General features: G+C 42.5%; 54 protein-coding genes and 2 tRNA genes (2 of these 56 only partly in view). 32 read left to right on the forward strand and 24 right to left on the reverse strand.

Annotation, left to right across the window (positions count from 1 at the left end; genetic code table 11):
- The 7 genes from infB to tpiA form a co-directional block, all read right to left on the reverse strand.
- A protein-coding gene (gene infB / locus DXK30_RS09090; RefSeq protein ID WP_114701422.1) for a translation initiation factor IF-2 crosses the window boundary here: on the reverse strand, positions 1–2,590 show its 5' portion. The gene continues 137 nt to the left of window position 1, outside the view; 2,590 of the gene's 2,727 nt are visible here — the first part of the coding sequence; the start codon lies at positions 2,588–2,590; its stop codon lies off the left edge, out of view.
- A 148-nt stretch (positions 2,591–2,738) separates the two neighbouring features.
- Positions 2,739–4,223: a transcription termination factor NusA gene (gene nusA, locus DXK30_RS09095; RefSeq protein WP_057757751.1), complete on the reverse strand. Its 1,485-nt coding sequence runs from the start codon at positions 4,221–4,223 to the stop codon at positions 2,739–2,741.
- Between the two features lie 135 nt (positions 4,224–4,358).
- On the reverse strand, positions 4,359–4,859 hold the full coding sequence (gene rimP, locus DXK30_RS09100; RefSeq protein ID WP_057757748.1) for a ribosome maturation factor RimP: 501 nt from the start codon (positions 4,857–4,859) through the stop codon (positions 4,359–4,361).
- 452 nt (positions 4,860–5,311) lie between these two features.
- Positions 5,312–5,388 (reverse strand) — tRNA-Met (locus tag DXK30_RS09105).
- A 123-nt stretch (positions 5,389–5,511) separates the two neighbouring features.
- Positions 5,512–5,595, reverse strand: a tRNA-Leu gene (locus tag DXK30_RS09110).
- A 141-nt stretch (positions 5,596–5,736) separates the two neighbouring features.
- Positions 5,737–6,045 (reverse strand): preprotein translocase subunit SecG, encoded by a 309-nt coding sequence (secG, locus tag DXK30_RS09115; RefSeq protein WP_021814138.1) that lies wholly within the window; start codon positions 6,043–6,045, stop codon positions 5,737–5,739.
- Between the two features lie 214 nt (positions 6,046–6,259).
- Complete coding sequence (tpiA, locus tag DXK30_RS09120; protein WP_114701423.1) at positions 6,260–7,072, reverse strand: triose-phosphate isomerase; 813 nt, start codon at positions 7,070–7,072, stop codon at positions 6,260–6,262.
- A 384-nt stretch (positions 7,073–7,456) separates the two neighbouring features.
- On the opposite strand from tpiA, the gene pilB reads away from it, so the two are divergent.
- From pilB to coaE, 4 genes are all read left to right on the forward strand, one after another.
- Positions 7,457–9,172 (forward strand): type IV-A pilus assembly ATPase PilB, encoded by a 1,716-nt coding sequence (pilB, locus tag DXK30_RS09125; protein ID WP_114701424.1) that lies wholly within the window; start codon positions 7,457–7,459, stop codon positions 9,170–9,172.
- Between the two features lie 221 nt (positions 9,173–9,393).
- Positions 9,394–10,617 carry a type II secretion system F family protein gene (locus DXK30_RS09130; protein WP_114701425.1) on the forward strand — a complete coding sequence of 408 codons (1,224 nt, stop codon included), beginning with the start codon at positions 9,394–9,396 and terminating at the stop codon, positions 10,615–10,617.
- A gap of 7 nt (positions 10,618–10,624) precedes the next feature.
- Positions 10,625–11,524, forward strand: coding sequence for a prepilin peptidase (locus DXK30_RS09135; protein ID WP_114701426.1), 900 nt, complete (start codon positions 10,625–10,627; stop codon positions 11,522–11,524).
- A 126-nt stretch (positions 11,525–11,650) separates the two neighbouring features.
- Positions 11,651–12,337: a dephospho-CoA kinase gene (gene coaE / locus DXK30_RS09140; protein WP_114701427.1), complete on the forward strand. Its 687-nt coding sequence runs from the start codon at positions 11,651–11,653 to the stop codon at positions 12,335–12,337.
- Here the strand turns inward: coaE and rlmB are convergent.
- Positions 12,300–13,070, reverse strand: coding sequence for a 23S rRNA (guanosine(2251)-2'-O)-methyltransferase RlmB (gene rlmB, locus DXK30_RS09145; RefSeq protein WP_114701428.1), 771 nt, complete (start codon positions 13,068–13,070; stop codon positions 12,300–12,302). The genes coaE and rlmB overlap by 38 nt on opposite strands.
- A 224-nt stretch (positions 13,071–13,294) precedes the next feature.
- Positions 13,295–13,630: a pyrimidine/purine nucleoside phosphorylase gene (gene ppnP / locus DXK30_RS09150; RefSeq protein ID WP_057757729.1), complete on the reverse strand. Its 336-nt coding sequence runs from the start codon at positions 13,628–13,630 to the stop codon at positions 13,295–13,297.
- Positions 13,631–14,394: 764 nt separating this feature from the next.
- On the opposite strand from ppnP, the gene recN reads away from it, so the two are divergent.
- The 7 genes from recN (at position 14,395) to DXK30_RS09185 (ending at position 19,819) form a co-directional block, all read left to right on the forward strand.
- Positions 14,395–16,074 (forward strand): DNA repair protein RecN, encoded by a 1,680-nt coding sequence (gene recN, locus DXK30_RS09155; protein ID WP_114701429.1) that lies wholly within the window; start codon positions 14,395–14,397, stop codon positions 16,072–16,074.
- A 167-nt stretch (positions 16,075–16,241) separates the two neighbouring features.
- On the forward strand, positions 16,242–16,805 hold the full coding sequence (locus DXK30_RS09160; protein ID WP_114701430.1) for a YqgE/AlgH family protein: 564 nt from the start codon (positions 16,242–16,244) through the stop codon (positions 16,803–16,805).
- A 50-nt stretch (positions 16,806–16,855) separates the two neighbouring features.
- Entirely contained in the window at positions 16,856–17,425 is a 570-nt protein-coding gene (gene ruvX, locus DXK30_RS09165; protein WP_227670806.1) for a Holliday junction resolvase RuvX, read from the forward strand.
- An 86-nt stretch (positions 17,426–17,511) separates the two neighbouring features.
- The gene (locus tag DXK30_RS09170) at positions 17,512–18,006 is read left to right on the forward strand and encodes a hypothetical protein (RefSeq protein WP_114701431.1); all 495 of its coding nucleotides are present in this window, start codon (positions 17,512–17,514) and stop codon (positions 18,004–18,006) included.
- An 83-nt stretch (positions 18,007–18,089) separates the two neighbouring features.
- Entirely contained in the window at positions 18,090–18,416 is a 327-nt protein-coding gene (gene tusA / locus DXK30_RS09175) for a sulfurtransferase TusA (protein WP_114701432.1), read from the forward strand.
- 66 nt (positions 18,417–18,482) lie between these two features.
- Positions 18,483–19,421, forward strand: coding sequence for a site-specific tyrosine recombinase XerD (gene xerD, locus DXK30_RS09180; RefSeq protein ID WP_114701433.1), 939 nt, complete (start codon positions 18,483–18,485; stop codon positions 19,419–19,421).
- A gap of 68 nt (positions 19,422–19,489) precedes the next feature.
- Entirely contained in the window at positions 19,490–19,819 is a 330-nt protein-coding gene (locus DXK30_RS09185; RefSeq protein WP_114701434.1) for a DUF3817 domain-containing protein, read from the forward strand.
- 63 nt (positions 19,820–19,882) lie between these two features.
- On the opposite strand, the gene DXK30_RS09190 is transcribed toward DXK30_RS09185, so the two are convergent.
- Positions 19,883–20,326 (reverse strand): PH domain-containing protein, encoded by a 444-nt coding sequence (locus DXK30_RS09190; RefSeq protein ID WP_114701435.1) that lies wholly within the window; start codon positions 20,324–20,326, stop codon positions 19,883–19,885.
- A gap of 241 nt (positions 20,327–20,567) precedes the next feature.
- Between DXK30_RS09190 and DXK30_RS09195 the strand changes: the two genes are divergently transcribed.
- Entirely contained in the window at positions 20,568–21,176 is a 609-nt protein-coding gene (locus DXK30_RS09195; RefSeq protein WP_101204678.1) for a class I SAM-dependent methyltransferase, read from the forward strand.
- A 114-nt stretch (positions 21,177–21,290) separates the two neighbouring features.
- Here the strand turns inward: DXK30_RS09195 and lptG are convergent, their stop codons facing one another.
- Both lptG and DXK30_RS09205 read right to left on the reverse strand, forming a co-directional pair.
- Entirely contained in the window at positions 21,291–22,499 is a 1,209-nt protein-coding gene (gene lptG / locus DXK30_RS09200) for an LPS export ABC transporter permease LptG (protein ID WP_114701436.1), read from the reverse strand.
- On the reverse strand, positions 22,499–23,809 hold the full coding sequence (locus DXK30_RS09205; protein ID WP_114701437.1) for an LPS export ABC transporter permease LptF: 1,311 nt from the start codon (positions 23,807–23,809) through the stop codon (positions 22,499–22,501). The genes lptG and DXK30_RS09205 overlap by 1 nt, the downstream gene beginning before the upstream one ends.
- A 493-nt stretch (positions 23,810–24,302) precedes the next feature.
- On the opposite strand from DXK30_RS09205, the gene DXK30_RS09210 reads away from it, so the two are divergent.
- The 4 genes from DXK30_RS09210 to sstT all read left to right on the forward strand — a co-directional run bounded on the left by DXK30_RS09210 (position 24,303) and on the right by sstT (position 28,786).
- Entirely contained in the window at positions 24,303–24,920 is a 618-nt protein-coding gene (locus DXK30_RS09210) for a cysteine hydrolase family protein (protein WP_114701438.1), read from the forward strand.
- Positions 24,921–25,145: 225 nt separating this feature from the next.
- Positions 25,146–26,801, forward strand: a complete 1,656-nt coding sequence (locus DXK30_RS09215) for a leucyl aminopeptidase (protein ID WP_114701439.1) — start codon at positions 25,146–25,148, stop codon at positions 26,799–26,801.
- A gap of 7 nt (positions 26,802–26,808) precedes the next feature.
- On the forward strand, positions 26,809–27,288 hold the full coding sequence (locus DXK30_RS09220) for a DNA polymerase III subunit chi (protein ID WP_114701440.1): 480 nt from the start codon (positions 26,809–26,811) through the stop codon (positions 27,286–27,288).
- Positions 27,289–27,583: 295 nt separating this feature from the next.
- Complete coding sequence (sstT, locus tag DXK30_RS09225) at positions 27,584–28,786, forward strand: serine/threonine transporter SstT (protein WP_114701441.1); 1,203 nt, start codon at positions 27,584–27,586, stop codon at positions 28,784–28,786.
- A gap of 81 nt (positions 28,787–28,867) precedes the next feature.
- Here sstT and DXK30_RS09230 read toward each other — a convergent pair whose 3' ends face one another.
- The gene (locus DXK30_RS09230; RefSeq protein ID WP_102083164.1) at positions 28,868–29,191 is read right to left on the reverse strand and encodes a chaperone modulator CbpM; all 324 of its coding nucleotides are present in this window, start codon (positions 29,189–29,191) and stop codon (positions 28,868–28,870) included.
- Between the two features lie 100 nt (positions 29,192–29,291).
- Entirely contained in the window at positions 29,292–30,317 is a 1,026-nt protein-coding gene (locus DXK30_RS09235; protein WP_114701442.1) for a DnaJ C-terminal domain-containing protein, read from the reverse strand.
- Between the two features lie 684 nt (positions 30,318–31,001).
- Here DXK30_RS09235 and DXK30_RS09240 point away from each other — a divergent pair.
- Positions 31,002–31,364, forward strand: coding sequence for a septal ring lytic transglycosylase RlpA family protein (locus DXK30_RS09240; protein WP_057757673.1), 363 nt, complete (start codon positions 31,002–31,004; stop codon positions 31,362–31,364).
- A 72-nt stretch (positions 31,365–31,436) separates the two neighbouring features.
- On the opposite strand, the gene DXK30_RS09245 is transcribed toward DXK30_RS09240, so the two are convergent.
- Entirely contained in the window at positions 31,437–33,458 is a 2,022-nt protein-coding gene (locus DXK30_RS09245) for an ATP-binding cassette domain-containing protein (RefSeq protein WP_114701443.1), read from the reverse strand.
- A 661-nt stretch (positions 33,459–34,119) separates the two neighbouring features.
- Between DXK30_RS09245 and erpA the strand changes: the two genes are divergently transcribed.
- The 8 genes from erpA to DXK30_RS09290 all read left to right on the forward strand — a co-directional run bounded on the left by erpA (position 34,120) and on the right by DXK30_RS09290 (position 42,674).
- Positions 34,120–34,500 (forward strand): iron-sulfur cluster insertion protein ErpA, encoded by a 381-nt coding sequence (gene erpA / locus DXK30_RS09250; protein ID WP_057757666.1) that lies wholly within the window; start codon positions 34,120–34,122, stop codon positions 34,498–34,500.
- Positions 34,501–34,853: 353 nt separating this feature from the next.
- On the forward strand, positions 34,854–36,428 hold the full coding sequence (gshA, locus tag DXK30_RS09260; protein WP_114701445.1) for a glutamate--cysteine ligase: 1,575 nt from the start codon (positions 34,854–34,856) through the stop codon (positions 36,426–36,428).
- Between the two features lie 167 nt (positions 36,429–36,595).
- Entirely contained in the window at positions 36,596–37,108 is a 513-nt protein-coding gene (locus DXK30_RS09265; RefSeq protein WP_114701446.1) for a disulfide bond formation protein B, read from the forward strand.
- 432 nt (positions 37,109–37,540) lie between these two features.
- Positions 37,541–38,176: a copper resistance protein NlpE N-terminal domain-containing protein gene (locus DXK30_RS09270; protein WP_227670805.1), complete on the forward strand. Its 636-nt coding sequence runs from the start codon at positions 37,541–37,543 to the stop codon at positions 38,174–38,176.
- A gap of 291 nt (positions 38,177–38,467) precedes the next feature.
- On the forward strand, positions 38,468–39,949 hold the full coding sequence (mpl, locus tag DXK30_RS09275) for a UDP-N-acetylmuramate:L-alanyl-gamma-D-glutamyl-meso-diaminopimelate ligase (protein WP_114701448.1): 1,482 nt from the start codon (positions 38,468–38,470) through the stop codon (positions 39,947–39,949).
- Positions 39,950–40,308: 359 nt separating this feature from the next.
- Positions 40,309–40,563 (forward strand): GlsB/YeaQ/YmgE family stress response membrane protein, encoded by a 255-nt coding sequence (locus tag DXK30_RS09280; protein WP_101204692.1) that lies wholly within the window; start codon positions 40,309–40,311, stop codon positions 40,561–40,563.
- A gap of 233 nt (positions 40,564–40,796) precedes the next feature.
- Complete coding sequence (gene def, locus DXK30_RS09285) at positions 40,797–41,351, forward strand: peptide deformylase (RefSeq protein ID WP_057757649.1); 555 nt, start codon at positions 40,797–40,799, stop codon at positions 41,349–41,351.
- Between the two features lie 147 nt (positions 41,352–41,498).
- Positions 41,499–42,674, forward strand: a complete 1,176-nt coding sequence (locus tag DXK30_RS09290) for a type III PLP-dependent enzyme (RefSeq protein ID WP_114701551.1) — start codon at positions 41,499–41,501, stop codon at positions 42,672–42,674.
- Between the two features lie 83 nt (positions 42,675–42,757).
- Here DXK30_RS09290 and DXK30_RS09295 read toward each other — a convergent pair whose 3' ends face one another.
- From DXK30_RS09295 to dnaJ, 3 genes are all read right to left on the reverse strand, one after another.
- Positions 42,758–43,678: a hypothetical protein gene (locus tag DXK30_RS09295; protein ID WP_227670804.1), complete on the reverse strand. Its 921-nt coding sequence runs from the start codon at positions 43,676–43,678 to the stop codon at positions 42,758–42,760.
- 70 nt (positions 43,679–43,748) lie between these two features.
- Positions 43,749–44,579, reverse strand: a complete 831-nt coding sequence (gene dapB / locus DXK30_RS09300) for a 4-hydroxy-tetrahydrodipicolinate reductase (RefSeq protein WP_114701449.1) — start codon at positions 44,577–44,579, stop codon at positions 43,749–43,751.
- Positions 44,580–44,751: 172 nt separating this feature from the next.
- A complete protein-coding gene (gene dnaJ / locus DXK30_RS09305) occupies positions 44,752–45,888 on the reverse strand; it encodes a molecular chaperone DnaJ (RefSeq protein ID WP_057757637.1) in 1,137 nt (378 codons plus the stop codon).
- Positions 45,889–46,143: 255 nt separating this feature from the next.
- Here dnaJ and DXK30_RS09310 point away from each other — a divergent pair, with 255 nt between their 5' ends.
- Positions 46,144–46,962: a DUF2939 domain-containing protein gene (locus tag DXK30_RS09310; protein ID WP_227670803.1), complete on the forward strand. Its 819-nt coding sequence runs from the start codon at positions 46,144–46,146 to the stop codon at positions 46,960–46,962.
- Positions 46,963–47,117: 155 nt separating this feature from the next.
- On the opposite strand, the gene DXK30_RS09315 is transcribed toward DXK30_RS09310, so the two are convergent.
- Positions 47,118–48,182, reverse strand: coding sequence for a disulfide isomerase DsbC N-terminal domain-containing protein (locus DXK30_RS09315; protein ID WP_114701450.1), 1,065 nt, complete (start codon positions 48,180–48,182; stop codon positions 47,118–47,120).
- A 377-nt stretch (positions 48,183–48,559) separates the two neighbouring features.
- Positions 48,560–49,264 carry a pseudouridine synthase gene (locus tag DXK30_RS09320; protein WP_114701553.1) on the reverse strand — a complete coding sequence of 235 codons (705 nt, stop codon included), beginning with the start codon at positions 49,262–49,264 and terminating at the stop codon, positions 48,560–48,562.
- Between the two features lie 197 nt (positions 49,265–49,461).
- Between DXK30_RS09320 and DXK30_RS09325 the strand changes: the two genes are divergently transcribed.
- The 4 genes from DXK30_RS09325 to DXK30_RS09340 all read left to right on the forward strand — a co-directional run bounded on the left by DXK30_RS09325 (position 49,462) and on the right by DXK30_RS09340 (position 52,572).
- On the forward strand, positions 49,462–50,064 hold the full coding sequence (locus DXK30_RS09325) for a YigZ family protein (RefSeq protein ID WP_114701451.1): 603 nt from the start codon (positions 49,462–49,464) through the stop codon (positions 50,062–50,064).
- Positions 50,065–50,308: 244 nt separating this feature from the next.
- The gene (locus tag DXK30_RS09330; protein WP_114701452.1) at positions 50,309–51,406 is read left to right on the forward strand and encodes a YheT family hydrolase; all 1,098 of its coding nucleotides are present in this window, start codon (positions 50,309–50,311) and stop codon (positions 51,404–51,406) included.
- Between the two features lie 59 nt (positions 51,407–51,465).
- Positions 51,466–52,017 carry an acyl-CoA thioesterase gene (locus DXK30_RS09335; RefSeq protein WP_114701453.1) on the forward strand — a complete coding sequence of 184 codons (552 nt, stop codon included), beginning with the start codon at positions 51,466–51,468 and terminating at the stop codon, positions 52,015–52,017.
- 177 nt (positions 52,018–52,194) lie between these two features.
- A complete protein-coding gene (locus DXK30_RS09340; protein WP_114701454.1) occupies positions 52,195–52,572 on the forward strand; it encodes a DsrE family protein in 378 nt (125 codons plus the stop codon).
- Positions 52,573–52,654: 82 nt separating this feature from the next.
- Here the strand turns inward: DXK30_RS09340 and DXK30_RS09345 are convergent, their stop codons facing one another.
- Both DXK30_RS09345 and DXK30_RS09350 read right to left on the reverse strand, forming a co-directional pair.
- Entirely contained in the window at positions 52,655–53,278 is a 624-nt protein-coding gene (locus DXK30_RS09345) for a hypothetical protein (RefSeq protein ID WP_114701455.1), read from the reverse strand.
- Between the two features lies 1 nt (position 53,279).
- A complete protein-coding gene (locus DXK30_RS09350) occupies positions 53,280–54,338 on the reverse strand; it encodes a DUF262 domain-containing protein (RefSeq protein WP_114701456.1) in 1,059 nt (352 codons plus the stop codon).
- 256 nt (positions 54,339–54,594) lie between these two features.
- On the opposite strand from DXK30_RS09350, the gene DXK30_RS09355 reads away from it, so the two are divergent.
- A complete protein-coding gene (locus DXK30_RS09355) occupies positions 54,595–55,638 on the forward strand; it encodes an NAD(P)H-dependent flavin oxidoreductase (protein WP_114701457.1) in 1,044 nt (347 codons plus the stop codon).
- A 25-nt stretch (positions 55,639–55,663) separates the two neighbouring features.
- On the opposite strand, the gene DXK30_RS09360 is transcribed toward DXK30_RS09355, so the two are convergent.
- Positions 55,664–56,383, reverse strand: a complete 720-nt coding sequence (locus tag DXK30_RS09360; RefSeq protein ID WP_114701458.1) for an aspartate/glutamate racemase family protein — start codon at positions 56,381–56,383, stop codon at positions 55,664–55,666.
- A 337-nt stretch (positions 56,384–56,720) separates the two neighbouring features.
- On the opposite strand from DXK30_RS09360, the gene DXK30_RS09365 reads away from it, so the two are divergent.
- Complete coding sequence (locus DXK30_RS09365) at positions 56,721–56,975, forward strand: DUF2798 domain-containing protein (RefSeq protein WP_114701459.1); 255 nt, start codon at positions 56,721–56,723, stop codon at positions 56,973–56,975.
- Positions 56,976–56,980: 5 nt separating this feature from the next.
- Here the strand turns inward: DXK30_RS09365 and oppF are convergent, their stop codons facing one another.
- Positions 56,981–57,671, reverse strand: partial view of a murein tripeptide/oligopeptide ABC transporter ATP binding protein OppF gene (gene oppF / locus DXK30_RS09370; RefSeq protein ID WP_227670802.1) — the 3' portion only. It continues 326 nt past the right edge of the window; the window shows 691 of its 1,017 coding nt (coding positions 327–1,017); its start codon lies beyond the right edge, outside the window; its stop codon occupies positions 56,981–56,983.

Genomic DNA, 57,671 nt, shown 5'->3' on the forward strand with positions numbered 1-57,671 from the left:
ATTGCAATTGACCAGTAAAGATAACTTGGTCATCACGCAATACGCGGATAGGTTTGTTGCGATAGATTGTACCTTCGACCACCATACAACCAGCAGCAGCACCGAACTTACTAGAACGGAATACTTCACGAACGTCTGCAACACCAAGGATTTTCTCGCGATGTTCAGGAGCAAGCATACCGCTCATTGCTGATTTCACATCATCGATTAAACCATAGATTACGCTATAGTAGCGAATATCCATGTTAGCAGTGTCTGCTTTACGGCGTGCGGTAGCATCTGCACGAACGTTAAAGCCTAACAATACCGCTTCACTAGATTCTGCAAGGGTTACGTCAGACTCAGAGATAGGACCAACGCCTGAACTGATCACTCTGACTTTTACTTCGTCAGTAGACAATTCATTTAGGGCAGCTAGTAGTGCTTCAAGTGAACCACGTACATCTGTTTTCAGCACGATATTCAAGAATGACACATCGCCTTGGCCCATCTGATCAAACATGCTTTCTAAACGCATCGCATTTTGACGCTCAAGTTGACGCTCACGCTCACGGTTGGTTCTAAAGTCCGCAACTTCACGAGCTTTTTTCTCATCAGTTACAACTAGGAACTCGCTACCAGCAGCAGGTGTCTCAGGTAGACCCAAAATCTCTACAGGAATAGAAGGACCAGCTGATTTAATACGTTGACCATGCTCATCGGTCAATGCACGAACTTTACCATAGTGCTCGCCAGCTAGAACCAAGTCGCCTTGTTTCAATGTACCTTTTTTCACTAGGACACTAACGACAGGACCACGACCTTTCTCCAGTCTAGACTCAATAACCACACCCTGAGCAGCACCGTCTAATGGCGCTTCTAATTCCATTAGCTCAGCTTGTAAACTAATGAATTCTAGTAGATCTTCAATACCTTCGCCTGTTTTGGCTGAGATACGAGCCATTGGTGTATCGCCGCCCCATTCTTCTGAAACAACTTCTTTCGTCGTTAGCTCATTAAGAACACGGTCAGGATCAGCACCTGGCTTATCCATTTTGTTGATAGCAACAATGATTGGCGTACCAGCTGCACGTGCATGATCGATTGCTTCTGCTGTTTGTGGCATCAGGCCATCGTCAGCTGCAACAACCAGTACAACGATATCAGTCGCTTGAGCACCACGTGAACGCATTGCGCTAAACGCTGCGTGACCTGGAGTATCAAGGAAAGTAATAACACCACGCTCAGTTTTGACATGGTAAGCACCGATATGCTGTGTAATGCCGCCCGCTTCACCATTCGCAACTTTCGTTTCACGAATTTTATCTAGTAATGAGGTCTTACCATGATCGACGTGACCCATGATAGTCACTACCGGTGGACGAGTCTGGATGTTACTACTACGCTCATCAACTGCATATTGTAAGTCATCTTCGACTTTAGTATCACTAACTGGTACTGGGTTATGACCCATTTCTTCAACAAGCAAACTTGCGGTTGCTTGATCAATCGTATCTGACTCACGAGCCATTTCACCCATTTTCATAAGTAATTTGGTTACTTCACGAGCTTTAACCGCCATACGCTGCGCAAGATCGGCAACTGAAATCTGCTCACTAATCTCGACATCATAGACGATTTTTTCGACAGGTTTTTCAAACTTATGCTGTGACGCTTGAGTTGAACGCAAACCGTTTTTGCGGTTTTTGATTTCGCGCTCATCTTGGTTTTTACGACGACGACCACGAGTACCAGTACTGTTAGAGCCGCGTTTAATTTCGCGACGCTCTTTTTCGAAAGACTCTTCTAATGCATCACCGACCAGACCTTCAGCCAATGGCTCATCTTTACGTACTTCAGTAGCAGGCTCACGATCTGTATATTTACCAGCCATTTTGCGCATTTGCTCAAGTGTACGCTTTTGCGCTTCTTCAGCTTGTGTGCGGCGGGTTTCTAATTCGATTTCACGCAGACGCGCTTCTTCTTTTTCACGTGTTTCGCGTGCTTTACGCTCAGCAGCTGTTTCAACTTTTGGTTTGGTTGCAGCAACTTTTTTCTTCGGCTGTTCTTTAGGCTTAACTTCAGCAGTCGCTTTACCGCCTTTCTTAACGACAACTGATGTAGAAATATCATCGTTTTTGTCGTCTGATTTTTTGCTAGAGCCTAAGCTTGCACGCATTGCTGCTAGCGTTGCTGCTTGACGCTCTTCCGCTTTTTTCTTAGTAGCGGCGCGTTCTTCAGCTTCTTTTGCTGCACGTTCTTGAGATTCAATCAGAGCCTGCTCACGAGCAGCTAGCTCTTCAGCCATTTTTTCTGGATCAGGCTTTTCAAATACTTTCTTTTTACGTACTTCAACGTTAACGCTCTTAGATTTACCTGAAGAGCCAGTCACACGCGCGGTACTAGTCGTCTTAGATTTAAGACTAATACGACGCTTCTCTTGTTGACCATGAGTTTGTTTTAAATACGTCACCAGCTTCTCTTGCTCGAGTTCAGTGACTAAGTCACCCTCTGCACGAGCAGGCAGTCCAGCATCTACCAATTGCTGCTTTACAGCATCTGTAGTTTTGCCTACCATTTCTGCCAGTTCTTTGACGGTCTTATCTGCCATTTATTATCACCTACTGTCTATTATTTGCTATATGTTCAATTCAGTTGTTGGCTACAAATGATTGGGTTAAGGCTGATACTTATAAATAGATACCAGCACTTTATTCTCAATAGCATATCACCAAAAGACAGCGATATGCAGTTACCGCTTATTCATCGAACCAAGATTCCCGAGCTTTCATGATGAGTTTTCCTGCAGTTTCAGAGTCTAATCCTTCGATATCTTCTAGATCGAAGACGGCTTGTTCTGCCAAATCATCAACAGTAATGATATCTTTTTGTGCCATTTTATAGGCCCAACTGACTGTCATACCTTCAAGCTCTTGCAGCTCTTGACTTGGCTCTTTCATGTTCTGTTGTTTGACCAACTCATCAGCGATGACGACTTCTTTAGCACGCTCTTGAATCATATCAATCGCTTCATCATCTAGACCTTCGATATCATAGAAAGTCTCAACTGGTACATAGGCCACTTCTTCGATACTGGTAAAACCAATATCAACCAATGCCTGTGCTAAATCTTTATCTACTTCTAGGCGCTCATAGAATAATTCAATAAACGCTTTTGATTCGTTTTGCTGACGTTGCTGATACTCTTCTTCAAGCATCATATTAAGCTTATAGCCTGTCAACTCAGACGCTAGACGTACGTTTTGACCTTGTGAGCCAATAGCACGCGCCAATTGATCATTGGTGCTAAAGATAATATCTGCTGTTTGTGTATCTTCATCTAAAATGATACTGCTTACGTCAGCAGGCTCTAGAGAGCTAATGATAAACTGGGCAGGATCATCTGACCATACCACCACATCAATACGCTCACCGTCTAACTCTTGCTGTACTGCTTGGATACGTGTACCACGCATACCAATACAGGCACCAACTGGATCAATACGATGATCGTTGGTCTTCACGGCTATTTTAGCACGAGTACCTGGCAGACGAGCGACGTTACGAATTTCGATAATTTGTTCTGCAATCTCAGGCACTTCTTTTTGCATCAATGCTGATAGCATTTCAGGATGCGTGCGAGATAACAGTAACTGGGCACCGCGGTTTTCACGGTTCACATGGTACAAGATAGCGTTAATACGCGATTTTGCACGGAGTTGTTCGCGTGGCAACATCTGATCACGTGACAAATAACCTTCAGCATTGTCACCCAAGTCAATGATATAGCCATCACGAGTCTGTTTTTTGACTTCGCCATACATCATCTCACCAACACGTGGCTCGAAAGCGTCTGCAACTAGTGCACGCTCAGCTTCACGAATCTTTTGGATGATAACTTGTTTGGCTTGAGTAGCAGCAATACGACCAAATTCGATTGATTCGATTTGCTCTTCTTTAATATCACCAATTGACCACTCTTCTTGATCAAGATCGGTGATAGCAAGCTGACAAGCTGGCATTTCATGGTCTTCATCTGCAACCACTGTCCAGTAACGATAAGTATCGTAATCACCAGTTGCACGGTCGATCGCTACCCGTACAGCCACTTCTGGCTGCTCGGTATATACTTTCTTCTTAGTCGATACCACTAAAGCGTCTTCAATTGCTTCAAAGATATCTTCAGGATTTAAGCCCTTTTCATTACTGACAGTTTCTACTACCGTTAAGATTTCACGACTCATGCTATACCTGTCCTATCATTTTTTAATTGACTTAAATTTTATAATTTGGGTGCTGCTATTATATAGTTGTTATAAGCCACATAAGCTATTGGAAGATAAAACTGTCTATATATAAACAGTTACCCTAGTAAAAATCTAGGCATCTTCATAAATCAAATTGGCTTTATCAATATTACTTAATGCGATCTCAAACTGCTCGCCATCACTTGACGTCAGTTTTAGAGAGTTTTCATCAATACTATCTAAAGTACCTGTGGCTTTACGACGTTTCTGATCGCCTGTACCGATAGCTTGAATCAGACGCAAGCTCACAGTTTGACCAACATACGCATGCATTTGCTCATCTGAGAAAAACGCACGGTCAAAGCCAGGTGAAGATACTTCTAAGATGTACTCACCAGCGATAGGATCATGAACTTCTAAGATACCGCTTACTTGATGGTTCACTGCCGCGCAATCTTCAATCGTTACTTGTTTATCTTGGGCTTGCTCTTCTGGCAATGCCTCAATATAGATACGTAGTAAAGAGCGACGACCTTGTGGCGCAAACTCGATACCCCATAGTGACACATCACAAGCGGCCACGGCAGGGGCAATAATATTAGTCAGTTCTGCAACTTTAGTCGAAAGCTTCATAATCTCTTTGTATTTTCCTATTCACTTATCTATCGTACTTAGTAAACCGTATTAAAGATTGACTCTTATCTATATATAACAATCTTATGATGATAAGAATCACGGTCAGTATATAATTTTAAATCACAAATATATGATACATATTGTGCATTTATATAGGGACGAGCGTAAAAAACATCAAGCTCGGCCAAACAATGCTTTTATTATTTATAAAGCACTACTATCGATAAAAGTATGAGGAATAAAAGATAGTGTTGCTTAAGAAGCATCGTGCCGGTAGCGGCCGATGATGACCAGTGACGAGTAATATCGTACTCTATAGACTTAGAGCTTAGCATAAGTAGGATAGATACCGCGATAACACTGACCTTCAGATACAAAAAAACCCACAAACATAATGGTGGGCTAATCGGTACTGACAAATTTAGTGTACAAAACATCAGTATAAAAAGTGGTAGCGGGGGCTGGATTTGAACCAACGACCTTCGGGTTATGAGCCCGACGAGCTACCAGACTGCTCCACCCCGCATCAATCTAGAACGCATATTATAGGGAGGTTTCGTAGAAGTGTCAATACTTTTTTTAAATTAATTATAAAATAAGTATTATCTGCTAAAAATCCAACCTGACGCTATGCTGCGTCTGTAAAACTTGGTGCGATTGGGGGGACTTGAACCCCCACAGCTTTCGCCACCACCCCCTCAAGATGGCGTGTCTACCATTCCACCACAATCGCATTTTACTGCTCTGTTCCTATCATCCAATCTATAATCAATGATGCTTAAGGTAGGCATCTATAGAACAGGAGTTGCGAAAACAGGAAAGCATTGTAAATCTAACCTAGCAAAATAGCAAGCGCTGCCTACTTAAAAGAGGCTTACTCAGGATTTTGAGTCAATGGACGCGGCGTTTGCGGTGCTGAAACTGGCGCATCTAGACGAAACTGATCTTCTGCTTGCTTACGCGCATGAACAGCAAGTGTCATACTCGTAATAAAAAATATGACCGTTAGTACTGCCGTAGCACGTGTCAAGAAGTTAGCAGTTCCTGCTGCGCCAAACACGGTACCTGATGAACCAGCACCAAAAGAAGCTCCAGCGTCTGCCCCTTTACCATGCTGTATCAGAATCAAGCCGATCATGGCAATGGCCACAATAATATGCAGGGCTAATATAAACGTAAACATGGTGGCCTCTTTTGCCGCGTAATGACGACTGATAACGGAAAATAAAACGTAAGGTTAATAGAATGACAATCGGCATGATCAAATGCCAAATCGACTATATAAATAAGGCGCATTGTACACGATTGCAAGGGCAGTGTTAAACCTACTTTTACTAACCGATAAAACCATACTCTCTATAAGCTATGATCTTGATATCTGAGCGTTATTTATTCATTTAAGCATTGGCTTGGTTGAAGGCATCGGCAATCGCTAGAAAGCTCTCTGCTTTTAATGAAGCACCGCCTACTAATGCGCCATCAATCATAGCGTCAGAAGCAAAACTATTGGCATTATCAGCATTAACACTACCGCCATACAACACGGTAATCGTATCTGTTATATCAGCAAAGCTTGCAACCGTTTGCTTGATATACTGATGAGTCTTACTCACTTCTGCCACAGTAGGCACTTTACCTGTACCAATCGCCCATACAGGTTCGTAAGCAACGAGCAGCTTTTCAGATAACGATGATGCTAAATCTGGCTGCTGAGTCAGTAAGTCTTTAATCACTGAGAGTTGCTCATTGATAACGTCGAGTGTTTGACCATTGTCATACTGTTCTTGTGTTTCGCCGATGCAAAACACCACGCCTAAGCTCTGAGAAAACGCATGAGACAATTTGCTTATCAGGCATTCATGAGACTCTTTGTGGTATTGACGACGCTCAGAGTGGCCAAGTAGCGTCCAAGTAGCACCTGCATCTGCTACCTGCTGTGCTGAGCAGTCACCCGTATAGGCTCCTGTACTTGCACTATAAGTACTAACGTCCTGTGCGGCACAGAGTATTGAGCTATCTGCTAGACGCGTACTCACTGTACTTAAATGAACACAACTTGGCGCTACCATTAATTTACAGCGGTTTTTTGATGCCTGCGATTTGGCTTGTTCTTCAGTATTAATTTTAGTCAATAAGTCGTCTAACAATACATTGACAGCACTGTTAGTCGCAGGATTCTGTTTCCAATTGCCAATTACCCAAGCTTGCATACTTATTTACCTTGTTTCATGTATTCATGCCAATTCGGCTAATATGCGCGTCAGTATAACAAATAATTCGTAAGTGCTATAGTAGCGTACCACCATGAACAGAACCACTTCTGCAAACTTATCTACAAGTGCTGTGGTAACAGACTACTATTTTTACGAGCTAGTCGTCTAATGGTATATATAAATTTTTCAAACTAAAGTAAAGTCCTATACTACAGAGTTTATAAAATCAAATATTGTTGCTGGTTCTATATATAGATATACAGGTAGATAAGATAAACAAAGCAAGACAGTTATAGCGAGTTATCAACTAGCAACGATGAGTATATAGCGTGCAATACCAAGCAAGTCTACAGAATATTTTGTATTAAAGGAGAGGTTAGAATGTCTATCGCAACCAGTAAGTACGGCGGTCTAGCGCAGCAACTCATTAGCGATGGTGTTGTTAGCGAAGCGAATATGAAAACAGCACAGATTGAGTCGCAGCAGCAGCAAATAGGACTGGTACCCTATCTAGTAGACAATAAATTGGCCGATGCTTATCATCTTGCTCAAATGCTATCCCAAGCTTTCGGTGACCCTCTATTCGATCTTGATGCATTAAACGTTGATATCATTCCAAAAGACTTGGTTGATGAAAAAATCGTTCGTAAATTTAATGCTTTACCACTCTTTAAACGAGGACAACGTCTATTTGTCGCACTGAGTGATCCGACACGCGTTGATGCTATTGATGCAATTGCCTTTAACTCTCGACTGTCTATAGAAACCATTGTTGTCGAAGAAAACAAGCTCAAAAAGCGTATTGAAAATATTTACGCGGATACGATGCAAAGTTTTGATAGCTTTTCTGATAACGATTTAAGCGTTGGCTTTGAGGACGGTAATGCAGATAAAGAGGATGGTGAAACTCAACTGAGTGACGGCGTTGATGAGGCCCCTGTTGTAAAGTTCGTCAATAAAATGCTGGTAGATGCTATCCGTATGGGCGCTTCTGACTTACATTTTGAACCATACGAGAAATCTTTTAGAGTACGATTTCGTGTGGATGGCGTCATGCAAAAAATGGCCAATCCACCAGTTCAACTTGCGAATAAAATTGCAGCACGCTTAAAAGTCATGTCTCAGATGGATATCTCAGAACGTCGAGTACCACAAGACGGACGTATTAAACTAAAAATCTCTAAAAATAAAGCGATTGATTTCCGGGTAAACTCTTTACCAACGTTATTTGGTGAAAAACTTGTTTTACGTATCCTTGATCCATCCTCAGCCATGCTAGGTATTGATGCATTGGGATATGAACCAGATCAGCAGGAAATGTTTTTAGAGGCGTTGCACAAACCGCAAGGCATGTTACTGATTACTGGCCCTACCGGTTCTGGTAAGACAGTCTCTCTCTATACTGGTATCAACATCTTAAATACTGGCGCAACCAATATCTCAACGGCTGAAGATCCAGTCGAGATTAACCTTGAAGGAATTAACCAAGTCAATGTTAATGCCAAAGTTGGTCTCACGTTTGCCAATGCACTTAAGTCTTTTTTACGTCAAGATCCTGATATTGTCATGGTTGGTGAGATTCGCGATCTTGAGACTGCTGAAATCGCCATTAAAGCGGCACAGACAGGTCATATGGTTCTTTCTACCTTGCATACCAACTCAGCACCTGAAACACTAACGCGTCTACGCAATATGGGCGTTGCTTCTTTTAATATTGCCACCTCAGTCAACCTAGTCATTGCCCAACGATTGGCACGACGTCTCTGTAAGAACTGTAAAAAACCTATTAACATCCCGCGCCAGAGTTTATTAGAGATTGGTTTTACTGATACTGATTTGGATAATCCTGATAATGTCATTTATGAACCAGTCGGCTGTAATGAGTGTCGTGAAGGGTATAAAGGTCGTGTGGGTATCTATGAGGTGATGAAAGTGAGCCCTGATATTTCACGCATCATTATGGAAGATGGAAATGCGATAGACATTAAAGACGCTGCCGTTAAAAATGGTTTTCGCGATTTGCGTCGTTCTGGGATTTTAAAAGTATTGCAAGGTGTCACGAGTATTCAGGAAATGATGCGGGTGACTTCTGAATAATAATTAAATTTTATAGAATATGTATGATGTGTCTTCGTATTTTTACTGCTAATTATTAACTAATTTATAAACCTGTAACTTCTATTGTCGGATACTTTTCAAAATAAAACAGATAAACACTGGTTTTTTACGCTAAAATAAAGTATGCCTGACTGGTATCTTAAGTCTGGTATTCTATTGTAAATATACAATATATATTAGACAATTTCGAGGGTAGTAATATGGCAAAAGCTAAGACCGATATGTTGTTAGATTTTGTTTACGACGGTGTGAACCGACGCGGACAAAAGGTAAAGGGCGAGACCACCAGTCGTAGCTTAGAGCTGGCGAAGGCGACCTTACGTAAACAAGGTATTACGGTTAAGGGTATTAAGAAAAAGCCAAAACCACTTTACACCTTTAAAAAAGCCATTAAAGCCATCGATATTGCTATTTTTGCTCGGCAGTTGGCAACAATGATGAAGGCAGGTGTGCCGTTAACACAGTCTTTTGAAATTGTCGCCGACTCTCTCGATAACCCAAGTATGAAAGACTTAGTATTGCAAATAAAAGCAGACATTGAAGCAGGTGGAACTTTCGCTTCTGCTTTACGCAAGCATCCTCGCTATTTTGATGATCTATTCTGCTCACTTGTTGATTCTGGTGAGCAGTCAGGTGCACTTGAAACAATGCTTGAGCGAGTCGCTACTTATAAAGAAAAAAGTGAGCTTTTAAAAGCAAAAATTAAAAAGGCGATGAAGTATCCTATTGCTGTCATCGTAGTAGCTATTATCGTTACTATGATTCTACTGATAAAAGTAGTGCCTGTCTTCTCTGACCTATTTAGTTCATTTGGTGCAGAGCTGCCCGCCTTTACCCAAATGGTGGTTGGCATGTCTGAATGGATGCAAGCATGGTGGTTTATGCTTATCATTGTTATCGGCGGTACGATTGTCGGTTTTTCAGAAGCCAAGAAACGTTCTAAGAAATTTCGTGACTTTTTGGACCGTGCCGCACTGAAAGCTCCAATATTTGGCAATATTGCTTACCAAGCGATTATCGCCCGTTTCGCTCGTACACTATCTACAACTTTCGCTGCTGGCGTTCCACTTATTGATGCACTAGATTCTACTGCTGGCGCAACCAATAATGTCGTATTTTACAATGCTACCCAGCAAATCAAAAATGACGTATCTACTGGCCAGCAATTACAATTTTCTATACGTTCGACCAATTTATTCCCAAGTCTGGTCATTCAAATGGTTGGTATTGGTGAAGAGTCTGGTAGCTTAGAAGAAATGCTAGATAAAGTAGCTGTCTACTACGAAAATGAAGTCGACAATGCCGTTGATGGTTTGACCAGTTTGATGGAGCCGCTAATCATGGCAGTATTAGGTGTATTAGTTGGCGGACTAGTCATCGCAATGTACTTACCAATCTTCCAAATGGGTTCAGTAGTAGGATAATGATTTGATGCAATTTATACAGTTACTACAAGAAAATACTATTCTAGCTTTAGTGGCATTTGGTCTATTAGGTCTTTGTGTTGGCAGTTTTCTAAATGTTGTAATTCATCGCATACCGCTGATGATGGTGTATGGTTGGAGACAAGAGTGTAGCCAGTTTATGTCTGAACAGGCAGATATGCCACCCGAGCATACGCTACCCATAGCAAGTATTGTAGCTACTGACCAACCAATTACTTTAAGTCGACCTGCCTCACGCTGCCCTCATTGCGCACATAAAATTAAGTGGTATGAAAATATACCTCTAATAAGTTGGCTGCTATTACGCGGACGCTGTTCAAGTTGCAAAGCGGCTATCGGTCTGCGTTATCCTCTCGTTGAGCTAGTAACTGCCCTACTGTCCGTATTAGTAATATATAATTTTGGGGTGAATGCTACAGGCTTATCCGCATTGATTTTGGTATGGACACTGGTGGCTCTAACAGGTATCGACTTTGATACGCAGCTACTACCTGATCGTCTAACTTTTCCTTTGGCAGGTTTAGGATTGGCGGTAAACTCACAAAGCTGGTTTATTACACCAATACAGTCGATATGGGGATTACTACTTGGGTTTTTATCGCTATGGATAGTAGTGAAGGTATTCTATTTAATCACTAAGAAACATGGAATGGGTCAAGGGGATTTTAAACTACTAGCAGTATTAGGTGCTTGGCTTGGACCTATGATGTTACCCTTAATCATCCTACTATCGTCTTTACTTGGCTCTATCGTTGGGTTGATCTTGATGAAAAGACAGGGTGAAAGCCGGCCTTTTGCTTTTGGGCCTTATATCGCTATAGCAGGTATTGTTGCCTTATTATACGGCTCAGATATTGTCAGCTGGTATCTCGGTATGTATGTCTAATAACTGACAACATACACTAGATTATTGTAGTAAATTTTCAGCAGTGACTCATGAACGAAACCTTAAAAGGCCGATTGTGAGTTTATAGCTGCATTCATTATTCTATCTGTCAGATAAGCCATTACTATGTCAAAAAACACATCGCACTTTTATTCACACCAACCACAAACCCCGCAACCAAAAAATAAGAAGCTTGTAGTCGGTTTGACGGGTGGTATCGGTAGTGGCAAATCTGCCGCTAGTGCTTGGTTTGCTGAGCAAGGCATCGACATTATTGATGCAGACGTAATCGCTCATGAGATTGTCGCTAAAGGTAGCGCCACTCTGCAGAAAATTCAGAAAAAATTTGGTGATTGGATATTGACTGCTGATGGCGTCATGGATAGGGCGGCTGTACGTACACACGTATTTGCAAATCCTGAAGCGCTGATTGAGCTTGAGGCTATCACTCACCCAGCGATACGTGAGACAGCAAAAGCACAGCTAGATGCTAGCACCTCACCGTATATAATTTTGTCTGCGCCTCTACTGATAGAGGCTGCAGAGGCAGGACTGGCCAATTTATGTCAACGTATTTTGGTCATGGATGCGACCGAAGACACGCAGCTTGCACGTGCCAGTCAGCGTGATGATCAAAGCATACAAAAAATTAAGGCCATTATGACCAATCAGCTGAGTCGTGAAGAGCGTAATCGTCATGCAGACAATGTCATACTCAATGAGAGCGACCTTGCCTCTCTATATCTACAACTAGAACCCTTGCACCAAGAGTATCTTACGCTTGCCCAGCAGCTAAAGTTCTCTGGCGATTAACCTCATACAGTGCCATGCCAGTAGCTACACTCACGTTTAGGCTCTGTAGATTACCATGCTCGTTTCCTGACATTGGAATATAAACCAACTCATCACAGCTTTCCATTGTCAGTCGACGCATACCCTCTCCTTCTGAACCCATAATGATAGCGGTCTTGCCAGTCAGGTCAGCGGCATGTATTGGCTTAGCCTCTTCACTAAGTGCCGTACCAAATACGAAAACGCCTGCATTTTTGATTTGAGATAATGTGCGTGCCAAGTTCGTAACACTGACGATCGGCATCATCTCTGCTGCGCCAACCGATACTTTAGCGACTGTTGGCGTTAGGCTCGCTGCATGGTGTTTTGGACAAACCACTGCATCCACACCCATAGCTACCGCGGTACGTAGGCAAGCGCCAAAGTTATGTGCATCAGTAATTTGATCTAGTACCAATAACAAGCACTGTTCACGACCAATAATAGTATCAAGCAAACCTTCATCAGCAAATCCCAACGGACGCGCATTGAGTACCACGCCTTGATGCTGCGGACTGCCACATAACTGCGTTAGCTTGTCTTTTTGGGTTGGTTGAATACTAATGCCGTTCGCTTCCGCTTCAGCCATGATAGCTTGTACATGGCTGTCACTCTCGCGTCCCTGTTGCACAAACAAGCTAAGACCATCCAAAGGGCGGTGTTTAAGTAACGCATCAATGGCATGAATGCCGTAAAAATAAATGGGTTTTGCCATAACAGGCCTATTAAATATTAGGTGGATATCGCACTAGGCGACGGGATAAAAGAGGATAACGTCGGCTTTAAATGTCATAGCTCATTGATGATGAGAGAACAGTAAACCAAACGTCAAAAAAAGAAATAAACAATACCAATCCGATATTGTTTATTTTCTCGAAACACTAATGTGTGATAGAACAGGCACTAAAATAATAAAGCTCAAGCGCCCTATTAATAATATCAGCCTTCTAGATGACAGACATATTGAACAATTTCTTCAGTACGTAGGTTAAAACCGCTATTGCCTTCAACGACAAATGACTGACCTGCACGGTAGTAGCTGAATTCATCATCACCATTGATCTTCACTTCACACTCACCACTGGTGATTTCGATACGCTCAGAAGTATTGGTGCTAAAGTGATAATGCTCAACCAAGTTGTCGCAAGGTAAGATAACGCCTAGCGTTTTATGACGACCATCCTCAAACATAATGGTATGGCTTGAGCAGCGACCATCATAAGATACTGTCGCTTGGGCATTAACTGTTACGTTAGTAAATTGCGCCGCTGTCATAGTGGCTTCCTTATCAAATAATTATGGCAAAACTAAAAAATAAGTAACGGGTTAAAGTACTGACAGAGTTGCACTGAGCTTCAAATACGCGACCAGTAAGCAAACACGCCTGCTTTAGACACCTTATCCCTCTATATTAGATATCTGCGCGCTAAAGGTAGCCACAGGTTCTATGAAAACGCTTTTGAATAATGATTGAGTGGCATGTTTTTACCACTATACGCCTACAATTTTACAAAATTATGACTTGTTATTAGGTTGCACAGCGCATCAAACTCATAAGAAGAGTTTATCATTATGTGAGATTATGCTACCACATTATATCTATAAAGTTTGTTAAAGCGACTAGGAAAATTCTATTCGATGGCAAGTATACACTCACTCATTTAATATTCATTTGGTGTTTTTCTAGGCGGATGCTAGGCCACTAACTTAGATATATTTTTATCATTATCAGTCAAAATGCTTCTTCGTATACTATGCTTATCTTTGGATATCGAATGACCCTAACGACTGATATTATAGGTATTATGTTGATGATTTATTGTCAGTTTTTAATAGTTTTATGGTAATCTCCCAATAATAAATTCTGTTATACCTTGTCTTAAAGTTTGTATTTACACACATTTAACACCATACTATTTGCCTACAATATTTATCTAATTAGCAAGTTTAAATAGATATTTTCACTTCCTTATTTACCCTATTTATAGATGGCTTCCTAAGATTTATATGATGTCCATTGTCTGTCCTGAGAGGCGTTGATGCTAGTATCGTTAACTTTACATCAGTTTGCGTTGATTGCTCAGCATGAGCTGAGCGTGGCTGAAGGTTTTAATGTCATCACTGGTGAAACAGGTGCTGGCAAGTCGTTATTGCTAGATGCACTATCACTGTGTGTCGGTGAGCGAGCAGACAGTGCGATGGTCAGGCATGGCGCCGCGCATGCAGATATCTACGCTCAATTCGATGTAGAAAATAATAGCGTCGTCGCTGAGTGGTTTGCCAAAAATGATCGACCGCTAGAAGAACCTGAAGTACTTATTCGTCGACAATTAAGTAATACTGGCCGCTCAAAAGCATGGCTAAATGGTTCACCAGTTAGCTTAGCGGAGCTAAAGAGTTTAGGCACTTTACTGGTCAATATACATAGCCAACATGCTCAGCAAGCATTGCTCAAGCCGCAATTTGTGGTGCAATGGCTTGATGAAATGGCACAGATAACACCGTTAGCCAACCAAGCTGCCAGTAGCTATCAAGCTTATCAGCAGCTAAAACGTCGCGCAGATGACATCGCGAGCCGCGAAGCCCAGCGTCAAGATCGTATTCAGTTGTTGCAGAGCCAATTAGCAGATATTGCGCCGTTATTGGCTGTAGACTACGCAGAAGTTGAATCTGAACACGAAGAGCTCTCCAACATTGAAGCGTTAATGCAAGAGGCCAGTCATGGTCTGCATTTGCTCGACAATGATACCGATGAGCCAGACGTCATGACCTTGCTCGGGCAAGCGATTAAACTCTGTGACAATCAAGTAAGCGTCAGTCAAACGTTTGAGCAAGCTTCTGAACAGCTCCATCTAGCACAGCAGCAAATCACTGAGGTGACTGCTCTGCTATCAGATTATGCCGAACAGCAGCTACCTGATCCTGAACGCTTACAGACATTAGACAACCTAATCAGCTTAGGACATCGTTTGTCACGTAAGCATAGCTTGCCAGCGAGTGATTTAATTAATGAAGCAAAAGGTTGGGAAGCGCAATTAGAGCAGCTAGAGAACCAGCCAAGCAGTGATGCAATGGCAGCGCAAATTGAGCAGGCTTGGCAAGACTATCTCGCTCTGGCGACACAGTTAAATAAAAAGCGCACAAAAGCTGCTCCGATAATTAGTAAACAACTCATCAAACAGCTACAACCACTTGCGCTACCTAATGCTCGCTGTGAATTTGTTTTTACCAAAAAAACCGAACCTAGTCAGTACAATGCCCAAGGTTGTTTCGATATTGATTTATTATTCAGCGCCAATGTTGGCATGCCAATGCAGCCTCTACACAAAATCGCCTCAGGTGGTGAACTGTCACGTATGGCGCTCGTGATGCAAGTCTTACAAGCGACCAATGCCGATAATAATGCCGCCAAGCCTATGCTGGTATTTGATGAAGTCGATGTCGGTATCAGTGGCGGCACTGCGCAAGTGGTTGGCGAGCTACTACGCTCGCTTGGGCAAACACAGCAATTGCTAGCCATCACGCACCAAGCACAAGTCGCGGCACAAGCGCATCAACATATCTTGGTACAAAAGCACCATCAAGAACAGACCGAAAGCGAGCTACTTATACTGACCAACAGTGCGCAAGTAGACGAGTTGGCACGTATGTCTGGCGGTGTCATTATCACTGACGTCACACGCGATCATGCCCGCAGCTTATTATCCGATGTTAAATAACTCTCTATTTGACCTATCTAACGTTAAATAATTATTCATTTTCATCAAAACGAATGGTTATTTGAGTCTGTATGATGGTCAGCAGCAATTGGTGTGAATCTTGCTTTTCTATTGATTATCACCATATAGTGGTCTTTCACCCTTATTATTAGGTTGCGTTTGTTTCTATGTCTAAAACCAATTTGACCCATCATTTTTTGATTGCAGCACCCGAGCTGTCAGACCCAAGGTTTGAGCAGGCACTTATATATATTTGCCGTCATGACAAGCATGGTGCGCTAGGTCTGATGGTCAATCGTCCGCTTGAGCAATCTCGCGTAGGTAAGCTGCTAGAAGATTTAGATATTGAAGTGACCAATCCGCAGGTGATGGAAGATTTGGCATTAGAAGGCGGCCCTATGTATCCTGAGGTCGGCTTTGTGCTGCATACTGGTCAGCCGGAATGGGCCTCTTCTTTTGCTATTTCAGAGAACGTTTGCATCACGACTAGCCAAGATATTCTAAAACGTATTGCCGCAGGCCAAGGTGTTGGTCACTATCAGCTGTGTCTAGGTCATGCCAGCTGGGGCAAAAAACAGCTAGACCAAGAGCTGAGTAATGGTGACTGGTTAGTCTGCCCTGCTGATCTGAATTTATTATTTGATACTCCATTTGAAGAACGCTGGCAAATCGCAGCCGACAAAATCGGAGTCAATTTTGACTACCTTAGTAGTGACATAGGTCATGCGTAATCTCATACGCTCTGCGAATTTAGATAAAGACATAAAGGACACCCATTACTATGGTAGATAGCACTTTTACAGCCAGTAGCACAGACGCTATAGATAATGACATTGATACTCTTGATAACGATAGTAATAGCACTGCTGAAACTATCGAGCCAGAAGTAAAGCCGCATCTTATCTTGGCGCTAGATTACGGCGTCAAAAAGATGGGTATGGCGCTCGGTAATACCATTACGCAGACGGCACGTGCCTTTGATATATTAGCGATGAATAACGGTCAGCCAGATTGGGACAATTTAATCGGTATCATTAAAGTCTGGGGCGTAGCACAAGTCGTGGTTGGTCTACCGCTTAATATGGATGGCACTAGCTCCATGCTTTCAAAACGAGCACACAAATTCGCTCGTCGTCTGGCCCATAGAGTGATGGAACAACATTTGCCAGTGACCGTATCACTGTGTGATGAGCGGCTGACTTCAATCGAAGCAAGAGAAATCGCATGGGACAATGGTTGGATCAAAAACGAACGCGACCCAATCGATGATATCTCCGCTTGTATCCTAATGTCGACCTATTTTGCTGATCCTAATAGCAGTATCGCTATCGATGCAATCAAAGCAGAATAAAGCAGCCAAATAGGTAAAAGACACGTGTGCGGCTATAATGTCACTTTGATACATCGTACTTCTTAACGGATAAATGACTGATTACTATGACCACTGTCTCAGACCAACCCTCACAACATAAGTCACAGCATGGTTTTGCTCCACTTGCTATTGCCCGTATTAAAGGCGCACAGCGTGCCAACCAAATAGCGATTTATCTCATTTATGCGGCTATTTTTGCATTTGTAGTCTTTGGCACGATTGCTAGTATCAAAGCATTCCATGATAACCAGCTGCTTTATCAGTTATTTTACAATTTACCCTACGCCCTCGTAGCCCTCACGATACCCATTACTATTTATGATGCATTGGTCGTTTATCGTTATCGCTTAAATCAACCGTCGATGATTGCCATGAGTATTGGCGTATCGACCCTTATATTGGTTGGCGGATTAATTTTTGCCGATACTGCATGGTTAGGACTATCTTGTTGGCTGGGCGTGGCATTTTTATTTAAAGTAAGCTTTAAGCGATTTTTTAACTTTTTAGAAGTAGCTGATACGCCTGATGCCGACGAAGAGACTAAAAGTACTGAAGCGTAGACGAGCTACAAAGTATGCCGCTATAAGCACTTAAGCAAACTACTCATCCTCAAACCCATTTATTTAGCTTTACGATAACGACTATGACCACTTCGATACCAGACACGCCTATCCACCATCACTTAGATACTCAAGGGCTGATCTGTCCTGAGCCAGTCATGATGCTACACCGCGTCATTCGCAAAGCAGATGGCGGTGAAGTGATTGAAATATTGGCGACAGATCCTGCTACCACGCGCGACATTCCGAATTTCTGTCGTCATTTGGGTCATGAGCTAATCGGTCAAGAAACACTGGCTGAAAACGTGAGCTTAGACGCTGATCCTGATGAAATCACCATCGATAGCGATGATGATACGCCTGCAAGCGTAACGCTATATCGCTATCTGGTTAAGAAAAAAATGGCATGATAGGTTTGGTATTATTTTAATAACTGTCTGTTATTGCTAACTTAACCCCTACCTGAGTATCATCCTATGAGCCGTGATCGTGCCGTGCAACAGCGTCAACCTAAAGCATTGGCGGTCGATGATGAGCCAGCTTATATGACTGAGTTTCGTCAAGCCATGCTGGCACGCGGTCTAGCGACGCGTACTCGTAATGCGTACGTCCGTGACCTACGCTCTTGCGAGCTGACCAATCCTATCGCCCTGACACGTTGGCAGCCTGATGATGTGCTGCATTGTCTGTCACTGCTTGCTAAAGATGGCAAAACCCCACGTACCCAAGCACGCATGCTCTCAAGCTTGCGTCAGTTTTATCTATGGATGATCGCCAGCAATTTGCGTGAAGACAATCCTTGTGAGCGTATCAAAAGCCCAAAACTGGGACGTCCGTTACCAAAGGACTTAGCCGAGGCTGACGTCGATAATCTACTTGCTGCACCTGATACCAGTACGGCACTTGGACTGCGTGATAAAGCCATGCTAGAAGTTTTATATGCCTGCGGTCTACGGGTGAGTGAGTTGATTAACCTCTCATTAGAGCAAGTGAATCTAAACTCAGGTTGGCTACAAATCACGGGGAAAGGGAATAAAACGCGACTGGTGCCCCTCGGCGAATATGCAGCGGATGCATTGGAAGATTATCTGTCTCATGGGCGTGGCGACTTGATTGCTCATTTAAAATCAGGCAATTGCCAAGCGGTATTTTTGACGGCGCAAGGTGGCTATATGACGCGGCAGAACTTTTGGTATCTACTTAAGAAGTACGCCAAAGTTGCCAGTATCGATAAAGAATTATCACCGCATACGCTACGTCACGCCTTTGCCACGCATTTGCTCAATCATGGTGCAGACTTGCGTAGTGTGCAGTTATTACTAGGACATAGCGATTTGTCCACCACGCAAATCTATACTCATGTGGCGACAGCGAGATTGCAGAAATTACATGCGGAGCATCATCCACGTGGGTAGCCTTGCCATATTGTCATATGGGCAGCACTGAGATCTAATATTATTGATGATTGTAAAAGGAATATATCGTGTCGCAAGCTCAACCGTCTGCCTTAACAAAGAGTCAAAACTCTGCACTTAGAAACCTCACTATCATGGGTTATTTAGAAGGTACGTCTTTTCTATTGTTACTTGGTATCGCGATGCCACTCAAATATATGTTCGATATTCCAGAAGCGGTAAGCTATGTCGGTCCAGTGCATGGGGTATTATTCGTTGCCTATGTCGTGGTGCTAATCATTACGGCGAGCAGAATAAAAATGCCGCTTTGGGCACTACCTGCAGGTGTGCTTGGCTCGTTTTTACCATTTGGGCCATTTATATTTGATCATTTACTGAAGAAGAGTTTGGGGAAGTAGTTTCGAAAAAAATTCAATATCAGGAACGATGTATAGCTGAATGCGGCTAACTATAATGCCATTCTATTCGCCTGCAGTATCTATCACTATTCTAGGATTACGTGCCTGTATCTCGCGATAAAAACGTGGTTTGTCTTTTGGTGAGATTAGTATTTCTTCATCTTGACATGATATTTTAATCCTATCCAATGATAGTGCTGGCGCAGAACTCATACTTCGAGTCGGCGTAATATAGGTGATATCTGTAATCTCAATTTTTTGAACAGAGAACCCACTATCTACTTGTAGTTGGTCATTCGTTAATGTGTACTCAGTACCGAAAAAAGGGATGAGCATTAGTGCTGCAAAAGGTATGAGAATAACCGTCGTTAATATAGTTTGTATGAGGGATTTGTGAGCATCTCGCTTCCACTGCCATAATGGAACAGACACAGTAAATAAACTCAAACCCCAAAGTAATAGTACAAGCCAGAAGTCTACTTTAGATACGAATGTAATGTCTGGCATAAATAATACTTAGCGACTATTAGGTTAAATTCGATTCTATATTAAGCTATACCTCTTATCTAATGTCTCTAACATTTTTTCTTAGAGTTTTTTGCGATACAGCAAAATGCAGTTCCATAAATAGATAGCTGCAAACCCATCCTTTTCTCGTTACAATACCCTTATTAAAGTGCGTCATGATATACATGCTGCCTAACTGGGCTGCGCACTACCTTTTACCTATCTATTATCCGAGAACCCCATGAGCCATAGACCACCTGCTGACCTATTAAAAAATGCCGAACACTGGCGCGAAGATATCAATTTTCGCCAAGAAGTGCTGGGTAAGCCGTTTGATTTTGCGACCACGTGGGGCATTTTTTCACCGCAAAAACTCGATGACGGTAGCTTGATGCTGCTTGATTATGTGGATTTTGAGCAAGATGATGACTCGATCGATTTGGGCTGTGGTTATGGTGTACTTGGTATGACGGCAGCGCGTGAGTGCCCAAATGGTCAGCATACGCTGATTGATAAAGACTTTATGGCGGTAGAATACGCACGTCGTAACTGTGAGAAAAACGGTCTAAACAATGTCGATGTACATTTATCAAATGGCTTTAATCATGTGGCAAAAGACAAAGACTTTAGCCTTGTGATGTCAAACTTGCCAGCTAAAGTGGGTAAAGAGCAGCATTATTTATACTTCCTCGATGCCTATGCACGTATGCGTAAAGGTGGCCGTTTTTATGTCGTGACCATCAATGGCCTACGCCAATTTGTGAAACGCTCATTTACCGAAGTTTTTGGCAATAGCGATAAAATCAAACAAGGTAAAACCTATACGATTACGATGGCGACCAAAGACTAGCTTTAGCTTTGCCTGATTGAGTTTCAGTCATTTAAACTAAAATTGACATCGACATAAAAAAGCACGCTAAATTAGATTTAGCGTGCTTTTTATTTTGTATGACCAACTATCCTTCTACATCTGGCGTTTTATCAAATATCCACCCAATAGCGCGCTGCCGATAATCGGCAATAGCACCATAAGCATCGGTGAAAAGCCTGTCGCTAGCGATACAAAACCAACTAAGTCTTGAATATAGCTAAATAGTAGACCAAACAACAATGCCACGACGATACGCAAGCCTAAGCTGTGCGTCCGTAGCGAGCCAAAGACAAACGAGCAAGCGACAATCACTAGCGATAGTATCGATAATGGCGATAGTAGCTTTTGCCAAAATGCGACTTCATGATCTAAAGAGCGATTGCCCTGTTGGCGCATAAACGTGCGATGCTCATAAAGCTGCGTCAATGACAAATCCTCTGCCTTACGCGTCAGCAGATACACAGACTCTGGGGCAAAAGGTAAGCTTAGTGTATCTGATGGTGAAACGGCTTGGCTACTCTCAAAACCCTGATTGATAGAGAGCTTAACCATATCGTTTAACTGCCACTCGTAACGATACTGCTCACTTGGCTTTTCGCTATTCACATCAATTGGTTCACGGCCAGTATAATTTCCACCTTCCGCATGGACAGCAGTTTGCAAATTACCGTTGTTATCCAAATGCCAGCGTTTCACCTCGCCAATATTACCCGCGACATCAGCATAATCAATATATAAAATATCGCTACCATCAGGTGTGGCACTGCCATCTTCTGTGGTTTCGAAACGTGGCTGTATCGTCCAGTAGCCGCGCACTGATGTGACCAGTGAGGTGCTATCCTCATCATTAATCTGTTTCGCTAATTGGTTAGAAGACGGTAGGACGAATTGGTTGATAGCTAATGCTAACAGTACAAATATCAAAGCGGGCTGCAATACCCAGCCGACGATACGATAAATACTGACCCCAGCCGCGCGCATGACGACCAGCTCGCTTTTATTGGCCAGCAAGCCCAATCCTATGACAGCACCCAATAGCGCACCCGTTGGGATAAATTGCTCTAAAAAATAAGGCGAACGATAAAAGATATATTTGAGCGCCTCACCCATGGTGTAGTTATCATCTAACGAATCAAGCTCTGATAAGTAAGAGAAAATCAGCTGTAATGCCCATAAACCAATAACGGCAGCGATAATAGCCAATAGAGCATTGAGTTTTACATAGCGGCTAAGGACTTTTAGATTGGCAGGTTTTTTGGCCAATTGATCAGACTTGGCTGACTTAGTAAATAAAGAGCGCATTAAAACTGCCCTCCTTGTGAGCTGTTGTTCTGATTATCGATGTCGCTAACTGAACTAGTTGCGGCAGCGGCTAGTCTGTTTTCTTGTTTGCGAAAGCGCAATCGATGTTGCACACGGCTACCCCAATTCATATAAAGCGCCAATGCCATAAATCCTAAAACAAGCCATGCATACGCCCATACGCTGATGCTGTCTTTGCTCACCGCGTTTTTGAGCGAGATGATACCTAATGCACAGCTGACAAATAATAAGATAGAAGGAAACAAGCGCAGCCAACGTCCTTGACGCGGACGGACTTGCGCCAGTGGCACGGCCAACATAGGCGCGATAATCATCAGCCATGGTAGCGCCAAACGATAGCCAAGCTCACCTTGTGCAGCGCGCATTGCACTGTTAGAGCCTGATGGTGAGCTACTCGTTGCGGCTTGCCACAATGGTCCTATCTTTTGCGTTTCAATATTGTCTTCGGTGATCACTTCCTGTGAAGACTCAGTCAAGGTGATGCGATAACGATCAAAAGCGACTTGATTATATTTCAGACTACCTGCACCGACTTCGTAACGACGTCCTTGGAACAAATCCAACTGGGTCACGCCGCTATTGCCAGTATCTACTTGCTCAGCGCGTTTAGCTAAAGTAATAGTGTCTTTACTAATGTCCTTTGCACCACTATTTATAATATCTTTTGGTATGTCAGAGATGCCAATTTGTTCGGCTGTCTCGCTGTCAATCGTATTATTCATATCAGTAGCATTGGCATCGACACTTTCAGCAGCACTACCTTTTTTCGCAGGTTCAGATTGGATCAAGATCACATCTTGCAGTTTTTTCTTATCATCGCTGAGACTACCCACATATAAATGATAATTACCGCTACTGATAAACTCGTTCGGACGAATCAAATCAAACGCACTGGTCAATGCTTGCTGCTGCCACACAGCCTCAGACGAGCGGACACCCCAAGGCTTGCCAACGACAGATAGCGCCGCCTCGCCGACGAACAACGCCAATATTAATGGTGTCATCAATCGAGCAAGCCGACCTCGAGACACGCCACTGGCATTGATCACTGCCATTTCTTGATCGACATACAAGCGACCAAATACCAGCATCAAAGCGATAAAGAATGCTAACGGTAAAATGAGCTCTAAAAAATACGGGAGGTTATACCCAATGATAGTAAACAGTAGGCTGACGTCCAAACGACCTTCAGCAGCGATGCCAAAATAGCGTATCAAACGACCGCCGAGCATCATCACTACCAAAAACCCCAACACTAAGGCAGTGGTCGAGGCAACTTGTTGTGTCATGTAGCGGCGTAATATCACAATGGGTACTCTTAAACGGTTGGTATGCGCGCGATTGATGATGGGCTTATTGAATATTTAGGACGTACGACGACATATCACCAGCATGATATGGGCCATTTACATACTCAAATAACGGTAAACGTTACTAAGCGACTGGTTAGTCATACTCAATAAACACAAGCGACAAATATAACCGCTAATGCTAGCATGTTTTGCCCAAAAATGGCTGTGAAATGTGTTTGAAAACATTACCTACACCTTGCTGAGAGCGCATTATTGACAGTAAGTAACAAATATAGCAAATATTGGATAAATAATTGCTAAAACCTCAAATTACATCGAATTGATAGTATTTATAGCGCTAAGTTTTTGCTTTATTTATTTTAGAAAGGTTTGTTTGTCATTCGTATCATCGAACATTTATCTCTGTTATTAATTGCTAGACTGACTGATAGAAAAATATACTTATATCGCCAAACGGAGAATAATACTAATGAATAAAACGACCTCTACACCCTCTACCCTACTTGAACTCGCTGGCGGCACATTCGATGCGCTTGACTGGTCAAATTGCGCACTCGTTCTTATCGACTATCAAAACGAATACGTCGATGGCGCTATGCCATTAGGAGATGCTGGGGCAAAAGCTATCGCCAATGCACGTTTACTACTCGATAAAGCGCGTCAGCAAGATCTACCTATCTTTCACATAAATCATCACGGTGCAGAAAATGGCAATGTCTTTGACCCTTTATCAGCTAACGTCGAGATCGTCGAACAATTGCAGCCGCAGGATGGCGAAACAGTGATTGCCAAAAAGCATCCGAATGCCTTTTATGATACGCAATTACAATCATTAATCTCAGCAGCAGAAAAAAAGCAGATTATTTTTGCAGGTTTTATGAGTCATATGTGCGTCAGCTCAAGCGTCCGCGCCGCATTTGATTTAGGTTTTGATAGTTTTGTCTGCCATGATGCCTGTGCCACTCGCGACCTACCGAGCGCTACAAGAAAGCCGATAAGCGCTGAAATCATGCATGATACTGCCATGGCAGCACTACAAGACAGATTTGCCGCGATGGTAACGACCGATGAATTGGTCAATGGCTAATATGTTGGCACCATCGAACAATGATAATGTAACCGCTAAACCATAGCGTAAGTTAGTACAGCATAATAATTCAAACGTATCACCCAAGACTTGCTAACTGCGCACGATTATCGCAATATGCTACACTACTGTGATTGCTCAACAGACCAAATAATCTAATAATCTAACAGCTATAAGCAGTCATCCAAATCCTGCAATTTTCATAACTCTAATAAGGATAACTATATGAATATCAAATTATCTCAACATTTACCAAAAACCCATACGCAGAAAATCTTGAAAAAAGAAGCCAAAAGTAAAGACGATGCTTGTCTGGTTGTATTGGTCGATGACAAGAAAAACATTCTGGCTGAATCTGTGCTGACCGAATATACCACTCGTATTGAGCAGTTGATTGAAGTATCACACTTTAAGGGTACTACCTGTGAGACTGTTGCTGACTATGCGCTGGCGGGTGATAAAAAAACCACTAAGCAAAACCCTGTACAACTGCTATTAGTCGGTGTAGGTAACACTGATAAGTTTAACAACACAATACTGCAAAAAATCGCCAATACTATCTATAGCAGCACTCAAAAGCGTGTGTCTTCTATCACTGTCGCCTTGGGTGATGCATTAGAAGAAAACCACTTTGGTCAATTTGCCCTTAATCTGTTGGCAGCTAGCTACCGCTTTGACAAGTATAAGTCTGAGCAAGCGAGTCCTGTATTAACTGATGTCTATCTGTTAGCGGATGATTCACTACAGCCTGCACTTGCCTTTGCTCAGTCAGTATTTGCTGGTCAGAGCCTTACTCGTGATGTGGCCAATGAGCCTGGCAATATCTGCTTCCCAGCTTACATGGCTGAACAAGCTCAAGAGCTTGCAAAAACCTACCCTGACCTATTAACCGTGAAGGTACTAGGTGAAGACGAGATGTCAGCGCTAGGTATGCATTGCTTCTTAGCCGTTGCACAAGGCTCTACCAAAGAAGGTAAGCTGGTACTCATGGAATACCGTGGTAAATCAGAATTTAGTTCAAATGCAGGCACTACCGAGCAAACTACTAGCAACGCAAAAGTGAGTGGTCTAAAGGCGTTAGCCGATAAACTACCAACCAAAAAATCAGCTAAAAATGTAAGCAAAAATAGCAATGATAATGCACAAGCGACCAATGACGACGCACCTATCGTATTAGTCGGTAAAGGCGTAACCTTTGACTCAGGCGGTATCTCAATCAAGCCAGGTGCGGCGATGGATGAGATGAAGTTTGACATGGGTGGTTCGGCGTCAGTAATTGGTACAATCAAAGCGTTGTGCGAAGCTCGTCTACCAATCAACGTCGTTGGTGCGCTAGCCTGTGCTGAAAACATGCCATCAGGTGATGCAACACGTCCAGGCGATATCGTCAAAGCGATGAATGGTAAGTCAGTTGAAATCTTGAACACTGATGCCGAAGGTCGTTTAGTACTAGCAGATACCTTGTGCTACGTGCAGCGTTATCAGCCAAAAGCCATCATCGATGTTGCCACTTTGACTGGCGCTTGTGTGGTTGCACTAGGCCATGTTCGTTCAGCCGTATTTAGTAATGATGAAGATGTCCTGTTTGATTTAGAAAATGCCAGCAACCTATCAGGCGATCTTATCTGGCATATGCCTTTAGATGATGAGTATCAAGCTCAGCTTGATTCACCAATCGCTGATATGCAAAATATCGGTGGTAAAGGTGCTGGCGCGGTAACTGCAGCCTGCTTCTTATCGCGTTTCATTGAAGAAGGTCAAGCATGGGCGCATTTAGACATCGCTGGTACTGCATGGAACTCAGGTAAAGACAAAGCAGCCACGGGTCGCCCTGTGCCATTGTTTATGCAATATCTAAAAAACAGTGTAGAGATGGCTTAATCCATTTATGAAAATTAGTTTTTATGTATTAAGTGAAAGTAAGGCCCAAGATTTCTTGGGCTTTATTTGTCAGCTGACTCAGACGGCGCTTAACAAAAGCGCTCAGTCTTTGCTGATTTTAATTGAAGATGAGACATTACTAGCAAATCTAGATACGGCACTTTGGTCACAGGACTCCACGAGTTTTATACCGCATCAATGTCTTTCTGATAATGACCATAAAAGTACTGATGTTGATAGTAATATTGCTACTTCTGAAGTATCAGTGCCTGTACTACTAGGCAATCATATGCCAGCAGATTTTAATGGTATCGTGATCAATACGACGACACGTCCCGTCAACGATTTTATGGCTGCTACCAATAATTCAAAACCCTCTCGAGTCCTTGAGCTGATTCGACCTGATGCTACAAGTACACAAGAAGGTCGCAATAAATATAAAGCCTACCAGCAATTAGGTTACGATCTGACCCACTTTAAGGTGTAGCTCTACTGTTTATTTCCCTCTTACCTTTCATAGCGAAATCTCTTCCTACCTTATACATCACTGCCTATATCGCTGCTTTTACTCTCCTATAAATGAGGTATTCTGAGTAGCTAGCCCTTGCCCTATAAGTGCTGCATTCTTTTTGTACTAGTTGTATAACTCTACTATCCCTCTGTTTGCACGCAACAGCTACTGCTATGAGCGGTATGCGAATATGTCAAAAAATGCTACCATCCTTCGATAAATTTTCTGTTGTGACAATTCACTTACTTTTAACGGACTTGAGGGTGTACAGATGCGTTCATTAATTGCGATGTATCAGCGTATAGGGCTGGTGCCGCTTATTATTATTGGCTTGGTATTAGGGGTATTGATTGGTTGGCTAGCGCCAAGTATCGGCACCGCCATAGGGTTGCTTGGTACACTCTTTGTCGGCGCACTAAAAGCAGTCGCTCCCATCCTAGTATTTATTCTGGTTATGGCAGCCATTAGTCAACATCGCAGTGGCAATGAAGTCTACGTAAAGCCGGTGCTTATCATGTACATGTTTGGCACTTTTTTGGCAGCACTAACGGCAGTCGGTGCCAGCTTTTTATTCCCGACTGAGCTGGTCTTAATAAACGCTGATATCGAACAAGTACCACCTGCCGACTTAAAAGAAGTCTTGACGAACTTGCTCATGAACTTGGTCGCCAATCCGATCAATGCAATCGCTGAAGCCAACTATATTGGTATCTTAGCATGGGCAATTATTATTGGTTTTGCATTGCGCCAAGCCAGTGATACTGCTCGCAATGTTGTCGGTGATTTTGCTGATGCCATCTCACAAGTGGTTAAATGGATTATTGCTTTAGCTCCATTTGGTATCTTGGGACTAGTCGCTAGCACGGTTGCTGAGACAGGCTTTGCTTCTTTGGCAGGCTACGCACGTATCTTAATGGTATTAATCAGCTGCATGTTATTCATTGCGTTGGTCGCCAATCCGCTTATCGTCCTTATTAAAACCGGTAAAAATCCTTATCCACTCGTGTTCAGATGTCTGCGCGAATCAGGAATTACTGCCTTCTTTACACGCAGTTCAGCAGCCAACATTCCAGTCAACATGAACCTTGCCCGTAAGCTTGGATTGCATGAAGACACTTATTCGGTGACCATTCCACTAGGTGCCACGATCAATATGGCTGGTGCTGCAATTACCATTAACGTCTTAACGCTTGCTGCTGCTCATACGTTGGGTATCGAAGTGACGTTTGCATCAGCGCTGCTTCTCAGTCTGGTTGCTACGATTAGTGCTTGCGGTGCTTCTGGTGTTGCTGGTGGTTCATTACTATTGATTCCACTCGCTGCTAGCTTATTTAGCATTCCAAATGATATCGCGATGCAAGTGGTTGCGATTGGCTTTATCATCGGTGTGATTCAGGATTCAGCTGAGACTGCCTTGAACTCTTCTACTGATGTATTATTTACAGCAGCAGCTGACCCTACTTATTCGCGTTAATTTTTGCTGAAGTGTTTTATATAGACATAAAAAAAGGGCCTTTAAAGGGCCCTTTTTTTATGTGGTATTTTGATTGTTTGATTACTTTAGGTTGTCTATATCGACTTCGATGACTGGTGTTTGCTGCTCTATTTGACGTTTGAGTTGGCGCAGTTGCTCAACTTCATCTAATAGCTCAAGTATCAGACCAATCGCTGGTACGCTGGCTTCAAAATCACGACTCAGTCGCGATGCACGGCGCACTGTCGTCAGCTGATAACCAGTAAATTTTTCATGCTCTGGTACATCATACTCAATGATATTTTCTTCGATTAATTCGATGACCCATTGGCGCTCTTGGCCACAGGCAGAGACCAGTTCATCTAAGCTCATGATGATGTCTGTAAATTCAGTCGAGTGGTTCATAGCTATTATCCTCGTTTTCTCTTTATTTCATCGGTATCGTATTCATCTCTGCTATTTGTTCGTTACTTCAGCAATAAGTAACGGTTATTCATAATCTTGTTTAACGACTAATATTGGTATCAGCAAAGGCTTGTTTTAGCTGCTCATAAGCCTGTATCGACGCATCATTACTGACATCAGGATTAACAATATTGAGAGTTAGATACAAGTCGCCTGCTTGCTTGGCAGGGATACCTTTGCCTTTAAGACGTAAATTGCTACCGGACTTGCTATTCTTAGGAATGGTCACACCAAGCGTACCCGCTGGCGTACTGACGTTGATTTTTTCGCCCAGTGCCGCTTCCCACGGTGCAATATTCACGGTTTGATAAACGTCTGCGCCTTCTATACGAATATTGGCATCATGACGAATTTTAACCTTCAAAAACAAATCGCCATTTTTGCCATTACTGCTACCAGCAGCACCTTGCCCTGCTAAACGAATTTGCTTACCATCAGTGATACCTTTAGGAATTTTTATCTTAAGGGTTTTATTGTCGTAGTCGACATTACCATTGGGCTGACGAACAGGGACGTTTAGCTTAATGCTATAGTCGTCGCCACTATAGACTGAAGATAAATCAACGGTAATCTCGGCATGCTGATCCTGACCTTTGCTATCTTGTGTCCCAAAGCCACCACCAAATTGATCGAAGCCGCTGCTTTGAGAGCGACTGCCCGTTTGTCCACCAGTTGACCCACGTGCGCCGCGACCAAATGCTGAAAAAATGTCATCGAAGCGAAAACCACCATCACCAAAGGCCTCACCGTCACCAAACTGATCTTTGATATCTTCCCAGCGAAAACCACCTTGACCTGCGCCGGTTTGCCCACCGCCCTCAAACCCACTTGATCTATTTTGACCAGCAAACGGATTATTGAGCATAGCGTCATATTCAGCGCGCTTTTCTTTATCTCTGATCGTTTCGTAAGCGTTGTTTATTTCTGCAATTTTATTATCAGCGTCTGGATGATCACTGACATCGGGATGATACTGACGAACAAGCTTGCGGTATTTTTTTTTGATATCAGCGTCTGAGGCGTCTTTTTTGACCCCTAAAATGTCATAGTAGTTTTTCTCTGCCATGTTATTTTCCCCAAAATAAAAACATATTAGTGGTATCAGTCTGCCAATTTCAAACGATACGGTATAAATAGCTACTAGATTTTGCTATAGCAATTTTTGTAGCCTACTTATCATCATAGCAATAATTACAACAAACACCGTTATATAAATATTACCAGTAGTGATGCCAAGCGATGTCTACAACATTCTGTAATACAGGTAAGCGAACACTTTTACCTTGAGTTAGATTTTTTAAAAATTTAGTATTATCAGCTCTATATTAGAACTGTAATAATGGCAGACTTTTTCTATTTACAAAATAGTAAGAATATAGCAAGGTTTTTTTACATTATATTATCTATTACTATTTGAGCTTTCATAACGATAATTATGCTATATCGATAGATTTGGTCTTTATATATTACCTATTTATATTGCGTTGTTGGCTTTCCAATATTTTGTCGGCTTCTTTATGAGAATCACTCTTTATAATTCTAATTTTATTACCTACGTCATCATTGTTTTTGCTAAAAAATAACTATTTTTCCTTAAAAAACAGCTATTTGACCTCATGAGTTTTTTACACGGCAGTAATAATATGACAAGCTAGCTCTTGTAGAATCCCCTATTATTCATACTCATAGGGAGTATAGATAACGTAGGCAAGAGCATCTGTCTATTTTATTAATTGCTTAAAGGTATTAAATGTCTTATTTAATCAAGTCTTTGGTTGTCACTTTATCGCTACTACTTAGCACCACAGTTTTTGCAGCCAATACCAGTTATTACGGTAGTAAGTTTCATGGCAAGCGCACAGCGAGTGGTAGTATCTTCAACATGAACTCTTTAACCGCTGCACATCGCACGTTACCGTTCGGCACGAAAGTACAAGTAACCAATCAAAAGACAAAGCAGAGCGTCGTTGTAAAAATCACGGACAGAGGACCTTTTATTAGAGGTCGTATCCTTGATTTATCAAAAGCCGCTGCTGGTGAAATAAACTGTCAGCTTTGTACGACCACGATGGAAATACTGTCGTACGGCGATGGCAAATATCGTAAGGAATGATGTAATAAAAAAGGGATGGCTTATGCCATCCCTTTTTTATGTCTGCTTATATAACTAACTATCTAGAACGCTTTATGCGAACTTAGCTTCCATCTCTTCTAAAGTCGTCATTGATAGTAGTAACTTCTCTTCATTATCACTATGCTGTTGCTGTAGCGCCGTTTGCTCATTGAGTAATACAAGCAAGTCAGACTTACGGCTCTCTTCGTACAACTCTGTATCAGCCAGTTTTTCTTCAAGCGTTACAAGCTGCTTATCAATCTTAGCCAGGGTCTTTTCTGTTTCTTCTATCTCGCGGCGGATAGGTGCTGTCATTTTACGCTGTTCAGCGGCTAGCTTACGCTGCTCTTCTTTACTAAGTGCAGGTGTAGCAACTCTACTATTTGATGAGTTATCAGATGACTTGTTACTTGCTTGACTATTATCTGTTTCACGTGAAACGAATTTCTTACTCTCTTTTTTGCTTTTTTTCTTACCTGTATTTTTATCTGATGCGTTCTCTTGCTTGCGCTTCTCTGCTAGCCATTTACCATAGTCGCCAATGTCGCCATCGAACTCTTCGATAATGCCATCGTGTACCAGATACAGCTCATCACAGACATTGGCAATCAACTCTCGATCATGCGAGACCAGTACCACTGCACCTTTGAAACCTTGTAAGGCGATAGTCAATGCTTGACGCATTTGTAAATCTAAATGGTTGGTTGGCTCATCGAGTACAAGGACGTTTGGACGCTGCCAAACGATCAATGCTAAAGTCAAACGCGCGCGCTCACCACCTGAGAATAGCTCGCTTGGCGTATCAATACGCTCACCGCGGAAGTCAAAGCTACCCAGAAACGAGCGTAGCATCGCATCAGAGGTTTTGCCCGCTAGGCGACGTAACATCTCTATAGGTGTTGCTTTGGCATCTAGGATATCCATTTGATGCTGATTGAAATAGCCTAGCTTTAGGGTATCCGAAACACGATATTTCCCTGTTAGTACGCCAAGCTCACCGACTAAGGCTTTAATCAGTGTTGATTTACCAGCGCCGTTCATACCCAGTAAGCCGAGACGGGTATCAGGCGTTACCTGTACATTGGCATTATGTAGAAGCGGTGTCTCGCTATAGCCGATATCTGCGTTGGTTAGCTCAATTAGCGGTGAGCTCATGTTTGCAGGCTCATAGAACTGGAACGAGAACGGGTTGTCAGCCATCATTGGTGATAGCTCTGCCATGCGCTCTAACTGCTTAATACGGCTCTGTGCTTGCTTGGCTTTACTGGCTTTAGCACGGAAACGACGAATAAAGTCATCTAAATGAGCCTTTGTCGCTTCTTGCTTTTCAAACGCTTGCTGCTGCTGCGCCATACGCTCGTGACGGGTACGAATAAACTGCTGATAGTTACCAGTATAAAGGGTGATTTTTTGCTGCTCTACATGCAGGATATGACCAACTGTCGCGTCCAAAAACGCTTGGTCATGCGAGATGACGATGACCAGACCCATATAGGCATTGATCCATGTTTCAAGCCACAAGATAGCGTCTAAGTCCAAATGGTTGGTTGGCTCATCGAGTAACATCAAATCAGCACGGCTCATCAAGGTTTTGGCGAGGTTTAAGCGCATACGCCAACCACCAGAAAACCCTTCTACTGGCAGCTCATGCTGGCTAGTCTTAAAACCAAGACCCGCCATAATTTGTGCTGCTTTGGTCGGCGTACGATATCCGTCGATTTCATCGAACTGCTGGTGTAGCACACCAATTTGCTCATCACTGACACTGCTCAAATCATTCAGCGCAGCATTAATTTCATACCACTGCTCATCACCGCTCAATACATAATCGATTGCAGACTGCGTCGTAGCACCAACTTCCTGTGCCATGTGCGCCACATGCCAGCTATCAGGAATACTGACTTCACCTTTATCAAGGGTGACCTCTGTATCGCCTGTACCCATCTGCGTCAGTAATAGCGCAAATAAGGTAGATTTGCCTGTGCCGTTGTTGCCCGTCAGTCCAACTTTGTGACCTGGATGGAGCTGAAAGCTTGCACCTGCAAACAATTCACGACCATCACGGCGAACACCAACGTCTTTAAATTCGATCATATAATTTCTTCATCTCAACAATAATATAGATATAGGGCAATAAGAAACACACATAGGGTATGCCAACTGGCGGCTATTATTTCAAACGCTTGCCCCATAGGCAAACAATTAAATAACTATTTCAAAACTAAGTATTTATTACGCCAAACACCTTAAGTTGCACAAGCGACTCTTGAGCTCATACATGGTTGTTACTATTATAAAGGTTATGGCCGTAAAATACCGTAATATGACTAATAAGCTTTAAGACTTCCTAATATTATTAAGTAGTGTTTTATACAGTCACACGCTATTATTTTTTAGTCTGGTTATTGGTTTAGCCCATTGACGCAGTTATTTTGAACAATACAATATCAAAATTGGGACACTGTCATTTATTAGTAAAATTCAATAGTTGCATCACTCTTGACAAACGAATCCGCACCCCCATTATGATATACTGCTAAAAGATAAGTGCCCACTATCAATAGAGCCAATAAAACGTTGTGGTGGCACAAATACTATTTTGAAATTGTACAAACAGCTTATAATGCACCAATAGCTTTGCCATAATGACAGCACCCAATTAAATCAAACGCCGTGCGTATCTTTATTTGCAAGTACCCTATTGCAAACCCAAACAGGACGACGACCGCATTTGATCCTAGCAACTGAGGTAGATATGAACGAATCAGCCAACCAATTTAGCCCAAGCTCAAGCCAGCCAGTAGATCCAACCGTATTAAGCCTAACTGATAGTGCGGCGCAAAAAGTACGCCGTCTACGTGAAGAAGAAGGCGATAGCGATCTTATGCTACGTGTCTATGTGACGGGTGGCGGTTGTTCTGGTTTCTCTTACGGGTTTAACTTTGCCAACGATCTGAATGAAGACGATGCCAATTTTGATAATGGGGATGTGACGTTAGTCGTCGATTCGCTAAGCTATCAATACTTGCAAGGCTCAACCGTTGACTATACTGAAGGACTGGAAGGGGCACGTTTTGTGGTGACCAATCCAAATGCCACGACCACTTGCGGCTGCGGTTCGTCATTCTCTATATAAGCCAAATAGACGCGGTCGCGCTATGATTATCAAGATAATGCGATAGTGTGCGAATACCATGTCAAATGGCTTGTAGGCATAATGAACAAAGCATCTATCTCTCAGGTAGATGCTTTTTTTATCAAACTGTCTGGTCAGAATAACGCTATATTCGAGATGAATTTGTATTAAAAACAGGGTCAAAATCTTCATGAATCGCTTTGCCTAAAGCTTATCGTATTTGTAATTGTCCGTGGTTTTCAACACAGCTTTGAGCTAAACTGACGGAATTATTGACCTAACATTTACCTATTTTATGGACAAACGCTTATCGTGTTTTGATCCGCCATAATAAATAACAATAGATGACTATTATGAGTAATTTTGCGAGTAGCTTTGTTAATTTCAAAATCCCTAATTGGTTTGATAGCCAACACTTAACGGGTATGCTCCGCGGTATTGAAAAAGAGGGCCTGCGCGTAAAGCCTGATGGTTTCTTGGCACAGACCCCGCATCCAGCCAAACTTGGATCAAAACTTACCCATCCTTTTATCACTACCGATTACTCAGAAAGCCTACTTGAGCTCATCACTGAACCAAAGTCCTCACCAAAAGAGACCCTCAATATGCTGCGCCAATTGCACGTATTGGTCTATCAGGGCATACCTGAAGGTGAGCTGATGTGGCCATTATCGATGCCTTGTATGTTGTCTTCTAAAGATGAGGATATCCCACTAGCTGATTACGGTAGCTCTAATACAGGTAAGCTAAAAACCCTATATCGTAGTGGCCTTGGTATCCGCTATGGTCGCCGCATGCAGACGATTGCTGGTTTGCATTACAACTTGTCTTTTGGTGATACGCTATTTGAGACATGGCAAGCCCAAACATCGACTGCACAAAGCCAAACATTGACAGAGTTCAAAAACGAGAAATACCTAGGGTTGATTCGTAACTTTAAACGTCTGACCAGCCTTGTTTTATATTTACTGGGTGCCAGTCCAAGCGTGTGTCCTTGTTTCTTGGCAGGGCGTGAGCACGATTTAGAATTGCTCAATGATTCGACCTATTACAAACCTGCTGCGACTAGCCTGCGTATGGGTAAACTTGGCTATACCAATAGCGTGCAAGAGCAGCTTGATATCCGTTACAACTATCTGCCAGAGTATGTCGATGGTCTACGCCGTGCCATCCAAACACCGCACGAAAGCTTTGCTAAGCTTGGCTTAGAAGACGAAGATGGCAACCCAATCCAAATTAACAATCATATTCTGCAGATAGAAAACGAGTACTACAGCCCTATTCGTCCTAAACAAATCGCAATGAGCGGTGAAACACCAACCGAAGCGCTTGAGCGTCGCGGTATCGCTTATGTCGAGTTCCGCGCTATCGATCTTGACCCATATAGTGACGTAGGTATTCGTCTCTCTAGTGCTTGCTTCTTGGAAGTGATGGCGTTGTATTGTCTGTTCAGTGACTCACCTGATCTACTACCTGAAGAAGAAGACACGCTCGCTATCAATCTTGAGCGTGTGGTCAATGAAGGTCGCCGTGATGATTTGCACATTATCAATAATGGCCAAGAGCAGTCACTCGAAAGCTGGATGCTAACGCATCTAGAGCGTATGCAGCCGCTTGCTGCACTGCTTGATGCTCATTACGGTGGTAACGATTACCGCGCGGCCGTAGCATTGATGCAAGGCAAAGCAGGACACTCTGAGTCGACTATCTCCGCACAAGTGAATTCCGATAGCAAACGCTTAGGCAGCTTATGGCAGCTTGGATTTACGTTGGCTCAGCAGCATCGCGAGTCTTTACTACAGCAGACACTTAGTCCAAATACTCAAGCTAAATATGAAGTATTGGCAGAAAAATCTATCTTACAGCAAGCTGAGATTGAGCAGTCTGAAACAGAAGACTTTGCGGAATTTTTACAGCAGTATCGCTAAGCCTTGATTGCTAGCTTTTAACTGCCAGTTATTGATTGCTGAATTCTGATGACTAGCTATTGATTGCTAAGGTCTGATTGCTAAGTACTGACTGTAAAATTTTGACTGTTTAATCTTGATTGCTACCCTACATCTATTATAGATAAACCCATAAGAGTAACCGCACAATGCGACAGCTAACCACTTACCGTAACCTGCAAGTATTTTTGGTGATAATGGCCATCATAGGCATGAGTTTTGCGCTGTTTTATTTACAGCGTCATCTAGGGCTTTCGCCTTGCCCGCTCTGTATCTTTCAGCGTGTTGGTCTAATCGTCATGGGCGGTTTTGCCCTGATATCAGCTTTGTTTAATCCTAAATCTAAAGTAATAAGGCTACTGCTATGGCTTGGTAGTCTAATAGGTATTGGCTGGGCAACTGCGGTAGCAGCGCGCCATGTATGGCTGCAACATTTACCTGCTGACCAAGTACCTTCTTGTGGACCAGGACTGAACTATTGGCTTGATACCCTCCCTATTCTACAAGTATTCAAGGAAGTTTTTGCAGGATCTGGCGAATGCGCTTCTGTTGATTGGACATTTATAGGATTAAGCATTCCTGAGCAGTCTTTAATTCTATTTAGTGTGCTGCTGATCGTACACGTGTTGATACTATTGCGTATCGTAAAGCCAACTCATTAATATTCTATTGCTCAATTAATTATTAGGTTTTTTTCTTACTTCTGCTTTTAAAACAGACATTGCTATCTTCGATACAATGTCTGTTTTTTTATCTACTATTAATCCGTTCTTACAACCCATATTAGCGATACCACTAAGTATTTCTACCACCCACTCTACCTTTTAGACACATGAGCAACAACAAAAAGTCCACAGAGATATTTTCAAGCCTTTGATATCTTTAGCCAGCTTATTCTATTAACAGATAGCCTTAAGAAATTTATGACTATATAAAGCTGAATGCTTTATATGAAAAATATGTAAGACATTTATCATTTTCAACTTAAGTTATCGCTAAGCGTCTCTTTTTGATTGTCCTTATTTTCGCCAATAATGCTGTGTTGTCGATGTGCAAACCAGCTTTAAAAATTCTTTTTAAAAACTGTTTTTGGTATGACCATGATATATCTTGCTCCTATTTGCTCTACCACGCTTGCTATCGTAAAACGGTGGCGTCCATCGTTACTTGTAGTGCCTTTATGCATGTTACTAGTAGGCTGTGATAGTGCCTCATCTAACACCGAAAAAGACATGGTATCTACGTTCGCTACTACTAACTCTGAATCACAGGGTGCTTCACAACCTTTTCAAGATGACAACGCTGAATCAGCAACTAATGATGAGTCAAGCGAAATGGCAGAAGGACAATCATTGATTGCTGCTGCTCAGTCAAATAAAGATACCTACACAGACAGCTCTATGGAGCCAGCAGGATCAGAAAACAGTATGCTGCAAGCGACGTTGATGGGCGATTATGGCGGCATGGTTTCTTGTACAGCTTGTGACAGTATCGACGTCACATTGAATCTATTTGCTGATGGGTCGGTATCAAAAACAAGCAATTACCATAACCCTGAAAAACCAAGGACACCCTTACTAGAATCCGGTATCTACCGACAAGATAACGATAAGATTACCATTGTCTATGAGGGGAAGAATATCGAGACCTACCACATCCAAGACAATCACTTGATACGTATCGATGAGCACGATAATTTAGATGATGACTATACGTTGTCTCGTAAATGATAAGCGCATCAATGAGAACCAAGGAAATAAAAGCGTCATCGTGCTAACTATTCGTTGACGTATCACTGAATACTAAAACAGCTAAACTTCATTAGCTACATAGCGCCTACTTGTTAGGCGTTTTTTATTGGTCATCGAACAGGGTTTACTTTACAATGATTGCTTGTTTGCCCAGCTGATAGGTTGATCGCTATTTATCAAAGTATTTATCCTTGCTGATAACAGTTAAGCAGCTCACACTTTATTTTATCAGCTCTCTATTCTTTTCATTCAAGCGCGTACGGAACGTCTATGCATATTCATATTCTTGGTATTTGTGGTACTTTTATGGGCTCACTGGCATTACTAGCACGTGCGCTTGGGCATACGGTCACAGGTTCAGATGCTAATGTCTATCCTCCTATGTCCACTCAACTCGAAAATGCTGGCGTCACCATCGAAGAAGGCTACCTGGTAGAGCACTTGCAACCAACGCCAGACTTAGTTGTCGTTGGGAACGCGATGAAGCGCGGCATGGATGTGATTGAGTATATGCTAGATAATGGCTTGCGCTATACCTCAGGTCCGCAGTTCTTATCTGAGCAAGTATTGCAGTCACGCCACGTAATCGCCGTTGCAGGTACGCATGGTAAGACCACAACCACGACTATGCTTGCCTGGATATTACATTATGCTGGTATTGATACAGGGTTTTTGATTGGCGGTGTACCATTAGTTGATACGACTGACGAGCACTTGCAGCAAGTGTTCGCGCACAGCAGCTATTTGGGTGCTGATAAAAGCGATGATGATAAATCTGGTTACTTTGTGATTGAAGCAGATGAGTACGACTCTGCGTTTTTTGATAAGCGTTCGAAGTTCGTTCACTATCGTCCGCGTACTGCTATTTTGAATAACCTTGAGTTTGATCATGCAGATATCTTTGCGGATCTCAATGCAATACAAACTCAGTTCCACCATATGGTGCGTATGATTCCAAGCACTGGGAAAATTATCATGCCAGCCGCGACTATCAGTTTAGAAGATACGCTAGCGAAAGGGGTTTGGACACCTATTTGGCGTACTGCTGTCATCGACTCTACTTTAGCTGATACTAGCGAAAATGCGCGTACTCTAAAAGATAGTAGCGATTGGCAGGCTGAGCTGATTCAAGAAGACGGTAGTAAGTTCAAAGTCAGTTTTGCCGCTGATGAGGATGCCTCTGCCATTGTAAACTGGTCAATGAGCGGCCTCCATAACGTCAACAATGCGTTAGTTGCTGTCGCTGCTGCTTATGATGTTGGCGTCAGTGTTGAGACTGCCTGTGCCGCTTTATCAGATTTCGCTGGTATCAAGCGCCGGATGGAGCTGATCGGTGACGTCAATGATATCTTAGTTTTTGATGATTTTGCCCATCATCCAACGGCTATTACGACCACATTAGATGGTGCCAAAAAGAAGCTGGCTGATAGACGCATTTGGGCCATCATTGAGCCGCGCAGTAACACCATGAAAATGGGTATTCATCAAGACAGCTTGGCTCAATCAGCGGCACTTGCTGACTACACATTGTGGTACGAGCCTACTGGTTTAGAATGGGGCTTAAAAGAGGTCATCGAACAAGCCAAGGCTACTAGCGACGCTATCGGCAACCAACAAGTACTATCAAGCATTGATGCTATCATTGAGCATACGAGCAGTCATGCAAAAGCAGGTGACGCGATTGTAGTTATGTCAAATGGCGGCTTTGAGGGAATTCATCAGCTTTTATTAACCGCATTGCATAACGGCTAATGCTACTAGCTAAGATAAAGAAGCAGCTCTTATAAAGAAACAGCTCTTCTTATTTCCCTATATACAAACGCAGCTCATCTAATAGATGGCTGCGTTTTTTATTTTTAATATTTATATGATTTCATTTATATGAATTAGGCACTACAGGTACCATCTTGATAAGCGCTGTTAGCACCATTGCTACCTTTGTAACCTTTCGTTTACTTATTGTCCTTACTCGATAGCAAATCGGGCTTTTTCCTCACATAGCCCCTACAGTAGTAACATTTTATGCTTACTTTTGCGTTTGAGGAATGTTTACAATAGATTCATCAAAACTTGTAACACATTATAAATATTAATAATATTAGGAGAATAACATGAGCTTTATTTGGATGATTATTGTAGGTTTAGTCGCAGGTTTATTAGCACGTGCTATCAAACCAGGTAACGACCCTATGGGTTGGATTATGACTATCGTATTGGGTATCGTGGGTGCATTGTTAGGTGGTTTCCTAGCTGGCCTAATCGGAATCAATGCTGATGGTGGTTTCACTGGTCTTATTTTCTCAGTAATTGGTGCAATTATCTTACTGTTCTTATATGAAATGATTGTCAACAAACGCCGTGCATAACTAGTTATAAGCCATGCATAGTTTACTCATAAATGATTACTAGCTAATTAAAATACTATATAAACAAAGCCTTGCGTTAAGCAGGGCTTTTTTATGCCATTTATCATCGAAATTTAGTCTTTCTATATACATATAGCATCATGTGACTGCGAAAGTATTGATAAGCATTACTTTTGTCCCCATTTATCTTATAATATCAACCCTATTTTGTCCTTATCATTGAGGTGAGCGTTATGGCACTACTCCCTATCTTAAGTTACCCAGATCCTCGCTTGCGTACTATCGCTAAGCCTGTTAAGGAAGTGACTGCTGAAATCAAAACCTTAATCGCAGACATGATCGAGACGATGTATGATGCTCAAGGCATCGGGCTTGCAGCCAGTCAAGTGGATCATCATATTCAGCTTATCGTTATGGATTTGTCTGAAGATAAAAGCTCTCCTAGAGTTTTTATCAATCCAAAAGTCACGCCACTGGTAGAAGAAAAGCAACCATATGAAGAAGGCTGCTTATCTGTACCTGACGTCTATGACAAAGTCGAACGTCCTAATAAGGTTCGTATCGAAGCGTTAGACGGTAACGGTGAGGTTATTGACGAAGTCGTTGAAGGATTGCTTGCTGTTTGTATCCAACATGAAATGGATCATCTCAATGGCGTAATCTTCGTTGACTACTTGTCTCGTCTTAAGCAGACTCGTGCTCGTGATAAAGTCCGTAAAGTTCTTAAAATACGCGAAAAGCAAGAAGCTCAATCAGCAGAAAAACAGACACAAGCCGTCAATTCTTAAAGCTCTACTCTTTATTCTTATCTTTTTTATTTCGTCTTTATCCTTCACATAGTTACGTCTACAGTGAGTGTTAATATTTAGCATTCACTGTTTGGCGATAATTTTTCTAACCGCTACAGTTTCCACAAAAGGTTTACTACTATGACAATGATCAAAATTGACCAATATTTTGAACCTGCCAGCTGGCAGAAATTCACCAAGGCTGCTGAAGGTCGCGAGACGCCTTTTTTAGTAGTTGACCTTAGTCGTATCGAAACCAAGTACCATGAGATGGTAAGCCTGTTTCCTAATGCAAAACTGCATTATGCAATGAAAGCTAGCCCTGCGGTGGAAGTAATCGACCTATTGGCAAACCTTGGTTCAAACTTTGACTGTGCCTCTATCTATGAGCTTGATCGCGTGCTTGGTTGCGGCGTTGAGCCATCTCGTATCTCGTATGGCAACACCATCAAAAAAGCTGAGCATGTTAAGTATGCCTTTGAGAAAGGCATCGATTTATACGCAACCGACTCAGAAGCAGATCTAAAAAACATTGCTAAACACGCTCCAGGTTCTAAAGTATTTGTTCGTATCTTGGTTCAAGGGTCAGAGACAGCAGAATGGCCATTATCACGTAAGTTTGGTTGCCATCCTAATATGGCAATCGACCTACTGGTTCAAGCACGCGAGTTGGGCTTGGTTCCTTATGGTATCTCATTCCACGTTGGTAGCCAGCAAAAAGACGTCGCTGCATGGGATGATGCATTATCCAAAGTTAAATATATGTTTGACTGGATGAAGAACGAAGAAGGTATCAAGCTGCAAATGATCAATCTGGGCGGCGGCTTCCCGACTAATTACATCAGCGAAGTCAACCCTATCAAAGTCTATGCGGAAGAGATTACCAGCTATCTGACTGACGACTATGATGATAATGAGATGCCGGAGATTATTTTAGAGCCGGGTCGTTCGTTGGTTGGTGGTTCAGGCGTGTTGGTCAGTGACGTGGTACTGATCTCTCGTAAGTCTGATACTGATTTGACTCGTTGGGTATATACCGACGTTGGTCTATTCCAAGGCTTAATCGAGACGCTAGGTGAAGCTATCAAGTACCCTGTCTATACGCCTAAGATGGAAACGTCTACCAGTGAAGGTACTGTGGTGTTGGCAGGTCCAACTTGTGACTCAACTGATATTATGTATGAAGAAGCAGGTTATCAGCTACCCGAAGAGCTTGAGATTGGTGACAAAATCTACTGGCTCACCACTGGTGCTTATACCAACTCTTACTCATCGGTAGAGTTCAATGGCTTCCCACCGCTTGAAGTGGTCTATATTGATTAGTGCTTAATATTGTTCCACAAAAAAGCGCGGCACGGTTAATACCCGTATCGCGCTTTTTTGTGCTTAATAATTTGATTGTTCAACTAGTCAATTCTTAAAGAAATAGGCACGCTATTATTAGTATTACGGCTACTGTTACTAGTGCTACTGCTTGAGTTTTGTGAAACTTGTCCAATCGTCACCCATTGTCCACGTGGTACGATAATCGTACTGTTCAATCTTTGACCTCGAATAGCATTGCTAGCACTGCCAATAGAATTGTCAGTAGAACTTATTTGATTATAAGGTGAATTCGGCTGCACTAACCTTTCTTCCACTTGAGAAAGTTGTACTTCCACCTGTCCATTAGGCAGCAGTCTTGGTGTGACGGCAATGCCTTGTGTCGTTGGCAGTAGTATTTGCTGCTGAATCACAATCTGTGGTTTGAAATTATCGTTAGCTGAACGATGATAATTTGAATAGTTATTAGCATTATAGGTTTGAGTCAGTGAGTAGAGCGTACCTGTGCTGATACTCGCCGCACTGCCAGATAATGTTTGTACTTGATATAGATTATTACCCTGCTGTTGGCTGCTACGCTGACTAATAACGCCTGTACCTTGGATACCACGATTGGTAATAATGACCTGACCCTGCTGAATACTACCTTGCCCGCTACTACTATTGCCAACACGTACAGCGACCGTCAATGCCTGTGGCTGACGGTCAATCTGAGACAATAACTGCTGTACTTCCTGATAATTGCGTGCCGTCGTTTGCAGTACCAATTTATCTTGATACGTAGTCACCGTACCACCGTCAGAACTACTATTTAATTGCTGCCTTACTGCAGGTAACAGACTAGCCCCACCATAAGTATGGATAACATAGGTTTGAGCAGTACCAGCTTGTACGGTAATTGGTAGAACCGATAGACTCAGTGCAACGGCTGATAGGCTTGCAAGGTTGATGGTACAAACAGCACCAATCAGTCTATGACTAACATAACGTTCGATACTATTCATACCCGCTCCCTTGCTGCTATTAGGTCATCGAGCCATCAGACACAATGCTATAGTCAATCATCAATAGTCGTTAGTCACTTAATCCAAGTACATCTTGCATGTTGTACTGACCTACTTCCTGCTCAACGACCCACGTTGCGGCACGTACGGCACCAGCGGCAAATGTCATGCGGGCGCGCGCACGATGGGTAATTTCGACCACTTCGCCATCTGCGATAAACATCACAGTATGATCACCTACGATTTCGCCGCCGCGTACTGCATGAATACCGATTGTCCCCGATTCGCGCTCGCCAGTTTGTCCTTCGCGGCCATAGATAGCAACGTCTTTTAGGTTCTGTCCGCGCGCTTCCGCGACGGCTTCGGCCATCATATACGCCGTACCAGAAGGCGCATCGATTTTGTGCTTATGATGGGCTTCGATGATTTCTACATCAGCATCATTACCAAACGCTTTGGCAGCCATACCGAGTAGCTTCAATGATAAATTAACGCCTGTCGAATAGTTACCCGCATATACGATGGTGATTTTCTCACTTGCTTTTGCCAGTACTTGTTCTTGCTGTTCATTGAACCCTGTCGTACCGATCACCATAGCGACATTATGCTCAGCACAAACTTGCATGTTTTTTTCAGTGGCGTCAGGCAAGCTAAAATCAATCAGCACATCGATATCATCAATCACAGCGGCTAAATCATCAACGATTTGCACATTTAAATGGCCGATAGCAGCAACTTCGCCTGCATCAGCACCGACTAGGCTAGAGCCTTGACGCTCAATTGCTGCTTTTAATGTAGTTTGCGGATTGTTCTTTACTGCCTCGATAAGCATACGACCCATACGGCCGCCTGCACCGATTACCCCAATATTGATAGATTTATTATTTACTTGTTCGCTCATGTTTTTACCTTAGATGTTTTATATTTGGTGAAACTATTTTTGACCATATTTATCGTAAGTTTAGCAAATATCATCACATGAATGGCTTTTTATACCATCAATAAAAAGCCCAAAGGTTTCATGTGAAACCTTTGGGCTTAGTTTAATATTCACTACTTAGCTAGACTGTTTCTTAATCAAATAAATCGCCGATTTTTTTGAAGAATGACTTCTTATGTGGCGACTGTTGATGCTTGCTATCGTCATCCAAAGTGTCTTGGAATTGGCGTAGCAAGTCTTTTTGCTCACGAGTCAGATTCACTGGCGTTTCGATAACCACACGGCAAATCAAATCACCTTTCATGGTAGTACGCACTGGCGTTACGCCTTTGCCGCGTACACGCAGTAACTTACCGCTTTGCGTACCTTCTGCCACTTTGATTTTTACTTTACCATCTAAGGTTGGGATTTCTACTTCTTTACCCAGTGCTGCATCAGTAATACTTACAGGCACATCCATATATAGGTCAGCGCCTTGACGGGTAAAGACATTATGCTGTTTGACGCGCACTTCGACATATAGATCGCCGTTTTGTACACCAGCGCCGCCCGCTTCACCTTCGCCAGCTAGACGAACGCGATCCCCATCATCGACGCCTGCAGGGATAGAGACTTCTAAGGTGCGTGATTTGTCTTTTACGCCGTTACCATGACAGTCTGAACAAGGGTTTTTGATCTGTTTACCAGTACCGCCGCAATGAGGACAAGCTTGCTGTACCGCAAAGAAACCTTGCTGCATACGTACTTGACCTTGGCCATGACAAGTCTGACAGGTAACCACATCGGACGCATTTTTTGCCCCTTTACCATCACAGGTATCACAAGGCGCAGGAGCCGTGAAACTGATCTCTTTTTTGCAGCCACGTACGGCTTCTTCTAATGTCAGCTCAATCACATAACGCAAGTCAGAGCCGCGACGCGAACGCCCACCACCGCCGCCACGCTGCTGACCGAAGATATCACCGAAGTTACCAAAGATATCGCCAAAGATATCTTGGAAGTTACCGCCACCTGCGCCGCCGAAGCCGCCGCCACCCATACCGTTTTCAAAGGCTGCATGGCCCATACGGTCGTAGGCCGAACGTTTCTCTTCGTCACTCAATACTTCATAAGCCATTGAAGCTTCTTTGAATTTGTCTTCCGAATCAGGATCATCAGAGTTGCGATCTGGATGGTATTTCATGGCAAGCTTACGGTAGGCTCGCTTAATTTCTTTGCTGTCAGCGGTTTTGCTGACACCTAATATTTCATAAAAATCGCGCTTACTCATGCTCTCTCCTATCGTCTTTACAGCTGCACCGGTTTGTCAAATCATCAGCTCAATTGATAATTGTCTTAATCTTATTCGTGACTCTTAGCTATCGGATATGTATAACGTTTCACATGAAACATCAAAACTCACCATGCTATAGAACCATAATGCTTAGACTTAACCAACAAATACGGTGAAGGCTGCTTAGCCAAATCAATTATAAAAAGTTTGCGCTATTTATGGAGATGGTCTGCTGATTTATCAAGCTCTTAAATGATGAAATTAGCAGTTGGCATCGCTGCGGCAAAAGCCAAACGATTCATTAAGGTTACTGCAAAGCTTTTCGTACCTGAGCAGTGCCCAGTCGTGCTAATATTTACCGCCACATCTACGGTCATTTATACTCATAGTGATGACGATTGCGACAAGGTATCAAGTCTTATGAAAAAGCTGGTTATTCTATTAATCATCTTTGCGGTAGCAGTGTATGCAGGCTCGCCTTATTACAGTGCTTATCAGCTCAAAAACGCTTATGACGATAAAGACGGTGCCACTATCGCAGCGGCTATTGATTATGAGCAAGTGCGACCAAGCGTTCAAAACCAGCTAACCAGCCAATTTGCGACGACAATGACTAAGTATCCATTAATTTCTGAATTGGGCGGTGAGCCGTTGACCGAAGCCGCGAATGGTTTTATCGCGCAGGCAGTTGAAGGGGCCGTCACTCCGCAGAATATCGAAAAGGTAATTAATACCCAAGGTCAAGCCAATACAGCAACCAAAGAGCTAGCTGCAGCATGGGCCATCGCTAGCGATCAAGTCGATTTGAAGAACCTAATTCAGAGCTTAATCATTCAGCGCGGTGATGTCGATGCCGTGGTCAAAAGCCAAATGCAGCAAGTCATGAAAAAACAAGCGGCAGAACTTGAGCAGCAAGTCGCCCAAGGCAATGACAGTGAAAAGCCAACGCTTAGCTACTGCGGTATCAATTGTTTTAATATTAGTGGTCAGGTAAAAGGCTATCCTCTCACTATCGAGATGCAGCGTGAAGGGCTTATCAATTGGAAAATCGTTGATATCGTCTTACCATAGAACATTCAAAAAGCTTTTGAGATGTAAAAATGTCTGAATAGAACCAAAAAAAGCCGCCTTATGAACTGATTCATAAGGCGGCTTTTTATGACTGGGCTTAACCGTCTAATATCTTAAAATTTTGAACTGCTGAAGCACTTAACCCTACCAATTAATTATTCAACACCTAAGAACTCTAGAAATTCTGGACTCTCAAAACTCGCCTGATATAGCACGCCATCTTCACGATAGATTGCAGGCGTCGCCATTACCGCGAGTCCAGCTGCTTTGTCACGATTGGGTGTCACATGGTCAACCGTACAACTTGCTAATGCAGGTGTCATTTCACCCTGTAGCATCGCCTTATCAAATGCCTGTCGACGACTGTCTTCATCCGCTTGGCACCAGATACCACGCATCTGCTTCGGTGACGCCTCATATATCGGATAGCCGATGACATTGACCGTCACGCCTTTTGCATTGAGCGATGGCACTTGCTGATGCAGTCGGCGGCAATAAGGACAATTCACATCATCAGCCACATAGATAACGGCTCTCTCAGTAGTGGTCGCTGGATAAGTAATCAGTTGGCTTTTATCCAATGACGCAAACACAGACTGATTTTTACGTTTTTCAAAGTTCTCATCGAGGCCGATAAATTGACCATTTTCGATGACTGATATTTCACCATCGGTAATATACTGCGCATCGTCCGATAGTAAAAACGGCACGCCTTCTAGCGTTGCACTCCAGATGACACCCGGTACTGCGGTATAAAAGAAGGGTGTTTTAGCACTCATGTTCTTAAGCGCAGCCATATTTGCTAGCATGTCAGACTTGACACTCGTACTGACAGGTTCGCCTACCTGCGCACTCGTGCTACGCAATGGTGTTTTAGTGACAACTTGCTTACTTGGATTTTTCTGTAGCTCACCTTGTATGACGTAACGACCATCTTCGGTGATGTGCAGCGGCAGTTGTCCAGCCAAATTCACTTGATACATATTGGGCAGTTTGGATGGCACAATAGAAGTAATCTGTGTTTTGATGCCTGCTTGGATCAATATTTGACGCAATCGCTTATCGACAGTCGCACTCACTACTTGAGCTGCTTGTGAACTTGTAGTGCTTTGCGTTACGTTATTACTGTTGGCATCCGCTGAACTTGGCTGAGCACAAGCAGTGGTTGCTAATAATATAATGCTGATCAGACTAGCGGACTTTAATACAGGTAATGTCACAGAGAAATTCCTATCTGGTTTTTAATAATGACGATTTTCGATATTAAGACCAATTCCAAAGCTATTACTAACTGAAAGGTAGCAATACATTTTCTGATTAGTCAGATTTTTAGAGTTGGTTTAAGGGTTGTCTGTCATAAAAATATAGATAAAAAAGACTGTAGCATATGGGATAGTTTTGCAAAGCACTAAATGGCTAAAGTCGCAAAACTGCTACTTAGCTTTAAGAGATAGGCAACACAGCCAGATAATAGACATAAATACAATATAGCAGACCGCAAAAAGCAGCACACTAAGTAGCGGCTGCTAATGGGTTTAAAACGATAATTTCAAGACAAGTATTAATGCCAAAGCTTAATAATTTCAGTGCTCATTTACTAAAACTTGGCAACTTCTTCTGGCGTTAAGAAACGGCTGTCGCCTTTTTCTAGGCCTTCTAGATTGATGTGACCGATACTGGCGCGGTGCAGCTCAGTTACCCGATTACCGAAGTAACCCATCATACGTTTGACCTGATGGTATTTGCCCTGCTCTAATGTTAGGCGTGCATGTTTTTCATCAATGAACTCAAGAACAGCAGGCTTGGTTGGCTCATAATCCCCTTCAAGCAAGATGCCTTCCGCCACTTTCTTCACGGCTTTTTCTTGTGCATCACTATCCATTGCATCTGCCAATGTCAGCTCGTACACCTTAGCATGCTCGTGCTTAGGACTGGTGACACGGTGCAGCCAGCCGCCATCATCACTCATCAGCAATGCGCCAGTGGTATCGACATCGAGACGCCCAGCGATACGCAAGCTACCCAATTCTGGTACAGCAATCAGTTCAGTGACGATTGGATACTCTTTAACTTTTAGCGTGCACTCAAAGCCTTCAGGCTTATACAACAAGATATAGCGATTGCCAGCAGCAACCGACAATGGCTCGCCTGCCCACATTACATCATCATTGATCACATCGACATGTAGGCCAGGATCTTTAACCACTTGATCATTTACGGTAATCTCGCCGGCGTGCATGATCTTTTTTGACTCTTTACGCGACAGCTCGGTGGCTTTACTAATGAATTTATCTAAACGCATACTATTTACTACCATCGGTTTTATTATACCAGCCCTAAATCAGAAACTAACGACACCAGCACTCAGCCGTGAGCGGCTCGTTATCTTCGATGGTTAGAAATGGTACTATAATGAAAAATTAAATGAACACTGTGCTCAATACAAAAGCCAGTGAAAATCAGACCAGTTTAACATATCCAACCTAAGCCTGATGAAATATGAGCTATCAAACGCTAAAACGTGCCGTTACCACGCGACTCGAAATTAAAAAATCTGAGTTTATCGCTTACGCCTATCCGGTGACCTCTCGCGAGCAAGCAATGTTTCACGTGGAACAGCTACGTGAGCAGTACCCTGATGCACGCCATTTCTGCTGGGCATATATCGTTGGTGACCCTGACAATACCACCAGTGCAGGGTTCGATGATGATGGCGAGCCAAGCGGTACGGCAGGCAGGCCAATATTAAATGTCCTACAACACAAGTCCATCGGCAACGTGATTATCATCGTGGTGCGGTACTTCGGTGGTATCAAACTAGGTGCTGGCGGTCTTACTCGTGCTTATGCAGGCTCTGCCCAAGCAGCAGTCGATGAGATGATATTGAGTCCTTATGTACCGATGACCCAGATTGAAATACTGGCAGAATTTGCGACTGAAACACAATGCCGCTATATGATAGAGAGCCTTGGCGGTCATATCGACGATGTCGCCTATAGCAAACAAGTCACTTTGACTGCCACCCTCGCTGAAGCAGATGTCGAAAATTTAAAAGCGCGACTAGCAATGGATGGTCGAGTATTAGATAAGCCAGAAGACTAAAATCTAACTAACTCATTTCATCGGCCGTTTTAGATAGTTTTCTTTTCAATATACTTATTTGTTAGCCTTTTTCAGTAACTGTTTCTCAGTAAATGATTTTGAGCCAATAATGTTCAGCAGCTGCTTTTCAGTAATCATGCGTTCACTGAAAATCATTGGTTTTCATAGGTACTGGCGTTATGATAAAAAAACCTTATCACGCTACTCTATTCGTTTTTCCACGACTATTAAATAAGACCAATATATGTCAACTTCAACCAAACCTTTTTCTCCAGCACCTTTTAAGCCACCATTTTGGCTGACCAATCCACATCTGCAAAGCATCCTGCCCAAGTTTTTTGCGCCAAAGTCACCGACCTACCGCCGCGTGGTCGAAAAAGACTCATTGGACGAGAGTGATATTGCTTATGATTTCTATGATGCGTACCCTATAGAAGCATCAAAAGATGGTGAGCTTGAGCAAACGCCATTGATTGTCCTCTTCCACGGTATGGAAGGCAGTAGTGACAGTCATTACGCGCGCGCACTAGCGTACCAAATGCACGCGCAAGGCTGGCACTTTGTGGTGGCGCATTTCCGTAGTTGCGGCGGTATTCCTGCTAGTGGCACAGTATTTTATAATGCCGGCGATACGGACGAGGTGCATCATGCGCTACAGAATTTGCGTGAGCAGTATGCCAATATCTATGCGGTTGGTGTCTCTCTAGGTGGTAACGCACTGGCCAAATACATGGGCGAATATGAGGACAAAGTCCTTTGTAAAGGTGCAGTGGTTATCTCCGCGCCAGTCGATATGTCCTCAGCTGCCATTACTATGCACAGCTTTTTGAGTCATCGTATCTATACGCCTTATCTGCTTAACCCAATTATCAAAAAAGCATTGGCAAACGATCTTACTCAAGATGAAATCAACTCTATCAAAGCTGCCAATCGTATCAGTGATTTCGATGATATCTTTACTGCGCCGCGTCACGGATATCGCTCCAAAAACGACTATTACCATACCGCATCCGCCATGCCGTATTTGCGCAACGTCACTCACCCTCTGCTATTAATCAGTGCAAAAGACGATCCTTTTATCGGCTTCACTGCTACGCCAAATGATGTCTCTGAGAGTGTCACTATCTTAGATACTGACCACGGTGGGCACATCGGTTATTTGCGTTATCGCTCAGACAACGGTCAGTCCAAAAACAAATCGTCTGTCACCGATGATAAAAAGTCCAAGACTTCAAAATTCGATATCAACTGGATACCTGAAACTGTCAGCGCTTATTTTAATTGGATTGGTGTGGCTTCTACTAGCGAACCTTCTCAAGATGTGGTCTCTGACAATAAATAATCACTGTCATCAATGACAAAATAATAACGCCAACGTTTATAACCTGTTGAGAGTGTTTTATGTACCCATTTATACGTTATGCTAGCACCATCGCTCATGCTGCTCTAAAAGCAAAAAAGGGCGATACACTGGCATTTAAAGATACCAGTGAGATTCAGTTTCGCTGCCGCTTATCCGATATAGATAATTTTTTGGAGATGAATAACGGCCGCGTATTTACGCTTTATGATTTGGGTCGTATGGACTTTGCAGTACGGACTGGGCTTGGCAAGCAGTTGTTAAAACAACGCTGGGGCTTGGTCATCGCTGGCAGCACTATCCAATACCGTAAGCGTATTCGCGCCTTTCAAAAAGTCACGCTCAAAACCAAAATCGTCGGTATCGACGCGCGCTGGCTATATATTGAGCAATCTATGTGGGTCAAAGGACAGCCCTGCTCATCTGGTCTACTGCGTACCGGTGTTACTAAGGGTGGTAGAGTGATCGACACGGCACAAGTACTGGCTGCGTTGGGTCAATCTGATTGGGATCTACCGCCAACGGGTTACGTGGCTGAGTGGATCAAAAGTGATGCTGATCGTCCGTGGCCGCCCGTCGATACAGCTGACTAACTTAACTTTATAAGCTAAAAATCCATTACTTTTAGCTTATTTAACAGATAGTACAAGCAAGCAATCTTATAGCTACTATTTCATAACAACTCATTATATAAATACATATAATAAATGTTAGGATAGTAGTGAGTACCTACTCAGACAAAACAAATATAGTCTTATAAGGAGAATAATATGGCTAATACAACAGATTATGTCGGTACGTTATTTGATAATAGCGAATCAAACCCAAGCAAAATTACTTTAGCGTTTACCATGGCAGGCGTGGCACTGAAAAAAGGTCATTCTGCTACTGTCATACTCATGGTGGATGCCGTACATCTGGCAAAACCAAACGCGCTAGACAATGTAGATATTGGTGATCCGTTTGAGCCAGCTGATGAGTTACTAGAAGCCTTTATTGAAAAGGGTGGTCAAGTATTGGTCTGCGGTGCTTGTATGAAACACAACGGTGTAGAAGAGTCAGATATCGACAAGCGCTTTGAAGTGATTAGCGGTGATGATGTGGTTGAGCTACTGATGAATGCGAAAGGGTCATTGCAGTTGAATTAAAAAGCAAGGTTATAAAAATGGGTCAGTTTTCTCAGCTATCTTTTGATGGCTTGAAAGCTGACCTTTTTTCTAAAATACATATTTAACCATTAGCTATGATTTCTGCTGAATAATCTAGTTTGAACAAGTAACTATTTAATATACTATCACTCTGTTGAGATACGGGATCAATTGAAAAAAGTAGTTTATAAGCTGTGAAGTTGGTGCAATTATTGTTCAGTAGTCGGCTACTTAAACCATCTAACTTTGAAGAAGTAGAACTAGATAAATGAGCAGCTGAATTTCTAATACTTTTCAAGTCTAACAATTCTGTTTTAATTTCCCTAAGCTGAGAGAAAAAAACGTAGCCTTCATGAAAATATAGTTTGCTTAACCTTAACGTTATTTCTGGATTAGCCCAATCCACGTAGTTTTGTGTCCCAGTCAAGAGCTTATGAGCATGGCTCTCGTCGACTGGATGTGCCCATCTAGCGGGTCTATTATTATTAATTGAAGGCAAACCCATCAGATAATCTACAAAACATTTTTCTAAAAAAGACTCCCAAGCGATAAATATTTTCAGGAAGGCAGATTCACTAATAAATTCTCTCAGGCCATTTTCTATTATGTACTGACCATCTGAATCTTGTTGATGTGCAAATGATATAAATCCTCTACACTCTGTAACTGTATCTCTGTATTTTGTTAGATTGTTTTGTAAGGTCATATTATATACTGTTTAATAGATTTACTATGAATTCAGTTCTTCTCAATCTTACTGTAGTATCAGTAGTCGCTCTTCTACTATCATTCAGAAACTGAATTTCATCTTTATTTAAGATAGTTATATCTTCAATATTAAATATAACGTCTACTCTTTCCAAAACATTTCTAATTTTAGGATAATCTTTTTCTGGAATTTTCTTATGTGTCAACTCAATATTTTTAATTCCATAAAGCATATGATATATAGCGGTGAAAAGCGTGTAAAACAGGTGTATTCTTTTAAACTCTGTAGACTTTAAGTCATCATCGAATACATTAGAAATCACAGATATTGTATGATCAAAACAACTTTCCAAAATATTTTCTTCATAGGGAAAGTTATTTTCATATTTTGCATAGTATGATTTTATCTGCTTTTTGGTTTGTATTCCTTCACACATAGCAATAATTAAATCAGAAACTAAAGTTACATCTCCCATTCTTAATACATTTTGTGAGTTTATTATGTTGTTTTTTAACCAAAAGTCATTGTACTTATGAGAAATATTATCAGCTAAAACCTTGAAAGGTCCAAAGTTATTAGCATTTATTTTTTCCTGCTCATTCAAAGTAACAGAGTAAGAATTAAGTCTACTAAAAATATCTAGTATCTCTGAATCAGGCAAATTTACCAGTAAGTCTGCAGATATTTCATAGTTTAAAATCAACGCTTGTATTTCAGAGTTCACACTATCTAACTGACTGAAATAGTAACCTCCAAATTCTTGATTATGCCGTTTATTTATCACAAATCCATCATTCAAGAATGAGATTATTGTTCTCAGTCTTTGTTGTCCGTCAACTATTTCTCTAATAGACTGTCTTGAGGAAACATTTATAGATTGTCTAATAAATACTTTAGGTATAGGTTTTCCTCTAACGATAGTATCAATCAAATAAGATTTTGCATTATCGGTCCAAACTGAACGCCTCTGAAATTTAGGAGACAATATAAGCTGACCTTTATCATGCCACTCTAGGAAGTCATTTATACTATATGTCCTGCTATCAAAATTTTTCATTGTATTTGTTATCAACTTTTATTAGAAAAAAACTCTAACATAATAGTAGCATTTTAGCGTACCTATTAATTAATTTTTAAACCTTCACTTTATAATTTAATGGCTAAATAATATTGCTTAATTCAGACTCCACTACAAACTCATGGCCAGAACCCACCTCTCCTATTTCTTAACTAAATAAACACTATCTCACATAATATTTACTCAGCTCTGTTAAAGTAAGTCATGCCACTATCCTAATAAAAAGGAGCCACTCATGAGCTTACTTAATACCCTAAACTTAACCTACCCGATCATCCAAGCGCCAATGGCAGGAGCAACCACACCTGAACTGGCAGCGACGGTAAGTAACTTTGGTGGACTGGGCTCATTAGGATCTGGTATGACTGCGCCAAATGTTTTGACCAGCCAAATTAATACCATTAAATCGCTCACCAACCGACCGTTTATGATCAATCTCATGGTATTGTCTGAGCAAGAATCCACGACCTTTGATACCGAAATTCCCGCTTGGCTGAGTGAGTACTACCAAGAAAATAATATTGAATTTACACTACCTGAACGCCCAGCGCAGAGCTTCGCAGAGCAGCTACAAGCGCTCTATGACAATCCCGTTCCTGTTGCCAGTTTTACCTTTGGCATTATCAGTGCTGATCAAGTTCAGCGTCTGCAAAGTCTCGGCACGCGCGTCATCGGCACCGCAAATCATCCACTAGAAGCGAAAGCATGGGCAGATATTGGCGCAGATGCGGTATGTGTACAAGGGGTCGAAGCGGGTGGACATCGCGGTGGTTGGTTACCACAAAGTGAAAGCGATCCATTGGGATTATTGACTTTGATTGGCCAGACCCGCGCCTGTACTGATATTCCTTTGATTGCAGCAGGCGGCATTATGACGGGACAGGATATCAAGGCAGTACAAGCGGCAGGTGCTGAGCTTGCACAAATGGGGACGGCGTTTTTGACCACTGACCAATGCGGTATCAATGATACTTATAAACAAGCCTTACTCGATGCCAGTCACAGCAGACGCAGCTCAGAAACGCGCTTAACTCGATTATTCTCAGGTAAGCTCGCTCGTGGTTTATCAAACGATTATCTACGTGATTTTGCTCAATTTGAAAGCGCTGATGAGCTACCGCCCTACCCACAATTAAATGCCATGTCCAAATCTATGCGAGCTCATGCATCTAAGAATATGGATGCAGAACATCAATCCTTATGGGCAGGACAAGGGGTAAATTTGGTCAAACAAGAAAGCACGCTTGAACTGCTTAAGCGACTGATCAAAAAGCTATAGGCTTAAATATTTTTATCAGTTCGCACTACTCTAACAAAAAATCTACCGCTGCAGCTGCATGAATAGCTGTGGTATCAAATACAGGTATGGGGCTATCAGCCTGTTTGATAAGTAAACCAATCTCTGTGCAGCCCAAGATCACACCCTCTGCCCCTTTCGCTGCCAAATCTTTAATCGCTTGACGATAATACTCTCGTGAGCTGTCTTTAAATTCACCGACACACAGCTCTTTTTTGATAATGCGATGCACTTCTGCTCGCGCCTCATCTTCTGGTATCAATACTTGTAAACCCGCATCAATAAGACGCTGCTTATAAAAATCTTGAGTCATCGTAAACTGAGTACCAAGTAAGGCTATTTTGGTGAGATTTTGTTTTTTGATAGCATCAGTAGTCGCATCAGCGATATGAGTCAACGGCAAGTCTGTGGCGGAGCGCACGTCATCAACCAGTTTGTGCATCGTGTTAGAAGCAATCATGATTCCTTGTACGCCAGCTGCTTGTAGACGCTGAGCACTGTTAGCCATTATTACACCTAGCTCGTCCCATCTGCCTTGCTCCTGTAACGTATTAATCAACGCAAAATCCACACTATGAATCAATAAATCTGCTGAATGTAATCCGCCAAGCTGATGCTTGACACCTTCATTAATCAGACGATAATAGCTCTCGGTACTCTCCCAGCTCATACCTCCGATGATTCCTAATGTTTTTTGTTGAGACCCTCGTTGCTCTTGAACTGCCATACTATACTCCTAGTTGTTTTTGGTCTTAGTTATAGTAAGTTATCGTAGCAAAATCGACTGTTGAGAACGCGCTATTTTTAGAGATATTCGTTTTAGAAATGATCTCTGCAAAAAGCTTTAAAATGCTGATTTAAAGACAATAATCATATTAATAATATATCGCAAACCCTACCATTAATAATAACGATTTTACCCGGTCGGTATCACGGAGTATGATGAACACTGGTAGTTACTACCCTCTCTATTATGACCACTCACTACCTGATTACTATATTTACACCGTATGCCCGCATCATAGGCTGGGCATAGCTAACACTATTTAGGACAATCGAATACTATGGCCAACTTCCCCACTATCAGAATACGTACACGCCGCAAATATTATCGCCTTATCTTTACAGGTCTGATGGCAATGATGATGTCACTCATTATTTCGTCAGCGCTATTACTAGTGAAAGTAGGATACGTCGATGGCTTCTTTATGGAGCTGATGCATTCTTGGGGACTGGCCTTTGTTTTTGCTTGGCCAAGTGCGTACATCTGTGCCTATCTAGTACAAGAGCACGTACTGAGTAGAATAGAGTTTTATTAAGCGTGCTAAACCTTATTCTTCAAACAAGCAACTCTATGGTCCAAATTACCTTCTAACACAGGTTTGATTTGGGCACATTCGTTATCCGCTATTGGACATCGAGTACGAAATACACATCCTGACGGTGGGTTGATCGGGCTTGGTAAGTCACCCTCTAGTAACTGAATGACCTTGTTACGTTCAGCGATAGGATCAGGTAATGGCACCGCTGACATCAGTGCTTGGGTATAAGGGTGGGTCGGATTTCCGTACACAGCTTTGTTTATACCTAGCTCGACGGCATGTCCTAAATACATAACAAGCACTCTATCCGCGATATGTTTAATCACTGATAGATCATGGGCGATAAAGATAAGTGCCAATCCCATCTCTTGCTGTATGTCTTGCAATAAGTTAATGACCTGCGCTTGAATCGAGACATCCAGAGCGGATACTGGCTCATCACAGATGATGATTTTAGGCTTTAGTATCAATGCACGCGCAATACCAATGCGCTGACACTGACCGCCAGAAAACTCATGTGGATAGCGGTTAATCTGATTAGACAACAGCCCAACCTTTTTCATCATTGTACGCACTTCATCTTGTACGTCAGATTTTTTCATTTCTGGATAGTAGGTACGCAGCGGTTCTGCGATGATATCGCCTACCGTCATGCGTGGGTTAAGCGACGCTAGCGGATCTTGGAATATCATT

This window comes from Psychrobacter proteolyticus (assembly GCF_003350005.1).
Classification (GTDB): Bacteria; Pseudomonadota; Gammaproteobacteria; order Pseudomonadales; family Moraxellaceae; genus Psychrobacter; species Psychrobacter proteolyticus.

What these genes read in the sequence shown, in the direction of transcription:
- nusA (WP_057757751.1), bottom strand. Translation starts at nt 4,223, where the DNA reads ATGAGTCGTGAAATCTTAACGGTAGTAGAAACTGTCAGTAATGAAAAG.
- rimP (WP_057757748.1), bottom strand. Translation starts at nt 4,859, where the DNA reads ATGAAGCTTTCGACTAAAGTTGCAGAACTGACTAATATTATTGCCCCT.
- secG (WP_021814138.1), bottom strand. Translation starts at nt 6,045, where the DNA reads ATGTTTACGTTTATATTAGCCCTGCATATTATTGTGGCCATTGCCATG.
- tpiA (WP_114701423.1), bottom strand. Translation starts at nt 7,072, where the DNA reads ATGCAAGCTTGGGTAATTGGCAATTGGAAACAGAATCCTGCGACTAAC.
- pilB (WP_114701424.1), top strand. Translation starts at nt 7,457, where the DNA reads ATGTCTATCGCAACCAGTAAGTACGGCGGTCTAGCGCAGCAACTCATT.
- DXK30_RS09130 (WP_114701425.1), top strand. Translation starts at nt 9,394, where the DNA reads ATGGCAAAAGCTAAGACCGATATGTTGTTAGATTTTGTTTACGACGGT.
- DXK30_RS09135 (WP_114701426.1), top strand. Translation starts at nt 10,625, where the DNA reads ATGCAATTTATACAGTTACTACAAGAAAATACTATTCTAGCTTTAGTG.
- coaE (WP_114701427.1), top strand. Translation starts at nt 11,651, where the DNA reads ATGTCAAAAAACACATCGCACTTTTATTCACACCAACCACAAACCCCG.
- rlmB (WP_114701428.1), bottom strand. Translation starts at nt 13,070, where the DNA reads ATGGCAAAACCCATTTATTTTTACGGCATTCATGCCATTGATGCGTTA.
- ppnP (WP_057757729.1), bottom strand. Translation starts at nt 13,630, where the DNA reads ATGACAGCGGCGCAATTTACTAACGTAACAGTTAATGCCCAAGCGACA.
- recN (WP_114701429.1), top strand. Translation starts at nt 14,395, where the DNA reads ATGCTAGTATCGTTAACTTTACATCAGTTTGCGTTGATTGCTCAGCAT.
- DXK30_RS09160 (WP_114701430.1), top strand. Translation starts at nt 16,242, where the DNA reads ATGTCTAAAACCAATTTGACCCATCATTTTTTGATTGCAGCACCCGAG.
- ruvX (WP_227670806.1), top strand. Translation starts at nt 16,856, where the DNA reads ATGGTAGATAGCACTTTTACAGCCAGTAGCACAGACGCTATAGATAAT.
- DXK30_RS09170 (WP_114701431.1), top strand. Translation starts at nt 17,512, where the DNA reads ATGACCACTGTCTCAGACCAACCCTCACAACATAAGTCACAGCATGGT.
- tusA (WP_114701432.1), top strand. Translation starts at nt 18,090, where the DNA reads ATGACCACTTCGATACCAGACACGCCTATCCACCATCACTTAGATACT.
- xerD (WP_114701433.1), top strand. Translation starts at nt 18,483, where the DNA reads ATGAGCCGTGATCGTGCCGTGCAACAGCGTCAACCTAAAGCATTGGCG.
- DXK30_RS09190 (WP_114701435.1), bottom strand. Translation starts at nt 20,326, where the DNA reads ATGCCAGACATTACATTCGTATCTAAAGTAGACTTCTGGCTTGTACTA.
- DXK30_RS09195 (WP_101204678.1), top strand. Translation starts at nt 20,568, where the DNA reads ATGAGCCATAGACCACCTGCTGACCTATTAAAAAATGCCGAACACTGG.
- lptG (WP_114701436.1), bottom strand. Translation starts at nt 22,499, where the DNA reads ATGCGCTCTTTATTTACTAAGTCAGCCAAGTCTGATCAATTGGCCAAA.
- DXK30_RS09205 (WP_114701437.1), bottom strand. Translation starts at nt 23,809, where the DNA reads ATGACACAACAAGTTGCCTCGACCACTGCCTTAGTGTTGGGGTTTTTG.
- DXK30_RS09210 (WP_114701438.1), top strand. Translation starts at nt 24,303, where the DNA reads ATGAATAAAACGACCTCTACACCCTCTACCCTACTTGAACTCGCTGGC.
- DXK30_RS09215 (WP_114701439.1), top strand. Translation starts at nt 25,146, where the DNA reads ATGAATATCAAATTATCTCAACATTTACCAAAAACCCATACGCAGAAA.
- DXK30_RS09220 (WP_114701440.1), top strand. Translation starts at nt 26,809, where the DNA reads ATGAAAATTAGTTTTTATGTATTAAGTGAAAGTAAGGCCCAAGATTTC.
- sstT (WP_114701441.1), top strand. Translation starts at nt 27,584, where the DNA reads ATGCGTTCATTAATTGCGATGTATCAGCGTATAGGGCTGGTGCCGCTT.
- DXK30_RS09230 (WP_102083164.1), bottom strand. Translation starts at nt 29,191, where the DNA reads ATGAACCACTCGACTGAATTTACAGACATCATCATGAGCTTAGATGAA.
- DXK30_RS09235 (WP_114701442.1), bottom strand. Translation starts at nt 30,317, where the DNA reads ATGGCAGAGAAAAACTACTATGACATTTTAGGGGTCAAAAAAGACGCC.
- DXK30_RS09240 (WP_057757673.1), top strand. Translation starts at nt 31,002, where the DNA reads ATGTCTTATTTAATCAAGTCTTTGGTTGTCACTTTATCGCTACTACTT.
- DXK30_RS09245 (WP_114701443.1), bottom strand. Translation starts at nt 33,458, where the DNA reads ATGATCGAATTTAAAGACGTTGGTGTTCGCCGTGATGGTCGTGAATTG.
- erpA (WP_057757666.1), top strand. Translation starts at nt 34,120, where the DNA reads ATGAACGAATCAGCCAACCAATTTAGCCCAAGCTCAAGCCAGCCAGTA.
- gshA (WP_114701445.1), top strand. Translation starts at nt 34,854, where the DNA reads ATGAGTAATTTTGCGAGTAGCTTTGTTAATTTCAAAATCCCTAATTGG.
- DXK30_RS09265 (WP_114701446.1), top strand. Translation starts at nt 36,596, where the DNA reads ATGCGACAGCTAACCACTTACCGTAACCTGCAAGTATTTTTGGTGATA.
- DXK30_RS09270 (WP_227670805.1), top strand. Translation starts at nt 37,541, where the DNA reads ATGACCATGATATATCTTGCTCCTATTTGCTCTACCACGCTTGCTATC.
- mpl (WP_114701448.1), top strand. Translation starts at nt 38,468, where the DNA reads ATGCATATTCATATTCTTGGTATTTGTGGTACTTTTATGGGCTCACTG.
- DXK30_RS09280 (WP_101204692.1), top strand. Translation starts at nt 40,309, where the DNA reads ATGAGCTTTATTTGGATGATTATTGTAGGTTTAGTCGCAGGTTTATTA.
- def (WP_057757649.1), top strand. Translation starts at nt 40,797, where the DNA reads ATGGCACTACTCCCTATCTTAAGTTACCCAGATCCTCGCTTGCGTACT.
- DXK30_RS09290 (WP_114701551.1), top strand. Translation starts at nt 41,499, where the DNA reads ATGATCAAAATTGACCAATATTTTGAACCTGCCAGCTGGCAGAAATTC.
- DXK30_RS09295 (WP_227670804.1), bottom strand. Translation starts at nt 43,678, where the DNA reads ATGAATAGTATCGAACGTTATGTTAGTCATAGACTGATTGGTGCTGTT.
- dapB (WP_114701449.1), bottom strand. Translation starts at nt 44,579, where the DNA reads ATGAGCGAACAAGTAAATAATAAATCTATCAATATTGGGGTAATCGGT.
- dnaJ (WP_057757637.1), bottom strand. Translation starts at nt 45,888, where the DNA reads ATGAGTAAGCGCGATTTTTATGAAATATTAGGTGTCAGCAAAACCGCT.
- DXK30_RS09310 (WP_227670803.1), top strand. Translation starts at nt 46,144, where the DNA reads ATGATGAAATTAGCAGTTGGCATCGCTGCGGCAAAAGCCAAACGATTC.
- DXK30_RS09320 (WP_114701553.1), bottom strand. Translation starts at nt 49,264, where the DNA reads ATGCGTTTAGATAAATTCATTAGTAAAGCCACCGAGCTGTCGCGTAAA.
- DXK30_RS09325 (WP_114701451.1), top strand. Translation starts at nt 49,462, where the DNA reads ATGAGCTATCAAACGCTAAAACGTGCCGTTACCACGCGACTCGAAATT.
- DXK30_RS09330 (WP_114701452.1), top strand. Translation starts at nt 50,309, where the DNA reads ATGTCAACTTCAACCAAACCTTTTTCTCCAGCACCTTTTAAGCCACCA.
- DXK30_RS09335 (WP_114701453.1), top strand. Translation starts at nt 51,466, where the DNA reads ATGTACCCATTTATACGTTATGCTAGCACCATCGCTCATGCTGCTCTA.
- DXK30_RS09340 (WP_114701454.1), top strand. Translation starts at nt 52,195, where the DNA reads ATGGCTAATACAACAGATTATGTCGGTACGTTATTTGATAATAGCGAA.
- DXK30_RS09345 (WP_114701455.1), bottom strand. Translation starts at nt 53,278, where the DNA reads ATGACCTTACAAAACAATCTAACAAAATACAGAGATACAGTTACAGAG.
- DXK30_RS09350 (WP_114701456.1), bottom strand. Translation starts at nt 54,338, where the DNA reads ATGAAAAATTTTGATAGCAGGACATATAGTATAAATGACTTCCTAGAG.
- DXK30_RS09355 (WP_114701457.1), top strand. Translation starts at nt 54,595, where the DNA reads ATGAGCTTACTTAATACCCTAAACTTAACCTACCCGATCATCCAAGCG.
- DXK30_RS09360 (WP_114701458.1), bottom strand. Translation starts at nt 56,383, where the DNA reads ATGGCAGTTCAAGAGCAACGAGGGTCTCAACAAAAAACATTAGGAATC.
- DXK30_RS09365 (WP_114701459.1), top strand. Translation starts at nt 56,721, where the DNA reads ATGGCCAACTTCCCCACTATCAGAATACGTACACGCCGCAAATATTAT.